Origin of the sequence: Xanthomonas sp. LMG 12462, assembly GCF_009192885.1 — a bacterium.
In the GTDB taxonomy this organism is placed as follows: domain Bacteria; phylum Pseudomonadota; class Gammaproteobacteria; order Xanthomonadales; family Xanthomonadaceae; genus Xanthomonas_A; species Xanthomonas_A sontii.
The window spans coordinates 56,149-113,819 of sequence record NZ_NMPP01000030.1; the positions used below are offsets into that span (position 1 = coordinate 56,149).

The following is a 57,671-nucleotide window of genomic DNA, read 5'->3' on the forward strand; positions in this document are numbered from 1 at the left end:
ACCATGGCGCTCCCTCTTCGCGACGGTGCGCACATGGCTTCCGCTTCCCCCGATTCCCAAGCGGCCGATATCGCCTTCATCGGCGGCGGCAACATGGCGCGCAGCCTGATCGCCGGGCTGGTCCGGCAAGGCGCCGATCCGCGCCGCATCCGTGTGGCCGAGCCGGTGGCGGCGCTGCGCGAGGCCCTGTTCGCCGAGTACGCCGTCCACGCCGTCGCCAGCGCGGCCGAGGCCGCCGACGGCGCGGCGCTGTGGATGTTCGCGGTCAAGCCGCAAGTGCTGCGTGGGGTCTGCACCGAACTGGCCACGCTGGCGCAGGCGCAGCGGCCGCTGCTGGTGTCCATCGCCGCCGGCATCACCACCGCGCAACTGGACCGCTGGCTAGGCGGCGGCCACGCCCTGGTCCGCGCGATGCCCAACACCCCGGCCCTGCTCGGCGCCGGCGTCACCGGCCTGTTCGCCAGCGCCGGCGTCGACGCCGGCCAGCGCGCTCACGCCGAGCGCGTGCTGGCCGCCGCCGGGGTCACCGTATGGGTCGAGGACGAAGCGCTGATCGATGCGGTCACCGCGGTCTCCGGCAGCGGACCCGCCTACGTGTTCCTGCTCGCCGAGGCGATGGAAGCGGCCGGCATCGCGCAGGGCCTGCCCGCCGACACCGCGCGCACCCTGACCCTGCAGACCGTGCTCGGCGCGGCGCGCATGCTCACCGAATCCGGCGAGGCGCCGAGCGAACTGCGCCGGCGGGTGACCTCGCCCAACGGCACCACCCAGGCGGCGATCGAGACCTTCCAGCGCGGCGGCTTCGAGGCGCTGACTGAAGCCGCGATCGCCGCGGCGGCGCAACGCGGCCGTGCCCTGTCCGCCGCCAACGACGACTGAGCGCGGCGGGCACCAGACGGGCGCGGACGCTACTCGGCATCGGCGTCGCCCCCCTCGTACACTGCGGTTCCTGCGCGCCGTCCGCATCCCCCCGGGCGACTGCGTAAGACCTGTTGTTCGCCACGCCAACCCGGAGAACGCCGATGCGTGTCCTGCCCGTTGCGCTGCTGTGCCTGGCCCTGGCCGCCTGCTCGGACCAGGACACCCCACGCCCGGCGACACTGCTCGCCGCCACCCCGGCGCAGGCCGACTTCGGCACGCTGCGCGTGCACTACAACGCCTTGCCCACCCTGGCGATGAGCGAAGACGTGGCGCGCCGCTACGGCATCGCCCGCGAGGCCGACACCGCGTTGGTGATGATCGCGCTGCGCACCCTGCATGGCGGCGAGGAAGCACCGGCGGTGGGCACGGTGGAGGCAGTGGCGACCGACCTCAGCGGCCAGCGCCAGCCGGTGGCGCTGCGCGCGGTCCGCACCGACGCCTACACCGACTACGTCGGCACGGTGCGCAGCAGCGCCCACGACCAGTTGCGCTTCGTGGTGCAGGTGCGCAGCGCCGACGGCAGCGGCACGGTGCGCTTCACCCGCAACTTCTAGCGCGTAGCGCGCGTCCGCGTTGCGCAGGCAACACAAACCGCCGTAGCAGCGGCTCTTGTCGCCTGTTTGGGAACAGCCGCGACCGGGAATCCCCGGTCGCGGCTGCAACCGCGCCTACGGAAAGATCGATAGACCGACCGGCGCAGAGCGAGCGCGGTCAATTGTGGGAGGGACTTCAGTCCCGACGCGGTAGCGGCGGACGGGGCGACATTACACGCGCGGCTGCGCGCGCACGCAGCGCTCACTCCTGCGCCCAGCGCTGCGGACCATCGCCGTGCGCGGCCAGGGTGTCGGCCGGGTTGCTGAGCCGGCAGCGGCGCAGCGACAGGCAGCCGCAGCCGATGCAGTCGGTGAGCTGGTGGCGCAGGCGGGTCAGCTGCAGGATGCGCGCGTCAAGTTCCTCGCGCCACACCGCCGACATCCGCGCCCACTCGGCGCGGGTCGGGGTGCGCGCGTCGGGCAACTGCGCGAAGGCGGCCTTGACGCTGTCCAGCGGCACGCCGACGCGTTGCGCCACGCGGATCACCGCCAGCCGGCGCAGCACGTCGCGCGTGTAGCGGCGCTGGTTGCCGGCGGTACGCATGCTGCGGATCAGGCCCTTGCTCTCGTAGAAATGCAGCGCCGACACCGCCACGCCGCTGCGCGCGGCGACCTGTCCGACGCTCAGTTCCTCCTGCATCGCTTGACCTCGAGTCCGGTTGAGGTTGCATGCTGCACGGGCTGCACACGCCCACGCAAGTCGCCGCCGGCAGACGTCCACCCTTTTTCCCAGGTTCGCCGATGCAAGACCACGCCACCACCGCCGCTGCTCCACCCGCCCCTGTCGCCGCCGGCTCCGTGCTGGGGCCGGCCTACCGCGCCACCACCATCGGCATGGTCGCGCTGGTCTCGCTGATCGCTTTCGAGGCGCTGGCGGTGGCCGCGGCGATGCCGACCGTGGCCCGCGAACTGGACGGCCTGCGGCTGTACGCGCTGGCCTTCGGCGGCACCCTGGCCACCAGCGTGATCGGCATGACCGTGGCCGGGCGCTGGAGCGACCTGCACGGGCCGGCGACGCCGCTATGGACCGGCCTGGCCTGCTTCGTCTGCGGCCTGTTGCTGGCCGGCTTCGCCCCGTCGATGGGATTCCTGCTGGCCGGCCGGCTGGTGCAGGGCCTGGGCGCCGGCGCGATCTCGGTGGTGCTGTACGTGCTGGTCGCGCGGCTGTATCCGCAGGCGATCCGCCCGCGCATGTTCGCCGCGTTCTCCGCCGGCTGGGTGGTGCCGTCGCTGATCGGGCCCAGCATCAGCGGGCTGATCGTCGAGCACGTCGGCTGGCGTTGGGTGTTCCTGGCGGTACCGCTGCTGGCGCTGCCGGCGGCGGCGCTGCTGTGGCCGGCGCTGCGGCGCCTGCCGCCCGCCGCGAGCGCGGACGGCGCCAGCGGCGCGGCGCGGCGGTGGTCGCTGGGCGCTGCGGCCGGCGTCTGCCTGCTGTACCTGGGCGGCCAGCAGCGCGGGCTGTGGGCGGCGCTGCTGCTGCCGTCGGCGCTGGCGCTGTTGGCGCTGTGCACCTGGCGGCTGCTGCCGGCCGGCACCCTGCGCGCCGCGCGCGGCCTGCCCAGCGTGATCGCGCTGCGCGGCATCGCCGGCTCGGCGTTCTTCGGCTGCGAGGCGTTCCTGCCGCTGCTGCTGTCGCGCGAGCGCGGGCTGTCGCCGGTGTGGGCCGGCGTGGCGCTGAGCGCCGGCGCGCTCGGCTGGTTCGCCGGTTCCTGGTACCAGGGCCACTACGGCCGCGACGCCACCCGTCTGCGGCGGCTGCGGCTGGGCTGCACGCTGATGGCGCTGGGCATCGCGGCCACGGCGCTGGCGCTGCTGCCGGCAGTGCCGGCAGCGCTGGCGATCGGCGGCTGGACCGCGACCGGCCTGGGCATGGGCCTGATCTACCCGACCCTGGCGGTGCTGACCCTGACCCTGTCGCCGCCGGCGCGGCAGGGCCGCAACAGTTCGGCGCTGCAGTTGAGCGAGGCGATTGCGGTGGCGACCACGCTGGCGGTCGGCGGCTCGCTGTTCGCCGCGCTGCTGGCGTACTCGGCCGCCGCTGCATACCTGTCGACCTTCGCCGTTGCCGCGCTGATGGCCTTGCTCGGCCTGGGCATCGCCGGCCGCACCCAGCCCATGCCTGGCTAACGGAATGGCCGCGTGCGGCGCCTGCCGCGGCGTGGCGGCGTGCGCGACAAGGAGGATCGCTGAAGCGGCGATCCGTCCATGGCCGCACGACGACGCGGCCATGCATGCGCGTTGCGCACGTTCGGATGGTGGCCTGGCAGCCCCGCCCTAGCGCGCGCCCACGCCCCTGGCCCAGGCCTGGATGATGTCGGCGATGGCGCGCACGCCGTCGGTGAGGGCCGCCGGCCCTGGTTGCAGGATCAGCGGCGACTTGATCTCGAACAGTTGCCCGTCGCGCACGGCCGGCATCGCCGACCAGCCAGGCCGCGCGGCGACGCGCTCGGGACGGAAGCGCTTGCCGCACCAGGAGCCGAGGATGATGTCCGGCGCACGCCGCACTACCTCGTCGCCGTTGGCCAGGATCCGCGCCTTGGCCAGCGGCTGCACCGACAGTTCCGGGAACACGTCGTCGCCGCCGGCGATGCCCACCAGTTCGGCCACCCAGCGGATCCCGGTGATGATCGGCTCGTCCCATTCCTCCAGGTACACCCGCGGCCGCCGCGGCAAGGTGGCGGCCTGCGCGGCGATGGCATCGAGGCCGCGCTGCAGTTCGTCGGCGTAGGCATTGGCGCGCGGCCCGGCGCCGACCAGCGCGCCGAGCCGGCGGATGTAGTCGAGGATGCCGTCGACACTGCGATGGTTGGCGATCCACACCTCCACGCCGTGCCGTACCAGTTCGGCGGCGATGTCGGCCTGGATGTCGGAGAAGCCGATGGCGAGGTCCGGCTGCAGCTTGAGGATCTCGCCGATCTTGGCGCTGGTGAAGGCGCTGACCTTGGGCTTGTCGCGGCGCGCCTGCGGCGGGCGCACGGTGAAGCCGCTGATGCCGACGATGCGCTGCTGTTCGCCGAGCGCGTACAGCGTCTCGGTCGGCTCCTCGGTCAGGCAGACGATGCGCTGCGGCCCCACGCTCAGTGCGCCCCGCCCGAGCACGCGCGCACCGCGGCGGCGGTGCCGCGGCAGGCGGGGCCGGCGCCGCTCACGGGAACAGCATCCGCTTGCTCCAGTGGCCGGCGGCGTCGGCCTCGTAGCGCCAGCGCTCGTGCAGGCGGTACTTGGCGCCGTACCAGAACTCGAAGCTGCGCGGCACCACGCGGAACCCGCCCCAGCCGTCCGGGCGCGGCACCTCGCGGCCCTCGAAGGTGGCCTCGGCCTTGGCCACGCGTTCCTCGAATTCCTCGCGCGATGCCAAGGTGCGCGACTGCGCCGAGGCCCAGGCGCCGATCTGGCTCATGCGCGGGCGCGAGGCGAAATAGGCATCGGCCTCGGCCGCGGCGACCAGTTGCACCTCGCCGTCGATGCGCACCTGCACCCCGTCCTCGCGCATGCGCCGCCACAGGAACAGCAGCGAGGCCTGCGGATTGGCCTGCAGCTCGCGGCCCTTCTGGCTGTCCAGGTGGGTGTAGAACACGAAACCGCGCGCGTCGTAGGCCTTCAGCAGCACCACCCGCGACGAAGGGCGCGCCTCCAGCGTGGCCGAGGACACGACCATGGCGTTGTATTCGGCCTCGTCGCTGGTGCGCGCCTCGGCGAACAGGTCGGCGAACGTGGACAGGGCTTCGGCGTAGAGATCGGGCATGGCGACAGGCACTCGGCGGACGATGCGCCATTGTCGCGCCATGCACCGCGCGACGCACGCTTCGCCGCGCGAGGCCCCGCGCACGCGCCCGCGCGGCGCGCGGGGCGGCGTCGGTCTCTGCTAGCATCGGCGGATGAATCCCGCCCCCAACCTGGTGCTGGTCGGCCCGATGGGCGCCGGCAAGAGCGTCATCGGTCGCCGCCTGGCCGAGCGCTTCGGCCTGGTCTTCGTCGACAGCGACCAGACCATCGTCGAGCGCACCGGCGCCAGCATCGCCTCGCTGTTCGAGCACGCCGGCGAAGCCGGTTTCCGCGAACACGAGCGCGCGGTGCTGGAAAGCATCCTGAGCACGCCCGGCCACCTGATCTCCACCGGCGGCGGCGCCGTGCTCAACGCCGACAGCCGCCGCGAGATGCGCGAGCACGGCTTCGTGGTGTACCTGCGGGTCGGCGTGGCCGCGCAACTGCAGCGCCTGCACCGCGACCGCAGCCGCCCGCTGCTGCAGCGCGGCGACCGCGAACAGGTGCTGCGCGATCTGCACGCGGTGCGCGAACCGCTGTACCGCGAGGTCGCCGACCTGATCCTGGACACCGACCACCTCACCCCGGCCGAGGCCACCGCGCAGCTGGTCGTGCGCCTGGCCGCGTCGTGGAAACTTCCGGAACCCACTGCATGACCGCAGCATCGCGCACGGTCCAGGTCGCTGGCGACCCGGCCTACACCATCCACATCGGCCCCGGCCTGCTCGACGACGGCGCCGCCCTAGCCGCGCACGTGCGCGGCCGCCATGTGCTGCTGCTCAGCGACAGCCAGGTGGCGCCGCTGTATGCCGCGCAGGTTCGCAGCGCGCTGCTGGCGGCACGCCCGGAGTTGCAGATCGGCGACTTCGTGATCCCCGCCGGCGAGGCCTCCAAGACCCTGGACCACTTCGCCGCGGCGATCGCCGCGCTGGCCGCCCTGGGCGCCACCCGCGACGCCTGCGTGCTGGCGCTGGGCGGCGGCGTGGTCGGCGACCTGGCCGGCTTCGCCGCCGCCTGCTGGATGCGCGGCGTGGACTGCGTGCAGCTGCCGACCACGCTGCTGGCGATGGTCGATTCGTCGGTCGGCGGCAAGACCGCGGTGGACATCCCGCAGGGCAAGAACCTGGTCGGCGCCTTCCATCCGCCGCGCGCGGTGCTGGCCGACACCGCCACCCTGCGAAGCCTGCCGCCGCGCGAACTGCGCGCTGGGCTGGCCGAGGTGATCAAGTACGGCGCCATCCGCGACCCGCTGTTCTTCGAATGGCTGCATGCCGAACGTCGCGCACTGCTGGCCGGCGAGCCTGCGGCGCTGGCGCAGGCGATCGCGCGCAGCTGCGAGCACAAGGCCGAGATCGTCGCCCGCGATCCGCTGGAAAAGGGCGAGCGCGCCCTGCTCAACCTCGGCCACACCTTCGGCCACGCCATCGAGACCGAACAGGGCTACGGCGCCCCGGACAACGCCAACCTCAACCACGGCGAAGCGGTGGCGGTGGGCATGGTGCTGGCCGCGGAACTGTCGGCGCGGCTGGGCATGGCCAGCGCGCAGGACACGGCGCAGCTGCGCGCGCTGCTGCACGACTTCGGCCTGCCGACCGCGCTGCCGGCCGGCCTGGCGCCCGAGGCGCTGCTGGCGCGCATGCGGCTGGACAAGAAGAACCTGGCCGGACGCCTGCGGCTGGTGCTGTGGCGCGGCATCGGCCACGCCGAGATCGTCCCCGACGTGGACGAGGCCGAGGTGCTGGCGGTGCTGGCCGCCGGCTGAAACACGGGCGCGCCAAGCGACCGGCCGCTGTTGTTCTCCGCAGCGGCACTCGCGCACCGGTCCATGCGGCTGCGCGGGCTCAGCGCGGCGCGGGCTCCAGCGACGCGTCCCCGCCCAGGGTGCGATACAGCGTCACCCGATTGGTGGCCGCGGTCAGCTCCACCGCGACCAGGCTGCGCTGCGCGGCGTAGTAGCTGCGCTGCGCATCCAGGTTGGACAGCGCGCTCTCCACGCCCTCGCGGTAGCGCTGCGCGCTGGCGTCGTAGGTGTTGGCGGCATCGGCGAGGAGCGCGCGCTGCGCCTGCACCTGCGCATCGATGGTGCCGCGCCGGGCCAGGGCATCGGCCACTTCGCCGAAGGCGGTCTGCACGGTCTTTTCGTAACCGGCCACCGCGGCATCGCGCTGCGCCTCGGTGTAGCGCACGTTGGCGCGCGCCGCGCCGCCATCGAACACGGTGTAGGCGACGCCGGCGCCCACCGACGCGGTGCGCGCGTCGTGGGTGAACAGCTGCGACAGCGCGGTGCTGGTCAGGCCCAGCAGGCCGCTCAGGCTGATGCTGGGAAACAACGCGGCACGCGCCGCACCGATCTGGGCGTTGACCGCACGCAGTTCGTATTCGGCCTGCACCACGTCGGGCCGACGCAGCAGCACGCTGGTGTCCAGGCCGGCCGGCGGATCGCCGATGCTGGCCGCGACCTCCTCGATCGAACCCGGCAACAGTGCCGGATCGACCGGAGCGCCCACCAGCAACTGCAGCGCATTGACGTCCTGCGCCAGCGCCGTGGTCTGCGCGGCCAGGTCGGCCTGCGCGGCATGCAGCACCTGGTTGGCCTGGTCCAGGTCCGAATGCGGCACGATGCCGCCATCCACCCGCTGTGCGGTCAGCGTCACGCTGGCGCCGGCGCTGCGTTCGGTGTCCTGCGCGAGCGTCAGCAGGCTGCGGTCGCTGGCATAGGTCAGCCAGGTCGTGGCGATGTCGCCGACCAGGGTCAGGCGCGTGGCCCGGGCCGCGGCCTCCTGTTCCAGATAGCGCTGCTGCGCGGCCGTGCTCAGCGCGTGCAGCCGGCCGAACAGGTCGAGTTCGAACGCGGTGACGCCCACGCCCAGGTCGTAGTTGCTGGCATAACCGGCAGCCGGTGCGGCCGCTGCGTTGCCGCCCTGGGTCGTATCGTTGCCCGGCGCCGCGCCCTTGCCGCGATAGGAGCGCGTATAGGTCGCGCTGGTCCCCACCTCCGGCAGCAGGGCCGCGCGCTGGATCCGGTACTGCGCTCGCGCCTGGGCGATATCGGCAAGCGCGATCCGCAGGTCGCGGTTGTTGTCCAGCGCCTGCGCGATCAGCGCCTGCAGCCGCGGGTCGGCGAACACTTGCCGGTAGCTCAGCGACGGCAGCGTGGCCTCGTGCTGCGCCAGGTAGGCGTCGCCCACCGGCCACGACGGCGGGATCGGTGCGGCGGGACGCACATAGGCCGGCGTCAGGCTGCACGCCGACAGCAGACACGCGGCGCCAATCGCGAGCGCGCGCATCAGGCCGGCTCCGGCAGCGTCGGCGCCGACGGCGGCGCGGCGCCGTTGCGACGTGCGCGGCGGCGCGCCAGCCACTCGGCCATCGCGATGTGGAAGGCCGGGGTCAGGTACAGGGTCAACGCCTGCGAGAACAGCAGGCCGCCGACCACGGCGATGCCGAGCGGGCGCCGCGCCTCGGCGCCGGCGCCGAAACCCAGCGCGATCGGCAACGAGCCCAGCACCGCCGCCAGGGTGGTCATCATGATCGGGCGGAAGCGCACCGTCGCCGCTTCCAGCATCGCCGCGCGCGGCTGCTGCCAGCGCGCATCGCCCGAGCGCTCAAGGTCCAGCGCGTAGTCCACCATCATGATGCCGTTCTTCTTGACCAGCCCGACCAGCAGGATCAGGCCGACGAAGCTGAAGAGATTGAGCTCCTGACGGAACAGCACCAGCATCAGGATGGCGCCGAACCCGGCCAGCGGCAGCGAGGTCAGGATGGTGATCGGGTGCAGCGCGTTCTCGTACAGGATCGCCAGCACGCCATAGATCAGCAGCACGGTGATCAGCAGCAGCATCGGCAGCGTCTTCATCGAATTCTCGAAAGCCTGCGCCGAGCCGGCGAACTGGCCGCTGATGGCGCGCGCGTCGTCCTTGCCCAGGGTCTGCGCCATCAGGTTGCCGATGCCGGCGGCGGCCTCGCCCAGCGACACGCCGGGTGCCAGGTTCATCGACAGCGTCACCGCCGGCAGGCCGGCGTAATGGTTGATCGCCACCGGCCCCACGCCCATGCGCACGTCGGCCACCGCGCGCAGCGGCACCATCGGGCCGCCGGCCGCGGTCAGCACCGCGCTGGTGCCGGAGCTGCTGTTGGAGGTCTGCGTGCCGATCGCGGTAATGCCGGGATTCTGGTTGCCGTTGAATGACAGCGCATCCAGGCCGTTGAGGTCGGCCTGCGCCGCCGGGTCCACCTGCAGCAGCACTTCGTACTGATCGGTGTCGCCGTAGATCGTGCTGATCTTGCGACCGCCGTAGGCGCTGGCCAGGGTGTCCTGCAGGCCGGCGGCGGTGACGCCCAGCGCGGCGGCCTGTTCGCGGTGCAGCACCACCTCGATCTCCGGATTCTTGAGCTGCAGGTCGCTCTGCGGATCCTGCACGTCACGCAGTTGCCGTAGGCGTTGCAGGATGCTGTCGGACTGGGCGTACAGCGCTTTCTGGTCGGTGGACTGCAGCACGTACTGCAGCGACCCGTTCGAGGCGGTCGGCCCCATGTCGATCGCCGGCGGATTGCGCATGTTGAGGGTGATGCCCTGGATCGCGGCGACCTGCTTGCGCACGTCCTGGATCACCTCCTCGGCGCTGCCGCTGCGCTCGGACAGCGGCTTGAGCCCGATCAGCAGGCGCCCGCTGTTGCTGAGCGAATTGTCCGAACCGATCACCGACTCCACGTTGGCCACGTTGGGATTGCGCTGGATGATCTTCACCACCGCCGCCTGCTTGGCCACGAAGTCGGCGAAGGCGGTGCCCTCGGGCACGCGGGTATCGCCGTCGATCTTTCCCGAATCCACCTGCGGGATGAAGCCCTTCTCGACCACGGCGTAGACGCCGGCGGTGCCGACCAGGGTGGCCAGGCCGATGACGCACATCAGGCCGATGCGCTCGGTCGCCCAGGCCAGCGAGCGCGCGTAGCCGCGTTCGCTGGCCTCGACCAGCCGGTCGAAGCGCTCGAACACCCAGCCCGCGCTCTTCTTCGGATCGAGCCAGCGGCTGGCGAGCATCGGCGTAAGGGTCAGCGAGACGATGCCGGACAGGATCACCGCGATCGCGATCACCATGCCGAACTCGGAGAACAACCGCCCGACCAGCCCGCCCATGAACACGATCGGCAGGAACACCGCCGACAGCGACACCGTCATCGACAGCACGGTGAAGCCGATCTCGCGCGAGGCGGCGATAGCCGCATCCATGCGACTGGCGCCCTGCTCGGCATGGCGGACGATGTTCTCGATGACCACGATGGCATCGTCGACGACGAAGCCGACCGACAGGGTCAGCGCCAGCATCGAGATGTTGTCCAGGCTGAAGTGCAGCAGGCGCATCACCGCGAAGGTGCCGATCAGCGAGGTCGGCAGCACCAGCGCCACGATCAGGGTCGCCATCCAGCTGCGCAGGAACAGCAGGATCACCACGATCACCAGCACCAGCGAGCCGACCAGGGTCCACTCCACGTCCTCCACCGACGCGCCGATATAGTCGCCTCGGTCGTAGAGCACGTCGAGCTGGGCGTCGCCGGGCAGCTGCGCGCGAATCCCCGGCAGCGCCGCCTGGATGCCCTGGGTCACCGACAGCGTGTTGGCGCCCGGCTGGCGGTGGATGTTGATCTCGATCGCGCGCTGGCCGTTGAGCGAGGCGGCGGTCTGCAGGTTCTCGACGCTGTCCTCGGCATGGCCGACGTCGCGCAGGCGCACCGGCGCACCGTCCGCGTAGCTCAGCACCATGGCGTCGAAATCGGCCGCGCGCTTGAGCTGCCCGTCGGCGCGCACGGTGTAGGACCGCGCGCGCCCCATCAGTGTGCCGGCCGGCGCGTTGCTGTTGCCCGCCTGCACCGCCGACACCACCTGGTCGAAGCCCAGGTGGCGGGCGGCGAGCAGGTGCGGATTGACGAACAGGCGTACCGCGTACTTCTGCGCGCCGTTGACATCGATCTGGCCGGCACCCGGCACCGAGGCCAGGCGCAGCGCCACGCGGTCCTTGGCGAACTGGTTGAGCAGCGGCAGCGCGATGGTCTTCGAGCGCAGGATCAGGTGCATGATCGGCGCGGCGCTGGGATCCTCCTTCTGGATCTGCGCCGGATTGATCTCGCGCGGCAGCAGGCCGGCCGCCTGCGAGACCGCGTTCTGCACGTCCTGCGCAGCGGCATCGACATTGCGGCTCAACGCGAACTGCAACACGATGCGGGTGCTGCCGACGCTGCTGGTCGAACTCATCGTGTCCAGTCCGGGCAGGCCGCTGAACTGGCGCTCCAGCGGCGTCGCCACCGCCGCGGCCATGGTCTCGGGATTGGCGCCGGGCAGCGACATGTTGACGGTGATGGTCGGGAAGCTGACGTCGGGCAGCTCGCTGACCGGCAGCGCGAAGTAGGCCATGCCGCCGGCCAGCACAAGCGCGATCATCAGCACCGAGGTCATCACCGCGCGGCGGATGAACAGCGCCGACAGATTCACGCATGCCGTCCGGTCGCCGCCGCGGTCGGCGTGGCGTGCGGGTTGCCGGATTGCACCGCGGTGCCGTCGCGCAGTTCGTTCGGCACGGTGAGGATGACGCGATCGCCCGCGTGCAGGCCCTTGGCGATCACCGCCTGCCCGTCGACCATCCGCGCCACGGTGAGCGGCCGCGCCGCGGCGTGACCATCGACCACGCAATACACGTACGGCCCCTGCTGTCCCTGCTGCAGGGCGCTCTCGGGCACCGACAGCGCCTGCGGGTCCTCTGTCAGGATCACCCGCACGGTGACGAACTGCCCCGGCCACAACGTGGCGCCGGCGTTGGCGAAGCGTGCGCGCAGCTCCAGCGTGCCGCTGCTGGTGTCGAAGGCGTTGTCGAGAAACGCCACCTCGCCGCGATCGAGCAGCGTGCCGCTCACCGCATCCAGCGCCAGCACCGGCAGCCCCAGGCCCTGCTGCCCCAGCGGCGCGGCGCGCACGGCATCGACCTGCACATGCGCCAGCGCGAAACGCACCTCGATCGGGGTGCTGACGTTGAGCGTGACCAGCGCGGTGCTGGAACCGCTGGACACCAGATTGCCCGGCTTGACCGCGATGGCGCCGGCGCGGCCGTCGATGGGCGCGCGAACCTGGGTGTAGGCCAGCGACAGCTGCGTCTGCTCGACCTGCGCCTGGTCGGCGGCGACGGTGCCGCGCAGCGAGCGCAGCGTGTCGGCCGCGGTGGTGTAGGCCTTGGGATCCACCGCGCCGGTCCTGGACAGCTTGGCGTAGCGCGCCTCGGTATCGGCCGCATCCGCCGCCAGCGCCTGGTCGCGGGCCAGGGTGGCGCGCGCCTGCGCCAACGCCGCCCGCAGCGGCCGCGGATCGATGGTAAACAGCAGTTGCCCGGCGTGGACCTGTTCGCCGTCGTGGATCAGCACCGACTGCAGCACCCCGTCGGCCTGCGCGCGCACCTCCACGGTCTGCGGCGACAGCAGGGTGCCGGAGGTTTCGATGATGTCCGGCACCCGGTGCGGCGCGACCGTCATGGTCTGCACGCGCAAGGGCTCGGGCGCCGGCGCGGGCTGCTGGCGGTGTGCGCGCCAAACCCAGCCGCCAAGGATGAGCAGGCACAGCACCGCCAATCCGGCGAAGACAACGACCCGACCAAGACCGCGCGCCCTGCGTGGCGTTTGATAAGCGCTCGCGCGACGGCGTGGCGCGCGCAACGACATGACATCGTCGGAAATGGCAGCAGGCCGCGCGGGATCCCGTCCCGCGCCGACGTTTGGGTGCTGCCCAGGGAACCGCCCATCGCTCTGGCTTCGCATGCCGGCCGCGTCCGCACTCGTGGTGATTGGCGATGCCGTGACACCAGGATCTCTGTGCGCACGCAGCGGCATAGCCTGCTCCAATGACGCCAGATCGCCAGTGATGGCTCCGTGATAGAACGCACATCAGAACGCGCAGTGTGCGTCGCCCTGTACACGCGTCATCGACGGCGGCACGTCCCGGGCGCTATCGAAGCCCCCGCCGGTCAGGAGCGGATCCCGAACGCTCACGGACTGCCGTCGCGCTCCACCACCAGCACCCGCGCCGGACCCTGCGGGTGCGCCACATGCTCGGTGCCTTCCGGCGCATGGAACACGTCGCCGGCTTGCAGCAGCACCGCCTGCTCGGTGCCGTGCGCGCGCCAGCGCATCTGCACCTGCCCATCCAGCACCACGAATACTTCCGCCCCGTCGTTGACGTGCCAAACGTACGATTGGTCGGTCCAATGGATGCGCACGCCGATCCCGTCCAGCCGCGCCACCGGCAGCGCCTCCCAGGCGCGGCGGCCGGTGAACTCGCGCGCACGCAGCACCCGCGGCATGCCGCTCATGCCAGGTCCCGCGCGCGGCGGTTGGACTGCAGCACGTTGTCGCGCGGCAGCGGCTGCCCTGCCTGCACCGCCGCGATCCACTGCGCGGTGTCGGCGACCGCGGCGAAGTTGCTGTGGAACACCACCCCGAACACCCGGTGGATCTCCTCGGCACTGGCCTGGCCGGCGGCATTGGCGTACGCCAACGCGCCGCTGGCGTCGCCCAGCACTTCCACCGCCAACCCGCGGTGGAAGGCCTCATACACGGTGGAAGCGTTGCAGTTGTGGGTCATGTAGCCGGCCACGGTCAGGGTGTCGATCGCCTGCGCCTGCAGCCAGGCGGCCAGGTCGGTATCGGCGAACACGCTGGGCCGGGTCTTGCGCAGCAGACGCGCATGCGGCCGCGCGGCGACCTGGGGGTGCAACGCCCAACCGGCGCTGCCGTCGGCGAACACCGGCGCCTGCGCCGGCGCGGTGTGCTGCACCACCAGCACCGGCACGCCGTGCGCCTGCGCCGCGTCCATGGCCTGCAGGATGTGGGGCAACGACTGCGCCACCGGCGGATGCGCGATGGGCAGCGCGCCGTCGAAGTACTCGTTCTGGACGTCGATGACCAGCAGGGCGCGGCGGGGAGAGGACATGCGGTGGCTCCGGGGCGAAGGAGCGGCCAGTGTCCGGCGGCCGCACCTGCGCCGACGAGTGGCCCGAAACACCGTTTCCGCTAAAATCGGGCCATGTCGCCGCATCGCCTCGCCGTGGTCGCCTTCGACCGCATCAGCCCCTTCCACCTGGCGGTGCCCTGCCAGGTGTTCGAGGCGCGGCCGGACACCGACCTGCCGGCCTTCGACCTGCGCGTGTGTGCCGCCGAGCCGGGACTGCTGCGCACCGACGCCGGCTTCGCCATCCAGGTGCAGCACGGCCTGGAGGCGCTGGACGGCGCCGACACGGTGATCGTGCCGTCCTGGCGCGACGCCGCCGAGCCGGCGCCGGCGGCGCTGTGCCAGGCGCTGCGCCGCGCCCACGCCGCCGGCGCGCAGGTGGTCGGGCTGTGCCTGGGCACCTTCGTGCTGGCCGACGCCGGCCTGCTCGACGGCCGCCCCGCCACCACCCACTGGGCGGCGCTGGAACGCTTCGCGCTGCGTCACCCGCAGGTGCGGCTGCAGCCGGACGTGCTGTACGTGGACGACGGCGACGTGCTGACCTCGGCCGGCACCGTGGCCGGCATCGACTGCTGCCTGCACCTGGTGCGGCGCCGCCACGGCGCCGAGGTCGCCAACCGCATCGCCCGGCGCCTGGTGGTGGCGCCGCACCGCCAGGGCGGGCAGGCGCAGTACGTCGAACAGCCGCTGCCGGCCAGCCGCCGCGACGCCCAGTTGGGCCCGACCCTGGACTGGATGCTGCAGCGCCTGGACCAGCCGCTGCGCCTGGACGCGCTGGCCGCGCACGCGCGGATGAGCCGGCGCAGCTTCACCCGGCAGTTCCGCCAGGTGACCGGGACCACCGTGGTGCAGTGGCTGGCGCACCAGCGGCTGGTGCGCGCCCAGCAGTTGCTGGAGCGCACCGACCTGCCGCTGGAGCGCATCGCCGCCGACTGCGGCTTCGGCAGCGCCGGCGCGCTGCGCCTGCAGTTCACGCGCGACCTGGGGTTGCCGCCGTCGGCGTATCGCCGCGGCTTCCGTGCCGGCTGAGCGGCCGCTGCGTTCCGCCGATCGGGCCACGTCGCCTGCGCCGGCACCCGCTACAATCGGCGCATGCGCGTCTTCCTCCAGCAACGCCCCGACGGCAACGAGCCGCCACGCTACCTGCAGCTGACCCTGCAGCCGGACCTGCTCGGCGGCTGGGAACTGTTGCGCGAGAGCGGCCAGATCGGCGGCCGCGCGCAGCTGCGGCGCGAGCTCTACCTGCAGCAGGAAGACGCCAACGCCGCCTTCGAGAAAGCCCGCGACGCCCAGCTCAAGCGCGGCTTCCAGGTCATGTTCACCCGTGGCGCCGACGCGCCGCGCTAAGGAATCCCCCATGCTCAAGAACGACCGCCTGCTGCGCGCGCTGCGCCGCGAGCCCGTGGACCAGACCCCCGTGTGGCTGATGCGCCAGGCCGGGCGCTACCTGCCCGAGTACCGGGCCACCCGCGCCCGCGCCGGCAGCTTCCTGGCCATGGCCAAGACCCCGGAACTGGCCTGCGAAGTGACCCTGCAGCCGCTGGCGCGGTTCCCGCTGGACGCGGCGATCCTGTTCTCGGACATCCTCACCATCCCCGATGCGATGGGCCTGGAGCTGTACTTCGTCGAAGGCGAAGGCCCCAAGTTTCGCCACCCCGTGCGCGATGCCGCGGCGATCGCCCGGCTCGGCGTGCCGGACATGGAGACCGAGCTGCGCTACGTGATGGACGCGGTGCGGGTGATCCGCCGCGAACTGGACGGCAGCGTCCCGCTGATCGGCTTCTCCGGCAGCCCCTGGACCCTGGCCTGCTACATGGTCGAGGGCGGCGGCAGCGACAACTACGCGCGGATCAAGGCGCTGGCGCTGAACGATCCGGCGGCGCTGCACGCGCTGCTGTCGGTCAACACCGACGCGGTGATCGCCTACTTGGCGGCGCAGCGCGCGGCCGGTGCGCAGGCGTTGCAGGTGTTCGACACCTGGGGCGGTGTGCTGAGCCCGGCGATGTACCGCGAGTTCTCACTGCCCTACCTGCAGCGCATCGCCCGCGAACTGGCGCGCGGCGACGGCGCCGAGCGCACCCCGCTGATCCTGTTCGGCAAGGGCAATGCGCCCTATCTGGAAGAGCTCGCGGCCTCCGGTGCGGAAGGCGTGGGCGTGGACTGGACCATCGACCTGGCCGACGCCGCGCGCCGTACCGGCGGCCGCGTCGCCCTGCAGGGCAACCTCGACCCGGCGATGCTGTACGGCGCGCCGGAGGCGATCGACCGCGAGGTGCAACGCGTGCTGCGCAGCTATGCCGACGGCAACGGCGGCTCGCTGGACGGCCATGTGTTCAATCTCGGTCACGGCCTGTCGCCGGACATGCAGCCCGAGCATGTTGGCGCGCTGGTGGAGGCGGTGCAGCGGCATAGTCGGCGTGGTTGAACGCCGGGATTCGGGATTCGGGATTCCAGTCTCGCGCACGGTCGGCGATCTGACCGTGCGCTCGATCTCTTGCGCTTTCGCGTAGGAGCGGCTGCCTGCTAGGCGCAATCCACCGAGGCGTCCGCAGTATGGATCGCTGAGCGCGCGCTGCATCGCAAGCGCGCAACTGCACGACACGGCGACGCGATCTGCGCGATCCTAGTGCTCCCCCCGCGTCACCCTGCGTGCCGATGTCCGCGCCCTCCTCCGATCCGATCGCCGTTCCCAACGCGCGCAGTTTCCGTCCGCTGCTGTGGCTGGTGTCGCTGGCCATCTTCATGCAGATGCTCGATGCCACCATCGTCAACACCGCGTTGCCGGCGATGGCGCGCAGCCTGGGCGAGAGCCCGCTGCAGATGCAGTCGGTGGTCTTCAGCTACGCGCTGGCGGTGGCGATGTTCATTCCCGCCTCGGGCTGGATCGCCGACCGCTACGGCACGCGCCGCACCTTCCTGACCGCGATCGTGCTGTTCACCCTCGGCTCGCTGCTGTGCGCGGCAGCGCCGCGGCTGCCGTATCTGGTGGCCGCACGGGTGCTGCAGGGCATCGGCGGCGCGATGCTGCTGCCGGTCGGCCGGCTGGCGGTGATGCGCTCGGTGTCGCGCGCGCAGTTCCTCAGCGCGATGAGCTTCATCGCCATTCCCGCGCTGATCGGGCCGCTGGTCGGGCCGACCCTGGGCGGCTGGCTGGTGCAGGTGGCGTCCTGGCACTGGGTGTTCCTGATCAACCTGCCGATCGGCGCGATCGGCTTCGCCGCGGCGCTGAAGATCATGCCGGACTTCTACGGCGAGCAGCGCACCCGCTTCGACCTGGTCGGCTACGCGATGCTGGCCTTCGGCATGGTCGCGCTGTCGCTGGCGCTGGACGGCATCTCCGAGCTGGGCCTGCGCCACGCCTTCGTGATGCTGCTGGCGATCGCCGGGCTGGCGGCGCTGATCGGCTACTGGCTGCACGCGGCCAACGCGGCGGCGCCGCTGTTCCCGCTGCACCTGTTCAAGGTCGCCAGCTTCCGCATCGGCATCCTCGGCAACCTGTTCTCGCGCGTGGGCAGCGGCAGCATGCCGTTCCTGATCCCGCTGCTGTTGCAGGTGGGCCTGGGCATGAGCCCGATGAACGCCGGGCTGATGATGATCCCGGTGGCGCTGGCCGGGATGGCCTCCAAGCGCGCGGCGGTGAAGCTGGTGGAGCGCTTCGGCTACCGGCGCGTGCTGATGACCAACACCGTGCTGGTCGGCACCGCGATGGCCAGCTTCCTGCTGTTCGACGCCGGCCAGCCGCTGGGCTGGCGGCTGCTGCAGCTGGCGCTGTTCGGTGCGGTCAACTCGCTGCAGTTCACCGTCATGAACACCGTGACGCTGCGCGACCTGGACCGCGACCAGGCCAGCGCCGGCAACAGCCTGCTGTCGATGGTGATGATGCTCGCCACCGGCTTCGGCGCCGCGGCCGCCGGCAGCCTGTTGGCCGCGTTCAACACCCATCTCGGCGACACCCACGGCGCCACCGCGGCGCTGCATGCGACCTTCGTCTGCGTCGGCGCGATCACCCTGACCTCGACCCTGATCTTCTGGCAGCTGCCGGATACGCGGCCGTTGCCGAAGCAGGTGGAGGAAGTGGCGGAGTAGCCGAAAAGCGGGGATTGGGGAGTCGGGATTGGGGAGTCGCAGGAGCGGGATGCGCGACCTGCTCCATGTGGGAGGGACTTCAGTCCCGACTGCATGCAGCCTGGAAGGCACCTGCCCTCTGCTGGTCACACCTGCTGCGGATACCGGACGGGTGTGACTTACCTGCCCTCCTCGCTCCTGCTGCCTTCTCCATCTTCTGGCGCCTCCACCGCCTTCGCCAGCATCTCGCCCGTCACCGGCTTGCGCAGGAACCCGCTGAAACCGGCGGCATGCGCCTGCGGCTCGGCGTCGGCGTCGGCACGGGCGGTGACCGCGATCAGCGGCATGCCGTAGCCGAAGGCGCGCAACTGCCGCGCCAGCGCCAGGCCGTCCAGGCCGGGCAGGTCCAGATCGAGCAGGGCGATGTCGAACGTGCTGGCCGCCGCTTCGGTCAGCGCGGCCAGCGCGTGCGCGGCGTGGGTGACGTGGTGGCCGCGTGCGCGCAGCAGGCCGCCGACCACTTCGGCCACGGTCGGATCGTCTTCGACCAGCAGGATCCGCCGCGGCGCCGCGGCACTGGCGGACGCGCGGGCGTCGCGTGGCGCCTGCGGCAGCGGCTCGGGCACCCACGGCAACGGCAGGTCGACCACGAAGCGGGTGCCGGCGCCGAGGCGGCTGCGCAATTCGATGCGCCCGCCCATCGCCACCGCCAGTTCCTGGCTGATCGCCAGGCCCAGGCCGCTGCCGCCGTAGCGTGCGGCGGTGCGCGGCCCGTCGGCCTGCTCGAAGCGCTGGAACAATCGCGCCTGCTGTTCGGCGTTGATGCCCGGCCCGGTGTCGGCGACTTCGAAGCGCACGCCCTGCTGCGGCTGTAGCGGCGCCACCCGCAACTGCACGCTGCCGTGCTCGGTGAACTTGATGGCGTTGTTGAGCAGGTTCAGCAGGATCTGCCGCACCCGCGTGGCGTCGCCGCGCGCGGTGACCTGCGGCGGCATGGCGTTGTCCAGGGCGAAGGCGAGGTCGCGGCTGCGCGCCATCGGCCCCATCATGGCCTCCAGTTCGGCGATCAGCCGGCCCAGGTCGAACGGCTGCTGTTCCAGTTCCAGGCGCCCGGCCTCGATCCGCGCCAGGTCCAGCGCATCGTTGACCAGACGCAGCAGGTGCGAGCCCGCGTCGCGGATCGATTCGGTGTAGCGGCGCTGCCTGGTGTCCAGCGGCGTGGACAGCAGCAGTTCGCTCATGCCCAGCACCCCGGTCATCGGCGTGCGCACCTCGTGGCCGAGCGTGGCCAGGAAGCGGGTCTTGGCCAGCGAGGCCTGCTCGGCCACCTCCTGCTTATGCACCGCCAGCTGCCAGGCGGCGCGCCGGCGCAGCCGCCGCCGGTACAGGTACGCGAGCAACCACAGCGCCAGCACCGCCAGCACCGCCAGCCCGGCGATGCCCCAGGGGCTGCGCCACCACGGCGGCAGCACGCGGAAGTGCAGGCTGACCACGTTCGACCAGACCTTGTCGGCCGTACGCGCCTGCATCTCCAGGGTGTAGTGGCCCGACGGCAGCCGCGAGAACAGACGCTCGCCGCTGGCGCCCACATCGACCCAATCCGGGTCGTAGCCGCTGAGGCGGAAGCGGTAGGTGTTGGCGTCGGTGTCGGAGAACGACAGCAGGCGCGCGACCACGTGCAGATCGCGGTCGCCTTCCTGCAGCACGATGCGGTCGGCGTGCAGCAGGTCCAGCCCGCGCTCGCCGCGGCGCACGCCGATGCGCTCGATCACCAGCGGCGGCTGCCGCCGCGACGGCACCACCTGCGACGGCTCGAACAGCACCACGCCGTCCGGGGTGCCGCCGAGGATCTGCCCGCTGCGCGCCTGCACCAGGGTGCGGATCTGGAACTCCTGGTTGGGCAGGCCATCGTGGACGCCGTAGGAGCGGATCGCCTTGCTCGCCGGATCGACCCGGATCAGCCCGCGCACGCTGCTCAGCCAGGCCACGCCGCTGGCATCAACCACCAGGCCGTTCGGCGCCAGCGCCGGGAACTCCTGTTCGGCATCGATGCGGTCGAGCAGGCTCAGCCGGCTGCCGTCCCACAGATAACGCTCCAGGCAGCCGACGCTGGCCAGCCAGACCACGTTGCCGTCGCTGATCGCCAGGGCGCTCAGCGGGCGCTGCGGTGCACCGGGCACCGCTTCGAACCGCGCGCGCTCCGGACTCCAGGCGAGCAGGCCGTGCTGCCCCAGCAACCAGGGCTGGCCCTGCGGCCCGAGGCTGGCCTCCTGCACGGTCAGATCCGCAGGCAGGCCGGCGCTTCCCGGCGCCATGGTGCGCAGCACGTGGCCATCGAGGTCGCGCACCTGCACGCCGGTGATGTCGCTGAAGATCCAGACGTGGCGGTCGCTGCTGAAGACGATCCGATCCACCTGGTCCATCATCGGCGCATCGGCCCCGGCATCCTTGCCCCAGCGCCGGACCTCGCCGCTGGCCGGGTCGTAGCGCAGCACCGCCCCCGCGGCCGCCGCCCACAGCCGGCCCTGCGGGTCTTCGGCGATCGCCCGCGCCCAGTCCAGACCGAACATCGCGCGCATGTGCCGATGCACGGCGCCGGTGGCCGGATCGAGCTTGTCCAGCACGCCACGCGTGCCGGCCAGCCACACGCCGCCGTCGCGGGAAGCGGCGGTGGCCAGCACGTAGGGGTTGCCCATCGACTCCGGGTCGTCCACCCGATAGGACAGCACCGAGAACTGCTGCCAGTTGGCCGGCAGGTGCCACAGCCCGGCATTGCCGCTGGCGAACCACAGGCCGCCCTCGCGATCCTCGAAGGCCAGCGACCAGTTCGGCTTGACCAGTCCGTGCGCGGAATTGCTGTACAGCGGCACGTTGCGGATCACCCCGGACTCGCTCTCGCGGCCCAGCCCGTCCATGGTGTCGAACCAGCGCGTGCCGTGGCGGTCGTGGACCAGCATGCCCAGCACGCTGTCGCCGGGCATGTTGCGCCAGTACGGCTCCACCACGCTGGCGTCGGCGCGCAGCAGGCGCACCCCGCCCAGGGTGGAGACCCACAGCGTATCGTCGCGCTCGGGCGTCAGCCCCTGCACTTCCGGCCGCGGCAGCGCGTCGGCGGCGACGCGCTGGAAATCGTGGCCGGTCCAACGCGCCAGGCCGCCGCGGGTGCCCACCCACAGGGTGCCGTCCGGCGTGGTCGCCAGATGGGTGACGCTGGCCGAAGGCAGGCTGCGCGCGTCGCCGGGGATCGGCATGAAGCGGCGCAGGCGGCCGTCCGGCTGCAACTGGTGCAGGCCGCCGGCGGAGGTCCCGAACCAGACGCTGCCGTCCGGCGTGGACGCGATGGACCACACGGTGGTGGAGCCGATCTGCGGATAGGTGCTGCGATCGTAGTAGCGGAACTGCCGGCGATCGGCCGAGAGCATGCCCAGGCCGGCGCCGTCGGTCCCGAACCAGACCCGGTTCTGCGCATCGACGTGCACCGACCAGATCTTGTTGTGGTGCAGGCCGTCCTCGATCCGCCAGATGCGGTAGCCGCGTCCGTCGAAGCGCGCCAGGCCATCGCTGCTGGCCAGCCACAGGTAGCCGAGCTTGTCCTCGGCGAAGCCATTGATGCTGTTGGACGGCAAGCCGTCGGCCACGGTCAGTTGGCGCGGCTGCGGCGTCGGCGGCACTGCCGCGCCGGCGACCGCGGACCACGCCAGCAGCAGCCATCCCAAGATCCGTCTCGACCGCATCGCCTCTGTCTCCCCGACGGGCATCCGTCCCGCGCCACCGACGCCATCGTCGGCGATAAGCGCCGGCGCTGGCAACCGCGTCCCGCATCGACTCAGAGCGGCGGCGGCGCCCCGTCCAGCACCGCGTCGATGGCCCCTTCCAGCATCTGCCCGGTGACCGGCTTGCGCACGAACCCGGCGAATCCGGCGGCGCGTGCGGCGGCCTCGGCCTCGCCGTCGGAGCGCGCGGTCACCGCCAGCAGCGGGAAGCCATGGCCCAGCGCACGCAACTGCCGCGCCAGCGCCAGGCCGTCGAGCGCCGGCAGGTCCAGGTCGAGCAGGCCGATGTCGAAGCTGCCCTGGCTGGCTTCGGTCAGCGCCTCCAGGCCGTGCGCGGCCCAGGTCACCTGATGGCCGCGGCCGCGCAGCAGTTCGACCATCACCTGGGCCACGGTCGGTTCGTCCTCGACCAGCAGGATGCGCAGCGCGGTGCGCGCGCGCGGTGCCGGCACCGGGACCGCCGCCGGTTCCTGCGCCGGACGCCAGCGCAGCGGCAGGCCCACGCGGAAACGCGCGCCGTGCCCCAGCCGGCTCTCGACCTGGATGCGCCCGCCCATCGCCATCGCCAGTTCCTGGCTGATCGCCAGGCCCAGGCCGCTGCCGCCCTGGCGCACCGCGGTGCGCGGGCCATCGCCCTGTTCGAAGCGCTGGAACAGCCGCGCCTGCTGCTCGCTGCCGATGCCCGGGCCGGTATCGGCCACCTCGATGCACAACCCCTGGCCGTCCTGCCCCGGCGCCACCTTCAGCGCCACCGAGCCGCTGCTGGTGAACTTGATCGCGTTGCCGAGCAGGTTCAGCAGGATCTGCCGCACCCGCAGCGCATCGCCTTCCACCGTGGTCGCGCCGGGCATGCCGTCGTGCAGATCGAAGCGCAGCCCGCGCGCCTGCGCCAGCGGCGCCATCAGGTTGACCACTTCGGCGATCAGCGCCTGCAGCGCGAACGGCTGCGACTCCAGGCGCAGGCGCCCGGCCTCGATCCGCGCCAGGTCCAGCGCATCGTTGACCAGGTGCAGCAGGTGGGTGCCGGCGCGGCGGATCGACTCGGTATACCCGCGCTGCTTCGGATCCAGCGGCGTGGCCAGCAGCAGTTCGCTCATGCCCAGCACCCCGGTCAGCGGCGTGCGCACCTCGTGGCCGAGCGTGGCCAGGAAGCGGGTCTTGGCCAGCGAGGCCTGCTCGGCCAGTTCCTGCTTGTGCAGGGCCAGTTCCCAGGCGTGCTGGCGGCCCAGGCGGCGCCGGTAGGCGCGCAGCGACATCAGCAGCAGCAGGCCGGCCGCAGCGAGCAGCCCGACGATGCCCCAGACGCTGCGCCACCACGGCGGCTGCACCCGGAACGGCAGGCGCAGCGTCGGCGACCAGGCGCCGTTGCGGGTGCGCGCCTGGATCTCCAGCACCTGCGCGCCATCGGGCAGCTGCGGCAGGGTGCGTTCGCCGCTGGCGCCGGTGCTGACCCAATCGCGGTCGTAACCCGGCAGGCGGAACCGGTAGACGATGTGTTCCGGATCGATGTAGGACAGCAGCCGCACCGCCACGCGCAGGTCGCGGTCGTCCGAGCGCAGGGTGAAGTCGCCGCGCGTCGGCAGCGTCAGCAGTTGTGGGCCGCGCCGCACCTGCACGCTCTCCATGCTCAGCGCCAGCGGCACCGGCACCGGATCCGGCTGCTGCGTGTCCAGCAGCGCCACGCTGCCGTCCGCGGCGGCCGCCACCAGCACGCCGTCGGCGGTCATCAGCAGGCCGCGCCGCACCAGTTCCTGACTGCCGAGCCCGTCGCGGGTGCCGAACGCGCGCACCGCCGGCGTGCGCCGCGGATCGACCCGGAACAGGCCACGGCGCATGCCCAGCCAGGCGCGCCCCTGCGAATCGGCGACCAGCGCGCTGGACTCGGTGGCCGGCAGCCCGTCGGCCACCGCGTAGCGCTGGCTGCGCTGCCAGTGCGCGCCGGTGCGCCGCCACAGTTCCAGCCCGGACAGCCGATGCACCCACAGCGTGCGCGCGTCGGCGAAGGCGAACGACTGCACCTTCTCGCCGGCCAGCTCCGGCGGCGTGCGGAACTGCCCGGCCGCGCCGTCCCAGTGCTGGAACTGTTCGGCGGCCACCCACGGCGTGCCGTCCGGCGCCATCGCGAACGCCGCGATGTCGGTGCCGGCCAGGCCGTGCTGGCCGCCGGGGAGGTTCTGCAGCACGTGGCCGTCGCCATCGCGCACCTGCACGCCGTAGCCCGGCGCGGCGATCCACAGCCGCTGGCGTGCGTCCAGTTGCAGCCAGGCGAGCGTGCCGTCCGGGATCGGATCGGCCTCGCCGGCGGCGCGGGTCCAGCGCTGCAGGGTGCCCCCGTCCAGCGGGCCGCGCAGCAGCGTGCTGCTGCCCCCCATCCACAATGCCCCGCGCGGGTCGTCCAGCACCGACAGCAAGCGCCCGCTGGGCGCACCGTTGGCCCAATGCGGCGCGCTCAGCGCACCGCTGGTGGTGTCGAGGCGGAACACGCTGGCGCCGGAGCCGAGCAGCCACACGCCGCCGGCGCGGGCCGGCGCCAGGCCGACATACTGATCGGCGGGCAGGCCCTGCGCGGTGCCCAGCACTGCCAGGCGGCGCCAGTCCGGACGCAGGTAGCCCAGGCCGCGCGTCGGCAGCGGCACCCACAGGCCGCCCTCGCGGTCGCGCAGCACGGTCTCCACCACGCTGGCGCCGGACACCGCCGCGCCGCCGGTATCCACCCGCCGCGCCGGCCCGTCGGCCGGCTTGTGCCACAGGCCTTCGCCGTTGCCGAGCCAGTAGCCGCCGGCGCCGTCCTCGGCGATCGCGTTGGCCGCGCGATGCAGTGCGCCGATCCAGTCCGCACGCAACCAGCGCCCGGCACGGTCGCGCCGGAACAGGCCGGTGTTGCCGCTGAACCAGAGGCCATCGCTGAGCCGGGTGATCGACATGATCACCTGCTCCTCCTGCGGCATGCCGTCGTCGATGCGGTAGGCGCTGGCGTGGCGGCCGTCGTAGCGCACCAGGCCCTTGAAGGTACCCACCCACAGCACCCCGGCATCGTCGAAGGCCAGGGTCAGCACGGCGCTGTCGAGCAGCGCGTCCACCGCCGGATCGCCGGCGCGGATGCGCTGCACGCGGCCGTCGCCGCCCAGCCGGTACAGGCCGCCGCGGTAGGTGCCGAAGTACACCGCGTCGCCGCGGCTGGCGATGGCGAACACGTCGTCGCTGCGCATCGCCGGCTGCGTGGCCATGTTGAAGTGGCGGAAGCCGCGCCGGTCCGCGCCGAGCATGCTCAGGCCGCCGCCCTCGCAGGCCACCCAGATGCGGTCGCGCGCGTCGATGTGCAGGTCCTGCACGTAGTTGCAGCGCAACGAGGCGGGATCGGCCGGATCGTGGCGCCAGACCCGGAACTCGCGCCCATCGTAGCGGGCCAGGCCGTCGCCGCTGGCGATCCACAGATAGCCGTCGCGGTCCAGCTGCAACCCGGAGATATCGCTGGACGGCAGCCCCTGCTCGCCGGAGAACACCCGGAAGCGCGGCAGTTCCGGCACCGCGGCATTGGCATCGGCGCACACGGCGGCCAGCGCCAACAGGCAGGCCAGCCCCCAGCAGCGCCACCGGCGTGGGGGATGCGGGATGGGCATGGACATCGGCTCCGGCAAAGGACGTCGGCGGATGAACACCGGCGCACTGCCGGGGCCGGACGCGCGGCGCGCCCGCTCCGTATGCCGCTCGCCGCGGCAGCGTTCTTATACCCCGCGGCCGCGGAAAAATCACACCTGCCACCGCGCGCAACGAACCGTTACGCGCCGCAGGTACGCAGCCGGCCCGGACTGTGACTAGAATCCGGCGACCTCCCAGCGCGGCCCCGCTCCATGTTCAGACCCTCTCTCGTGGCCCTCCTGCTGGCCTTGCCGGGCGCCGCCCTGGCCGCGCCGGCGCAGTACGCGCTGGACCCGGTGCACACCCGGGTGCTGTTCGCGATCGAGCACGCCGGATTCTCCAAGGCGCTGGGCACCGTGTCCGGCAGCACCGGCACCCTGGTGTTCGACCCGGACGACTGGCGCAGCGCACGGCTGCAGGCGCGGGTGCCGTTGCAGCGGCTGGACCTGGGCGACGAGAAGTGGAACCGCGCCGCGCTGGCGCACAACCTGCTCGACGGCGAGCACTACCCGGAAGCGCAGTTCGTCTCCACCCGCGTCGAGCCGATCGACGCGCAGCACGCCAAGGTGATCGGGCAGCTGACGCTGCACGGCGTCACCCGCGAGGTGACCCTGGACGTGACCCTGAACGCAGTGAAGCGTCATCCGCTGCCGCCGTTCCGTCGCACCGCCGGCTTCTCCGCCACCACCACGCTGCAGCGCGCCGACTTCGGCATCAGTTCCTGGCCATCGGTGATCGGCGGCACGGTGGAACTGCGCATCGAGGCCGAGGCCACCCGCGAGGGCGGCGCCAAGGCCGAACCGGATCCGGCGCCGGGCACTCCGCCTGCCGCTCCCACCGACACCCCCACCGCGCCGGCGGCGCAGGACGGCACGCCATGAGCGCCCGCAATACCCCCGACCGCTGGGGCAGCGTCAGCCAGACCCTGCACTGGCTGATCGCCGCCCTGATCCTGCTGCTCGGCGTGGTCGGCCTGACCATGGGCGAACTGCCGAAGACGCCCAAGTATTTCTGGGTCTACACCGCGCACAAGTCGCTGGGCCTGACCGTGCTGGCGCTGGTGATCGTGCGGCTCGGCTGGCGCCTGTACGCCGGCGCGCCCAAGCCGGTGCCGGGCACCCCCGGCTGGCAGGAGCGCATCGCCGACGCCACCCACGCCTTGCTGTACGTGATGATCTTCGCCATCCCGCTGTCCGGCTGGCTGTACGACTCCGCCAGCGGCCTGCGCCCGTTCCGCTGGTTCGGCCTGGTCGCGGTGCCCAAGCTCAGCGCCCCGAACGGGCACCTGCGCGACCTGTCGCACACGGTGCACGAATGGGGCTTCTGGCTGCTGATCGCGGTGGTCCTGGCGCATGCCGGCGCCGCCTTCTACCACCACCTGTTCCAACGCGATGCCACCCTGGCGCGGATGTTGCCGCGCGGCTGGCTCACCCCCAAGTCCTGAGGAGCTGTTTCGATGTCCACCCGTTTCGCGTCCCCCGCCGCCGTCGCCGCCAGTCTGGTGGCCCTGCTCGCCGCTGCCCCCGCGGTGCAGGCCGCCGACTATGTGCAGGCCCCCGGCTCCACCCTGGTGTTCGCCAGCAAGTACGACGGCGAAGTGTTCACCGGCCAGTTCCCCGGCTTCGACACCAAGCTCAGCTTCGACCCGGCCAACCTGGCCGGCGCCAAGCTCGACGTGACCATCCCGCTGGCCGGCGCCAAGAGCGGCAACACCGACCGCGACTCCACCCTGCAGGGCGCGGACTTCTTCGACGTGGCCAAGTTCGCCACCGCGCACTACCGCGCCGACAAGTTCCGCGCGCTGGGCAACAACCAGTTCGCCGCCGACGGCACCCTGGAACTGCGCGGCGTGTCCAAGCCGGTGACCCTGACCTTCACCTGGACCCCGGGCGCGCAGCCGGTGCTGGCCGGCAAGGCCACGGTCAAGCGTCTGGACTTCGGCGTGGGCGGCGGCGACTGGGCCGACACCAAGACCATTCCCAACGAAACCGCGATCAGCACCAAGGTGGTGTTCAAGGCGAAGTGATTCGCCACAGGCCGCGGGCGCGCGGCCGCTAAGCGGCGGATTTCCTCGTCGGGTCCGCCGCTTTTTTTATGCGCGGCTCACGCGCATTCGGGCGACGCCGCCAGCCAGGCGCGCACGCCGGCAACATCGAACGGCCAGTCCAGCTCGCGCCCGTCGGCGGCGCGCAGCACCGGCACGCGCACCCCGTAGCGCGCCTCCAGCGTCGCGTCGTCGTCGATGAACACGCTGTCCGGCTCGGCCACGCGCGCCTGCGCCAGCACCTGCAGAGCCTGGTCGCACAGATGGCAGTCGTCGCGCTGGTACAGGGTCAGGGACATGCTCGCGTCCTATGCTGCGCTGCGGACCTGGGCCGCGCGCCGGAAGCATAGAATAGACGGTCTTTCGCCCACCCCCTCGGCACGCGCATGGCTGTCAGCACCTTCGACCTGTTCAAGATCGGCATCGGGCCGAGTTCCTCGCACACGGTGGGGCCGATGCGCGCCGCCGAGCGCTTCGTGCACCGCTGGCTGTTCGACCAGGGCCGCCTGCAGGACGTGGTGCGCCTGCGTGCCGAAGTGTTCGGCTCGCTGGCCCTGACCGGGCGCGGCCATGGCACCGACAAGGCGGTGCTGCTGGGCCTGGAAGGCCAGCGCCCGAACCTGATCGATCCGGACATCATCCCCGGTGCGCTGGAGCGCATCCGCAGCAGCAAACGCATCAACCTGCTCGGCCGGCACGAGATCGCCTTCGACGAGAAGCGCGACCTGGCGATGAACAAGCGACAGAAGCTGCCGTACCACACCAACGGCATGCGCTTCACCGCCTACGCCGCCAACGACGAAGTCGTCGCCACGCGCGACTACTACTCGGTCGGCGGCGGGTTCGTGGTCAACCAGGACGACGCCGCCGACGACCGCATCGTCGCCGACGAGACGCCGCTGCCCTACCCGTTCAAGAGCGGCGACGAGCTGCTGGCGCAGGCCGCGCGCAGCGGCCTGAGCATCGCCGCGCTGATGTTCGAGAACGAGAAGTGCTGGCGCAGCGAGGACGAGATCCGCGCCGGCCTGCGCGAGATCTGGGGCGCGATGCAGGCCTGCGTGACCCGCGGCATCCGCGAAGAAGGCACCCTGCCCGGCGGCCTGCACGTGTCGCGGCGCGCGCCGGCGCTGTACCGCGAGCTGTCGTCCAAGCCGGAAGCGGCGATGCGCGATCCGCTGACCACGCTGGACTGGGTCAACCTGTACGCGCTGGCGGTCAACGAAGAGAACGCCGCCGGCGGTCGCGTGGTCACCGCACCCACCAACGGCGCGGCCGGGATCATCCCGGCGGTGCTGCACTACTTCGACCGCTTCTGCCCCGGCGCCGACGAACAGCGCGTGTTCGACTTCCTGCTCACCGCCGCGGCGATCGGCATCCTGTACAAGGAAAACGCCTCCATCTCCGGCGCCGAGGTCGGCTGCCAGGGCGAGGTCGGCGTGGCCTGCTCGATGGCCGCCGGCGGCCTGGTCGCCGCGCTCGGCGGCAAGCCGGGACAGATCGAGAACGCCGCCGAGATCGGCATGGAGCACAACCTCGGCCTGACCTGCGACCCGATCGGCGGCCTGGTGCAGATCCCGTGCATCGAGCGCAACGCGATGGGCGCGGTCAAGGCGATCAACGCCAGCCGCATGGCGATGCGCGGCGACGGCAAGCACAAGGTGTCGCTGGACAAGGTGATCCGCACCATGCGCGACACCGGCCGCGACATGCAGGACAAGTACAAGGAAACCAGCCGCGGCGGGCTGGCGGTGAACGTCATCGAGTGCTGAGCCAGCCCGATGGACGCTGGCCCGGGTGATCACCAGCGTCCTCGCTGCCGCGCGCATCAAGATCCGCGTGGCGTTGCCGCTAACGACAGAGACGTCGGCCGATCCGGCATGGGCATGCGCTTGCGGTTTCCACACGCCTCCTGGCGCCTGCTGGCGCTACAGCTGGCCATGCTCTCGACAGCGTGGAGCGCATGTGTGCCGCAGGCGCGAGCACTGCAGCCGGACAAGCAGTTCCATCACTACGAGCGCGAAGGCTGGGGGCTGGACCAGGGCCTGCCGCAGCTGAGCGTGCAGGCGTTCGCCCAGGACCGTCAGGGCTATCTGTGGATCGGCACGATGGGCGGGCTGACCCGCTTCGACGGCGTGCGCATGACCTCGTTCAACGAGGGAGCGCCGGCGCACCTGCCCGGCAACCTGATCAAGGCGCTGCACGCGGACGCCGCCGGCACGCTGTGGATCGGCACCTACCGCGGCCTGTCGCGCTACCGCGACGGACGCTTCACCACGCTGCTGCCGCAGGACCCGCAGGCGCCGTTGCTCAATATCGAGGCGATCGCGACCGACGCGCACGGCAGCGTGCTGGTCGCGGCGCAGGATGGCGTCTACGCGGTGCAAGGCGATCGCCTGCAACTGCGTCACCGCATCGCCGGCGGCGCCTACACGCTGCTGCCGCGCGCCGACGCGCTGTGGGTGGGCACGCGTGGCGCGGTGCTGCGCTTCGTCGCCGGCCAGGACGCGCCGGAGTCGCTGGCACTGCCGCAGGAGGCCGGCACGACGCCGGTGCAGCACCTGCTGGAGGCGCAAGGCAGGCTCTGGGCCGGCACCCGCGACGGCCTGCTGTTGCGCCGCGACGGGCGCTGGCAATGGCTGCCCGATACCGCCGCGACGAGCCGGCGCGCGGTGCAGGCCCTGTTCGAGGACAGCGACCGCAACCTGTGGGTGGGACAGCCCGGCGCGCTGCTGCGCGTGCGCGATGGCGCCATCGTCGAACGCAACCCGGAAAACAAGCCGAACGTCGGCGTCAACGCCATCTTCGAGGACCGCGAGCGCAACCTGTGGCTGGGCAGCAGCTGGAACGGCGCCACCCGGCTGTGGAACGGCTGGACCCGGCGCTACAGCACGCACGAAGGGCTGGACGACGCGCTGGTGTGGACCCTGGCGCGCGATCCGGACGGATCGCTGTGGGTCGGCACCGACAGCGGCCTGTCGCAGCTGCGCGATGGCCGCTACCAACCGCGCCTGAGCCTGGCGCAGTTGCACAACGAGGCGCCCTATACCTTACTGGCCGAACCCGGCCAGCTGTGGATCGGCACCCGCCATGGCGCCGCCCTGTACCGCGACGGCCGGCTCAGCCAGCCGGACTGGCTGACGCCGCTGCGCGACCTGCAGATCAGCGGGATCGTCCGCGATCGCGCGCAGCGGCTGTGGTTCGCCAGCACCGACGGCCTGTTCCGCGCCGACGGCACGCGGCTGCGCCACTACGGCACGGCCGAGGGCCTGCGCGATCCGCGCATCCGCCTGATCCACGAGACCCGCGACGGGCGTTTGCTGGTCGGCGCGCAGTCGGGCCTGTACGAACTGCGCGGCGAGCGCCTGGTCGCGCTGGCGCCGCCGGGCTCGGCGCTGGCCAGCGCCGACGTCACCGCGATCCACGAGCTGCCCGGCGGGCAATGGCTGGTCGGCACCCTCAACGAGCAGTTGTGGCTGTTCGACGGCGCGCACTGGTACGCGTTCGGGGAACAGGACGGGCTGCCGGTGAACGCCGCGTTCTTCATCGCCGACGACGGCCGCGGCGCGATCTGGGTGGCCGGCCTGCGCGGGGTCTACCGCGTGCGCCTGGCCGACCTGCTGCGCCATGCGGCGTCGCCACAGGCGCCGCTGAACGCCGAACTGATGCTCACCGAGCGCGCGCAGCGCCATGGCGGCGTGCAGGGCATGTGCTGCAACGGCGCCGGCAACGGCAAGGGCTTCATCGAGCACGGCGCGCTGTGGCTGCCCAGCCGCGACGGCGTGGTCGCGCTCGACACCGCCGGCATCGTCAAGAATCCGGTGGCGCCGCAGCCGGTTGTGGAGCGGGTGCGTGCGCTGGGCCAGTGGCTGACGCCGCAGGCGCTGCCCGCACCGCTGCCGGAAGGCGCGCGCGACCTCGACTTCGAGTTCACCGCAGCCTCGTTCCAGGCGCCGCAGAACGTCGAGCTGCGCTACCGCCTGCTCGGCTACGACCGCGGCTGGCGCACCCTCGACGACATCCGCCAGCGCGCGGTCAGCTACACCAACCTGCCCGGCGGCGACTACGTCTTCGAAGTCACCGGCAGCAACAACGCCGGCGTGTGGGCGGCCGCGCCGGCGCGGCTGCCGCTGCGGATCGCGCTGCGCTTTCAGGAGACGCCGTTCTACAGGCTGCTGCTGACGCTGGGCGCGTTCGCCCTGCTGCTGTGCGCGGTGGCCCTGGCGCGGCTGCACAACCGGCGCCAGCGCGACATCCTCGAACGCCAGGTGCGCGAGCGCACCCAGGCGCTGCAGGCGGCCAACCAGCGCCTGCAGGAGGCCAGCTTCACCGACGAGCTGACCCAGTTGCGCAACCGCCGCTACCTGTCGCTGCACATCCCCAGCGACATCGCGCTGTACCGGCGCATGGCCGCCAACGACGAGGACATGCTGTCCTCAGGCATGCTGTTCGCGCTGATCGACATCGACCACTTCAAGTCGATCAACGACAGCGGCGGCCACCACACCGGCGACGCGGTGCTGCAGCAGATGGCGCAGTTGCTGGTGCGGCTGACCCGCGAAAGCGACTACGTGGTGCGCTGGGGCGGCGAGGAGTTCCTGCTGGTGCTGCGTTCGGCGCCGCGCGAGAACCTCACCATGGCCGCCGAACGGCTGTGCCGCTCGGTCGCCGCGCACCCCTTCGTGCTCGACCACGGCCGCCAGGGCCGGGTCACCTGCTCGATCGGGCTGGCGGAATTCCCGTTCGTGCACGACCCCGACAACCTGCTCGGCTGGGAACAACTGCTGGTACTGGCGGACCGTGCGCTGTACCAGGCCAAGGCCAAGGGCCGCAACGGCTGGGCGGCGTACCGGCCGGTGCTCGGTGCGCAGGCCGAGCAGGTGCTGGCCGCGCTGCAGGAACCGCTCGCGCGGATGCAGCACCACGCCTGCCTGACCCTGGTGCACAACGGCGGCAGCCTGCCGCCGCCCGCGTGACGCGTTGACGCCTGGCAAGCGCGCGCCGGGCTAAGGTCGTGGCCCATCACGTCTGCCGTCCCGCTCCCATGCGCCTCTGCCTGCTGCTCGCCGCCCTCGCCCTGTCGCCGCCCGCCTCCGCCGCGGCCACCGACGCACCGCCGCGCCACGGCGCGCAACTGGAAGGCTTCGCCTATCCCTATCCGGTGCACTGGTACCGCTTCGACTCGCAGCGCCAGCCGCTGCAGATGGCGTACATGGATGTGGCCCCGACCGGCACGCCGAACGGCCGCACCGTGGTGCTGCTGCACGGCAAGAACTTCTGCGCGGCGACCTGGGAATCGACCATCGCCGCGCTGGTGGCACAGGGCTACCGGGTGCTGGCGCCGGACCAGATCGGCTTCTGCAAGTCGAGCAAGCCGCAGGCCTATCAGTTCAGCTTCGCGCAACTGGCGGCCAATACCCATGCGTTGCTGCAACAGGCCGGCGTGACCCGCGCCGCGATCGTCGGCCATTCGATGGGCGGCATGCTCGCCGCGCACTACGCACTGCAGTACCCGCAGGACGTGAGCCAGCTGCTGCTGGTGAACCCGATCGGGCTGGAGGACTGGAAGGCCGCCGGCGTGCCGTGGCGTAGCGTCGACGACTGGTACGCCAAGGAGCGCAAGACCGACGCGGCTTCGATCAAGCAATACCAGCAGACCGTCTACTACGGCGGACAGTGGAAGCCCGAGTACGACCGCTGGGTGAGCATGCAGGCCGGCCTCTACGCCGGTCCCGGCGGCGACCGCGTGGCCTGGAACCAGGCGCTGACCTCGGACATGGTGTTCAACCAGCCGGTGGTGCAGCGCTTCCCGCAACTGCGCGTGCCGACCACCCTGTTCATCGGCCAGCGCGACCGGACCGCGATCGGCAAGGACCTGGCGCCACCGGCGCTGGCGGCCACCCTGGGCGACTACCCGGTCTTGGGCAAGCGCGCGGCTGCGGCGATTCCCGGCGCGCGCCTGGTCGCCTTCGACGACCTCGGCCATTCGCCGCAAGTGGAAGCGCCACAACGCTTCAATGCGGCCTTGCTCGAGGCGCTGGACACGGCGCCCTGAGCGCGCGCACCCGCGACAGGTCCGGTCACTGACCTTGCACGGCGGCGCGAACGCGTCTTGCCGCGGAATCTCTCGGGTCGTCGCGGCGCCACCGCCGCACCATCGACAAGCAGCGCGCGCTGCACGCATCCGCTCGGCGGTGTGCCTCACGCCCTGCACCACTCACGCTTCGGTGCACTCGACACACCCGCACTGCACCGCAGCATCGAACAATCATGAAAACGTTGTCATCGCAGCAATCCTGGATCTGTCTCGCATTCGTTAGATTTGTCGGTTGACAACGTTGTCTTCTCATTCGGACCCTGCGCGTGCCCGGTCCGCGTGCGAGTCAAACGACGTCGGCGCCACGCGTCTCCAAGCCCCCGGGTGATCGGACTCAAGGAACCAGATGGCGGCTCACCGCCGCTCCTCAGTCGCGCTACCTACCGCATCGGAGGCGTCACCATGAACACGAAATCCGCTGGATCGTGGTTGCTGTTCTGTTGTCTCGTCCTGGCCGGCCTCGCGCCCGGCCAGACCTGGGCCGCCGCGTGCACCGGCGTCGCCGCCTGGAACCCGGCCACCATCTACGCCGCCGGCGACACCCTGACCTACGCCGGCCACCTGTACCGCGCCAACGGTCCGATCTGGAACACCGCGCCGACGTACTGCACCAGTTGCGGCTGGTACCAGGACCTGGGCACCTGCGATGGCAGTTCGAGCAACCAGCCACCGAGCGTGACCATGACCGCGCCCACGACCGGCACCCGCTTCGTGGTCGGCACCACCATCGCCTTGCAGGCGTCGGCCAGCGATCCGGACGGCAGCGTGGCGCGGGTCGAATTCTTCCGCGGCAGCACCTCGCTGGGCAGCGTCAGCGGCGCGCCGTACACGCTGTCCTGGAGCGGCGCGGCGGCCGGCGACTACAGCCTGACCGCGGTGGCCACCGACAACGCCGGCGCCCGCACCACCTCGGCCGCGGTCGCGATCAGCATCGCGGCACCGTCGACCGACACGACCGCCCCAAGCGTGCCGACCGGCCTGGCCGCCACCACGCGCGCCAGCAACGCCATCACCCTGACCTGGAATGCCGCCTCCGACAACGCCGGCGGCAGCGGCCTGGCCGGCTACGACATCCTCCGCGACGGCAATCGCGTGGGCACCTCCAGCACCACCGGCTACACCGACTCGGCGCTGATCGCCGACACTGCGTACGCCTACGCGGTCCGTGCCCGCGACAACGCCGGCAACGTCTCGGCCAGCAGCGCCACGCTGAGCGTGCGCACCCTGCCCGCCAGCGCCGGCGGCAGCAAGCGCGTGATCGGCTACTTCACCCAGTGGGGCATCTACGGCCGCAACTACCAGGTGCGCGACATCCAGACAAGCGGCGCCGCCGGCTACCTGACCCACATCAACTACGCCTTCGGCAACGTCCGCAACAACCGCTGCGAAGTCGGCGTGACCCAGCCGTCGGACAGCAGCACCGGCGCCGGCGGCGATGCATTCGCCGACTACACCAAGGCGTTCTCCGCCGCGCAAAGCGTGGACGGCGTGGGCGATACCTGGGACCAACCGCTGCGCGGCAACTGGAACCAGCTGAAGAAGCTCAAGGCCGCGCATCCGGGGCTGAAGGTGCTGATCTCGCTGGGCGGCTGGACCTGGTCGCGCGGCTTCTCCAGCGCCGCGCGCGCCGAGAATCGCCAGGCGTTTGTCGCCTCGTGCATCGATGCCTACATCCGCGGCAACCTGCCGGTCACCGACGGCGCCGGTGGCGCAACGGCCGCGGCCGGCGTGTTCGACGGAATCGACATCGACTGGGAATACCCGGTGGCCTGCGGCATCGCTTGCGGCAGTGCGGAAGACCGGCAGAACTTCACCGCGCTGCTGGCCGAGTTCCGCCGTCAGCTCGACCAGGTGCGGCCTGGGCTGCTGCTGACTGTGGCGGTCGGCGCCGGCATCGACAAGATCCGCGTCACCGACCCGAACCTGTACGCGCAATACCTGGACTACCTCAACGTGATGACCTACGACTTCCACGGCGCCTGGGATCCGCAGACCAACCACCACTCCGCGCTGTTCGAGTCGTCGGCCGATCCGTCCAGCGGCGACCAGCGCTACTACAACAGCAACGACGCCATCCAGGCCTTCCTCGACCGTGGCGTGCCGGCCGCCAAGCTCAACCTCGGCATCGGCTTCTACGGGCGCGGCTGGACCAACGTGCCCAACGTCAACCACGGCCTGTACCAGAGCGGCAGCGCCGCACCGGGTACCTACGAGGCGGGCATCGAGGACTACAAGGTGCTGCGCGGCCGCGCCGGCACCAGCTATGTCGACGCGCAGGCGCATGCGCACTGGAAGTACGACGGCAGCACCTTCTGGAGCTACGACAACCCGGCGCTGGTCACCGAGAAGATGAACTACGTCAAGACCCAGGGCCTGGGCGGCGCGTTCTTCTGGGAATTCAGCGGCGACTACCAGGGCGAGTTGCTGAAGACCATGGGCCAGGGCCTGCAATGAGCTGCGGCGCCGGCCGTCGTGCAACGCGCGACGGCCGCACCGCGTGACCCGCAGGCATCGGCGTGCAGGCAGCGTTGCCCACACGCCGACTGCCGTCGGGATCGACCCAGTCCGAACCGCGATGCCCGCACATGATGGCGGGCGTCGTTCGCTTCGCTCAGCGCACCGCGATCCGCAGCACGTCGTCGAGCAAGGCCGCCGCTGTGACATCGGCGCCCGCGCCCGGCCCCTGGATCAGCAGCGGCTGCTGCAGATAGCGGTCGCTGTGGATGGCGACGCGGTTGTCGGTGCCGGCACCGCTGGCCAATGGATGCGTCAGCGGCAGCACGCGCAGGCCCACCGAGGCGCCGTGCGCATCGAAGCGACCGACGAAGCGCAGGCAGGCGCCGGCGGCCTGTGCCTGCGCCAGGCGCGCCGCCAGCGGCGCGTCCAATTGTTCGAGTGCGGCATCCAGTTGCGCCAGCGGCACCGTGGCCAGCGCGGCCGGCACCAGCGACTCCACCTGCACCTGCTCGGCGCGCAACGGCAGGCCGGCGGCGCGGGCCAGGATCAGCAGCTTGCGCCGCACGTCCTCGCCGGACAGGTCCTCGCGCGGATCGGGTTCGGTGTAGCCGGCGGCCGCGGCCTCGCGTACGCACACGGAGAAGGCACGGCGGCCGTCGTAGCGATGCAGCAGCCAGGCCAAAGAGCCGGACAGCACGCCTTCCACCGCGTGGATATGGTCGCCACCGGCAACCAGCGCGCGCAGGCTGCTCAGCAACGGCAGCCCGGCGCCGACCGTGGCGCTGTCGCCGTAGTGGGTGCTGGCGGCATGGCGGGCGGCCTGGATCTGTTCGGCCCGCGCCAGCGCGGCGCCCTGGCCGAGCTTGTTGGCGGTGACCACGTGCACGCCGCGCCGCAGCCACTCGGCATGGCGCTGCGCCACCGCCTCGCTGGCGGTGGCGTCGACCACGATGTCGCCACGGCCCAGATCCTCCGGCAACGTCACCGCCTGCGCCGTGCGCGCGGCGGCATTGGCCGCGGCCAGCGCCTGCGCCGGCGTCACCGCGCAATCGGCAACGGTGCGCGAATTGGCCAACCAGGCGAAAGTCGGCAGGCCGGGCCGGCGCTGCTGCAGCGTCTGGTAGCGCGCGACGAAGGCGCGGCCGACGGTGCCGGTGCCGAGCAGGCCCAGCCGCGCGGTGGCCACGTCGGGCACCGTGCGCAGCGGCGCCAGCGGCGCATCGGCCAACCCGCTGCTCACGCGTCCACCCGTTTGCGGGCCAGTGCCTCGCCGGCGCGCTGCGCGCGCTGCAGGCCGGCCTGCAGGTCGGCGACCAGGTCCGCACTGGATTCGATGCCCACCGACAGGCGCAACAGGCCGTCGGAAATCCCGGCCTTGGCGCGCGCCTCGGCGGTCATCGCCGCATGGGTCATGGTCGCCGGATGCGCGATCAGGCTCTCCACGCCGCCCAGCGATTCGGCCAGGGTGAAGTAGCGCAGGCCATCGACGAAGGCGCGCACCTCGGCCTCGCCGCCGGCCAGTTCGAAACTGATCATCGCGCCGAAGCCGCGCTGCTGCCGCGCCGCCACCGTGTGGCCCGGATGCGAGGCCAGGCCCGGGTAATACACCTGGCGCACCGCGGCGTGCGTGGTCAGCAATTCCACCACCGCCTGCGCGTTCTCCTGGTGCGCGCGCAGGCGCGCGTCCAGCGTGCGCAGGCCGCGCAGGGTCAGGAACGCATCGAACGGCGAGCCGGTCAGGCCCAGCGCATTGGCCCACCACACCAGTTGCTGGTGCAGTTCGGCATCGGCCGCGATCACCGCGCCACCGACCACGTCGCTATGGCCGTTGACGTACTTGGTGGTGGAGTGGATCACCAGGTCGGCACCGAAGGCGATCGGGGTCTGCAGCGCCGGCGACAGGAAGGTGTTGTCGACCACCGCCAGCGCGCCGGCCTTGTGCGTGGCGTCGATGACGAAACGCAGGTCGGTGATGCGCAGCAGCGGGTTGGACGGGGTCTCGATCAGCACCAGTTTCGGCGCCTGCGCCAGCGCATCGGCCAGCGAGCGCGGATCGGTCAGGTCGGCGGTGATCAGCGCGAAGTGGCCCTTCTTGGCCAGCGCATTGAACAGGCGCCAGCTGCCGCCGTACGCGTCGTGCGGCACCACCAGCTTGTCGCCGGGCTGCAGCAGCGCGTTGAGCACCAGGTTGATCGCGCCCATGCCGGTCGCGGTGATCACCCCGCCGGCGCCGCCTTCCAGTTCCGCCAGCGCTTCGCCGAGCAGATCGCGAGTAGGGTTGCCGCTGCGGGTGTAGTCGTACTGGCGCTTGTTGCCGAAGCCGTCGAAGCTGAAGTTCGACGACAGCACGATCGGCGGAGTCACCGCGCCGTAGGCGGTATCGCGGTCGATGCCGGCGCGGACCGCGGCGGTGGCGGCACTACAGGGCAGATCGGTGTCGTGGGCAGTGCTCATGCGGCAACTCCGGTGGGGCGAAGGGCGGTGGCGAGAATCGCGTCGATGCGATCGGTTTCTTTCAGGAAGGCGTCGTGGCCGTAGGGCGAACGCAGCACGCGCAGACTGCCGCGCGGGCCCAGGCCTTCGACCAGGGTGACCAGGTCCGACAGCGGCACCAGGCGGTCGCCTTCGACCGCCACCACCACCGTGGGCACGGCGACGGCGGCCGGATCGATGCGGTGCAGGTCGATGGATTCGGACAGGCGCAGGTAGGCGTTGACCTGGGTGCGCGCGACGTACTGCGCGCCAGCGGCGTCCAGGTAGTCTTCGGCGGCGACGCGGACGCGGCCGTTGATCACTTCCGGCGCCGCGTCGAAGCGTTCGCCGAACTCCTCCGGAGTGCGGTAGCTGAGCATCGCGAACTGCCGCGCCAGCGACAGCCCGTGGCTCTCGGCGCATTGCAGCTGGCCCAGTGCCACGGCGCGGCGCTGCAGCGCGCGCCAGGCGGCGGCATACGGATGCGCGCGGTGCGCGCCGCTGACCGCGATCAGCTTCTGCAGGCGCTGCGGATGCCGCACCGCCAGTTGCAGGCCGACCAGCGCGCCGTAGGAGTAGCCGACGAACCCCTGCAGTTGCGCGATGTCCAGCGCGTCCAGCAGCGCGGCGATGGCATCGGCCTGGTCGGCGCTATCGATCGGCGCGTCCAGGCTGCCGTCGGCGCCGACGAAATCGAACGCCAGCAGCCGCCGCTGGGTGGGATCCAGCGCCCGCCCCGGCCCGACCAGGCCTTCCGCCCAGCCCTTCTCGGGAAAGCTGGCGTTGGCGGCGAGATGGCGGTGCGCGGAGATGCCGCCGGCGACGAACACCACCGGCGCGGCAGCCGGGCCGCTCAGTTCGTAGCGCAGGCGCAGCAGTTGCACACCGGCGTGGCGCAGCGGCAACGCGACGGCGATCTCGCCACGCATCGCGTGCACGCCGTCGGCCGGCGCGGCAACGCGGTCGTGGGACGGAGTGGCGGAGGTGGGGCGATCAGGCGAGTTCACGAGGCGCATGGCGGTATCCGGAGAGGAACGGCCATCGAGCTTCGCGGAGCTCGCGTTCGCCATGCAGAAGGCATGGATCGAACCATCTTTCGGCGGACGCGTGGGTCCCCGCAGGATTTGGCACCTACACGGGCGCTTGCGCGTCCGCTGGCTGCCCCGGCATCAAAGGGCCTGTCCCTCCGCCGGTCTCGATGGTGGAGCCACGATGCCAGCGATTTTCGGCCATGTCAATCTCTTTATTCGGATGAAGCGATATGATTTTTCGATCCCTGGCCTCGGCCATACTCCGCTTCCCCCATCGATCCCCCAGTCCGTGCGCCGACGCCGTCCCCGCCGCTGGCTTGCCGTGGTCCTGTCGCTGGCACTGGCGACCGGCACGCCTGCGCAACCGCTGCTACGCTGGAATGCCCCGCGACCCGAACCACAACCATCGCCGGCGTGGCTGCAGGTGACCGCACGCGACAGCGGCCTGCGCGAGGTCGCACTGGGCAATCCGCTCGGCGGCCCGGTGCAGATCCGCCTGCTCGGCGACAGCGCCGGCTTCACCGCCGTCCCCGCGCTGCCGCTGACGGTAGAGCTGGCCGCCGGCGAGCGCCGCGTGGTCGCGCGCCTGTATCCCCCCGGCGACCTCGCCGAGGCCGGCGGCGACGGCGCCCGACTGCGCATCGAGGCCGTCCCCGGTTCGCCGCGCGCCCATGCCGACGCGGTGCTGTATGCCCTGCCCTTCGCCGATCGCCCGGTGCGCATCGACCAGGGCTTCGGCGGCGCCTTCAGCCATCGCGACCCGGCCAACGCCTATGCCCTGGATTTCGCCCTGCCCGAAGGCACGCCGGTGCTGGCCGCGCGCGCGGGCGTGGTGATGGAGGTGCGCGACGACTTCCGCGAATCCGGCACCGACCCGCGCCTGGGCCAGGCCGCCAACCTGGTGCGGGTAGTGCACGCCGACGGCAGCATGGCGATCTACGCACACCTGGCCCCAGGCGGCGTGCAGGTGCGGGCGGGCCAGGCGGTGCAGCGTGGCGACCGCCTCGGCCTGTCCGGCAACACCGGCCTGAGCAGTGGCCCGCACCTGCATTTCGCCGTCCAGCTCAACCGCGGCCTGCGCCTGGAATCGGTGCCGTTCCGGATGGCCGGCCCGCTGGGCGAATTGCGCTTCGCCCATCCCACTCCACCCTGAGCGCGCCGCCTACCGTTCGTCGGCAAACGCATTGACATTCGCCAAGTGTATTGATGTATTAATACACATGGATGCAACCCATCTCCACGTCCAACCCAGCGCCCCCGAGCCGATCTACCGGCAGATCGCCGAACAGATCCGCCGCCTGGTCGCCGCCGGGCAATTGCGCCCAGGCGACGGTCTGCCTTCGGTACGCGAGGTCGCCGCGGTCCACGCGGTGAACCCGATGACGGTCTCGCGCGCCTATAGCCAGCTCGAAGCCGAGGGCGTGCTGGAACGCCTGCGCGGTCGCGGCATGGCGGTGGCCGCGACCGCCGCCGCACCGCAACGGCAGCGCCTGGAGTTGATCGAACCCCGGCTACAGGAACTGGTCCGGCATTGCCGCGAACTGGGCCTGCCGGCGCCTCCCGTGATCGAACGTCTTGAACAGTTGTTTGGAGAACCTGGCGATGAGTAGCGTGGCGATGCAGAGCGCAATCCAGACCGATCTGGACATGGACCTGCCGCTGGCGGCGCACGACCTGCACCTGGCGTTCGGTGCCAGCGACGTGCTGCGAGGCGTGGGCCTGCAGATCGGGCGCGGCGAGGTGGTCGGACTGATCGGCCGCAACGGCGCCGGCAAGAGCACCCTGTTGGCCTGCCTGCTCGGCCTGCTGCAGCCGCAGCGCGGCCAGGCGCGGGTATTCGGCGGTCCGGCGCTGCGCCTGGACGACGCGCGCAAGGCGCGCATCGGCTTCGTGCCCCAGCAGCCCCAGGCCTTCGGCTGGATGCGCGTGGCGGAACTGCTCGCCTTCGCCGCGCAGCTCTATCCGCACTGGGACCCGCAGCGCGCCGACACGCTGCTGCAGCGCTGGGAACTGGACCGCCGCCAGCGCATCGACACGCTTTCGCCCGGCCAGGCCCAGCGCCTGGCCCTGGTGCGGGCGCTGGCGGCGCGGCCGGCGCTACTGGTGCTGGACGAACCGGCCTCGGCGCTGGATCCGGTGGCGCGCCGCGACCTGATGCGCAAGATCGTCACCGAAACCTGCGATGCCGGCACCACCGTGCTGTTCTCCAGCCACATCGTCAGCGACCTGGAACGGGTGGCATCGCGCGTGGCTTTCCTGCACCAGGGCCGGCTGCTGCTCGACCAGCCGCTGGACGAACTCAAGGACAGCGTGTTGCGACTCACGCTGCCGCCGGCCGCCGCCGCGCTGCTCGGCGACGCCGTGCTGCGCGGCGAACTCGCACGGCGCCGCAGCGCCGACGGCGGCACCGCCGTACTGCTGCACGCCAGCGAACCGCCTTCCGCCCTGCTCGGCGTGCCCGGTCTGCGCATCGACCGGCTCGGCCTGGAGGACCTGTTCATCGAGGTGGCGGGATGAAGCGCCTGCTCGCCGATCTGCGCCTGCTGTACGCGGCATCGGGCAGGACCCGATGGGTCTACCCCTGGGTGATCGCCGCGGCATTGGCCCTGACGTGGGTCGACAATCCGCCATCGCCGCTGGTGCTGACCTGCCCCATCGTGCTGCTGCTCTGGGCACGACTCGGCGCACGCTTGCTGAGCCTGCTCGAGCAGGCGCATCGCCTGCGCCTTCCGGGGCTACGCAGTCGCTTCGCGCGCCTGTTCGCATTGGCGGTGACCGGCACCGTGCTGGTGCCGGTCCTGCTGTACGTGCCCCGCGGCAGCGATCCCAGCCTGACGGCACCGACGCTGCTGCTGTGCGCGTCCGGCGGGCTGCTGCTGGCGACAGCGCCGGCGTGGTCCAGTACCGCACTGCTGTGTCTGCCGCCCCTCGGCTTCATGCTGCACTACTGGGTCGGCGTGCCATTGGACGCGTACCCGCGCAGCACCATGCTGGCCATCGCTGCAGCGTGCGTCGCGGGCGCGACGTGGGCGTACCGCCGCGCCAGCACGCCTCGGCCCGTCGCGCTCGCGCCCTGGCTGCGTCCGCTGTGGATGAACCTGCAGCCGCGCCTGCCCGGCGATGGCGCGATCAGGCAGGTGGTCGCATCGCAAACCGGGCGCCGTGGGTGGATGCAGGGCATCGCGCGCCCCAGCGTTCCCTCGGACCTGCACGGCGCACCGGAACGCGCCATGCGCTTCGCACTCGGTCCAGGTTTCGCTCCCGGCAGCGCGGCCGGCACCGCGCTGGCCGTCCTCGTCATGCCGTCGCTGGTGTTGCTGTGGACGCTGCTGCTGGTGGGCACGCAATCGCCGACGCTGCCGCTGATCCTGGCCAACGTCATGGCCAACCTGTCCAGCGCGAAGTTTCTGCAACGACTGTGGCTCTGGCGCAAGCACGGCAACCTCGGCCTGATGGAAAGCGCCCTGCTGCCCGGCCTGGGCGCACCCGGGCAGATCGGCACGCTGTTCAACCAGGTGGTGCTGAAATGCGCGATCGCGGCGATGCTTCCGTGGCTGTGCCTGTCCTGGCTGCTCGGGCTGCTCAGACACGCCCCGACCGCCTACTACCCACTGACGGTGTCGATCACCCTGACCGGGACCCTGCTTGCCAGCACCGTCCTGCTGGCCTGCCTGCGCTGGCCGCGCAGCGTGTCGGCGCTGGTCGCGGCGCACTGCGCACTGACGCTGCTGGGCGCCATCAGCATCGGCCAGGTCGGCCTGCCCCGCGCGGTGGCACCGCACTGGCTGGCACCAGCCTGGAGCCTGCTGCTGCTTGGCATGGTCATCGTCTACAACCTGATGGCACGCCAATCCAGCAAGCGCCCGCACCCCTGGCTGCTCAACTGAACGGCCGTAGCGGGAAGCCCGCTATAATCGCGGGCTTCCTCCGTTGCCGATGACGCCCCATGCGGGCGTGCCGCCCATGTCCGAAGTCGCCACCGAAGCTGCGCGCCGCCGCACCTTCGCCATCATTTCCCATCCCGACGCCGGCAAGACCACGCTGACCGAGAAGCTGCTGCTGTTCGGCGGGGCGATCCAGATGGCCGGCTCGGTGAAGGGCCGCAAGGCCGCGCGCCATGCCACCTCGGACTGGATGGCGCTGGAAAAGGAGCGCGGCATCTCGGTGACCTCGTCGGTGATGCAGTTCCCGTACGAAGGCAAGATCATCAACCTGCTCGACACCCCCGGCCACGCCGACTTCGGCGAGGACACCTACCGCGTGCTCACCGCGGTGGACTCGGCGCTGATGGTGATCGACGTGGCCAAGGGCGTGGAAGAGCGCACCATCAAGCTGATGGAGGTGTGCCGGCTGCGCGACACGCCGATCATGACCTTCATCAACAAGCTCGACCGCGAGGGCAAGGATCCGATCGACCTGCTCGACGAGGTCGAGACCGTGCTCGGCATCGAATGCGCGCCGGTGACCTGGCCGATCGGCATGGGCCAGCGCCTGAAGGGCGTGGTGCACCTGGTGACCGGCGAAGTGCACCTGTACGAACCCGGCCGCAACTTCACCCGCCAGGATTCGACCATCTTCCCGTCGCTGGACGCGCCCGGCCTGGCCGAGAAGATCGGCGAACAGATGCTGGCCGAACTGCGCGAGGAACTGGAACTGGTGCAGGGCGCCAGCCACGCCTTCGACCTGGACGCCTACCGCGCCGGCAAGCAGACCCCGGTGTTCTTCGGTTCGGGCGTCAACAACTTCGGCGTGCAGCCGCTGCTGGACTTCTTCGCCGAGCACGCGCCGCCGCCGCAGCCGCGCGCCACCACCGGCCGCCAGGTGCAGGCCGGCGAGGACAAGCTCACCGGCTTCGTGTTCAAGATCCAGGCCAACATGGATCCGCAGCATCGCGACCGCGTCGCCTTCATGCGCATCTGTTCGGGCCGCTTCGCCGCCGGCATGAAGACCCTGCACGTGCGCACCGGCAAGGAGGTCAAGCTGGCCAACGCGCTGACCTTCATGGCCAGCGACCGCGAGATCGCCGCCGAGGCCTATCCCGGCGACGTCATCGGCATCCACAACCACGGCACCATCTCCATCGGCGACACCTTCACCGAAGGCGAGTCGCTGTCGTTCACCGGCATTCCCAACTTCGCCCCGGAACTGTTCCGCCGCGCGCGCCTGCGCGACCCGCTCAAGCTCAAGCAATTGCAGAAGGGCCTGGCGCAGCTGTCCGAGGAAGGCGCCACCCAGTTCTTCCGCCCATTGATGAGCAACGACCTGATCCTCGGTGCGGTCGGCACGCTGCAGTTCGACGTGGTCGCCTACCGGCTCAAGGACGAGTACGGGGTGGACGCCAGCTTCGAACCGGTGGGCGTGGTCACCGCGCGCTGGGTGCACTGCGACAACCCCAAGAAGCTGGAAGAGTTCCGCGAGAAGAACGCGATGAACCTCGGCATCGACGCCGCCGGCGAACTGGTCTACCTGGCGCCGACCCGGGTCAACCTGCAACTGGCGCAGGAACGCGCGCCGGATGTGCGCTTCGCCGCCACGCGCGAACATGCGCACAGCGTGGCGGTGGAATGACCGCCATGTGACCGCGGGCGTGCGCCGGCTGAGCGCACGCCCAACCGGCGGCGCCGTGTTGCGCCGCAGCGGATGCGAACCGCTCGCAATTGCGCTACCGTGCGGGCCCATGGATGCAGACCGGTCGCCCGCCTACTCGAACGCCGACGCGCAGCCTTCCACGGACTGGCGCGACGAACTGGCCAGCGCCCTGACCCACGGCCTCGGCGCCATCGCCGCGCTGGCCGGCGGCTCGGTGCTGATCACCCTGGCCGCCATCTACGGCGACGGCTGGCAGCTCGCCACCGCGATCGTGTTCAGCGTCACCTTGCTGCTGCTGTACGTGGCCTCGACGCTGTACCACGCCATCCCGCATCCCGGCGCCAAGGCGCGCCTGCAGATCTTCGACCACTGCGCGATCTACCTGCTGATCGCCGGCACCTACACCCCGTTCACCTTGATCGGCCTGCGCGGCCCGTGGGGCTGGGGCCTGTTCGCAGCGATCTGGACCATCGCCGTGGCCGGGGTGATCTTCAAGCTGTTCTTCACTGGTCGCTTCCGCCTGCTGTCGACCATCCTGTACATCGCGATGGGCTGGCTGATCGTGGTGGCGATCGAACCGCTGCTGCGCTCCGTCGACGCCTGGACCCTGGGCTGGCTGCTGGCCGGCGGTCTGTTCTACACCCTCGGCACGTATTTCTACCAGCGCGACACCGTGCGCTACTTCCACGCCATCTGGCATCTGTTCGTCCTCGCCGGCAGCGTCTGCCACTTCGTGGCGGTGACCGGCCAGGTGCTGTAGGCAGACCATCGGCCGTTCGCCGGCGTCCCGAACACCCGCCCTCCCAGGGCGGCATGACGGACCGCTCTGCGATCGCAACGCCTACCCAGGCATTCGCTTGGAATGTCGAGCGCATGGCGTGCGCTCTGCAGCAACGCCGATCAGCTCTTGCGCTTCTGACACGCTCCAGCAGAGACGACCATGTGCGATGGATGCTGGTTGACATAGCGCTGCTTCGTCGCGAACGCCCCATCCGGTTCCGTTTCGAGGTTGTCGGAGACATGGATCGTGAAGGTTCCAACTTCCGAGAATGCGGCGACCACGTGCTCCTTGCCTTCCGCATCCCAATACATCCCGGCCGCGATGGCAGGCGTAATAACCACGCGCCCACCGGTTGCCGAAACGCCCTCGCACTGGGTCTCGCTGTCCATCAAAACAAGGAATCTTCCGCTCGGCGCCAGAATGCCCACTTCAATCGGATCGATGTTCCCGACGTCGATGCGCACAAGCTGCGCCGGATCCACATCCGCCTGAGACGCGCCACCCAACGGCGACACTAGACAAAAGGCAGCGACGGCGAGTGGAAACCTGCCGAAGCGCTTGGCTGACTCTCTCACACGCATCCCCTGTCAGATACACCGACGACCGCTGATTGACCGGGACCAAGGGTGATGCACTGCGATGCTGTAGGCGGCCAGAAAGCCACCTTCACCATCGAGTACCTTGGAATCGCCGTCAGCGATCTCCGGCCCTTCCCGTGAGCGGCAGCGTCTGATCCCGCAGGCAACCCACATGCATCATGCATCCCCGGTGTGGACGCGGACAACGCCCATCGGACCCGCCATCCCTTCCGCTTTCGCACCCCGTGCACGGCGGCTGCCTAGGATGGCCGCATGGCTCGCGACCCCGCTTCCGCATCCCGCTCCTGGCCCTGGCGGCGCAACGACGGCCGCCTGCGGCGCTGGCCGTTCGTGCTCGGCGCGCTGGTGCTGCTCCTGCTCGTCATCATCCTGATCTTCGACTGGAACTGGTTCAAGGCGCCAGTGGAACGCGCGGTGCAGGCGCGCACCGGCCGCGCCTTCCATATCGACGGCAACCTGGACGTGGACCTGGGCCGCATCGTCACCGTGCGTGGCGATCGCCTGCGCTTCGCCAACGCCGACTGGTCGAAGCAGGCGCAGATGGCCAGCGCCGACCGCGCCGAACTGGACATCGCGCTGTGGCCGCTGCTGCGCGGACGCGTGCGCATCCCCGAGATCCGCCTGACCAAGCCCGATCTGCTGCTGGAAACCGGACCGAACGGACAGCCCGGCAACTGGGTGTTCGGCCAGTCCGACGGCGGCCGTCCGGTCGTGCTCGGCGCCCTGCTGGTACAGCAGGGACACCTGCGCTTCCAGGACCCGGCCGGGCGCACCGAGATCGACATCGCCGTCGACAGCCAGGTCGGGCAGCGCCGCCGTGGCGATGCCGCCCCGCCGATCGCAGTCAGCGGCGACGGCCGCTGGCGCGGCAATCCCTTCACCCTGAAAGGCAGTACCGCCTCGCCGCTGGAACTGAGCGAGAGCGACCATCCGTTCCGCGTCGACCTGCGTGGCAGCGCCGGCAGCACCCGCGCGCACATGCGCGGCACCCTGACCAATCCGTTCCAGTTGCGCGTGTTCGACCTGCAACTGCAACTGGCCGGCACCGACATGGCCCACCTGTATCCGCTGCTGGGCATCGCCATTCCCTCCACCCCGCCCTACCAGTTGGACGGACGCCTGCAGCGCGACGGCGATCGCTGGCGCTACCAGGACTTCCGCGGCCGCGCCGGCGACAGCGACCTGGCCGGCACGGTGCAGATCGACACTGCGGGCCAGCGCCCGTTCCTGCGCGCCGACCTGCGTTCGCAGCGGCTGGATTTCGACGACCTGGCCGGCTTCGTCGGCGCGCCGCCGCGCACCGGCGCCGGCGAGACAGCCAATGCCGAGCAGAAGGCGCAGGCGGCCAAGCTCGCCGCCACCGACAAGGTGCTGCCGTCCACCCCATACGACCTCGGCAAGCTGCGCGCGATGGACGCCGACGTGCGCTGGAAGGCGCAGCGCATCAATGCGCCGTCGCTGCCGCTGGACGACATGGACGCGCACCTGAAGCTCGATGACGGCGTCCTGCTGCTGCAACCGCTGAACTTCGGCGTGGCTGGCGGCGACCTGCGCTCGGACATCCGCATGGATGCGCGCAAGCCCACCCTGTTCACCCGCGCGCAGGTGTCGATCCGCGGCGTGCAACTGGGCAAGCTGTTCCCCGACGGCAAGCTGGCCAAGGAAGCCGCCGGCGCGATCGGCGGCGAGATCGCGCTGGCCGGCAGCGGCAACTCGATCGCGCAGATGCTCGGCAGCGCCGACGGCAACGTCGCGGTCGGCATGGGCAAGGGCCGGATCAGCAACCTGGTGATGGAGCTGGCCGGGCTGGATATCGCCGAATCGCTGAAGTACCTGGTGACCAAGGACCGCGAGATCCCGGTGCGCTGTGCGTTCGGCGACTTCGGCGTGCAGCACGGAGTGATGACCTCGCGCGGCCTGGCCTTCGACAGCACCGACACCCTGCTGGTCGGCAGCGGCACCATCGACCTGCGCCAGGAACGCCTGGACCTGCTGCTGAAGGCGCAACCCAAGGACCACAGCATCCTCGCCCTGCGCTCGCCGCTGCGCGTCGGCGGCACCTTCAAGGACCCGAGCTTCCGCCCCGATTTCAAGGCCCTGGGCCTGCGCGGCGCGATCGCCGTCGCCCTGGGCAGCATCGCCCCGCCGGCCGCCCTGCTGGCGACCATCGAGACCGGGCCGGGGAAGGATATTCAGTGCGGGCGGTGAAGCCGGGAGTGGGGAATCGGGAATGGGGAATCGTCAGATCAAGAGCGCATTGCGTGGTCTGACATCGCCAGGCGAATCACGCCCAAACGCATAACGCGGGATCCGCGCTCCTGCCTTTCCCATTCCCCATTCTCTTTTCCCGACTCCCAGCCCCTCAGCTCCTGATGTACTCCTGCAACTGATCCAGCTCCTCGCGCTGCTCTTCGATCACCGCCTTGACCAGGTCGCCGATCGAGATCACGCCGATCACGGTGCCGGCGTCCACCACCGGCAGGTGGCGGATGCGTTGCCCGGTCATCAGTTCCATGCACTGCTGCACGCTCTGCGACGGGTCCACGGTGTGCACCCTGCTGCTCATGATGTCGCGCACCGGCGTGGTCGCCGAGGAGCGGTCCTGAAGGACCACCTTGCGTGCGTAGTCGCGCTCGGACAGGATCCCGGACAGCTGTCCGTCCTGCAGCACCAGCACCGCGCCGATGCCCTTGGCGGCCATCAGCCGCAGCGCCTCGATCACCGCCGTGTCCGGCGCGACCGCGTGGATCTCATTGCCCTTTTCGCTCAAGACCTGCCGTACCGTCCGCATCGCTGCCTCCCGGTTCGCTGGATCGCACGGCCGAGCATACTCCTTCGCCCGGTGCACGCCAGGTCTCCACCAGGTACAGCGGACGTTGCTTGGATTCCTCGTACAGCCGGCCCAGGTATTCGCCGATCAGGCCCAGCGCGATCAGTTGCACGCCCCCCAGGAACAGGATGACCGCCATCATCGTCGGCCAGCCGGCCACCGGGTCGCCCCACAGCGCCGCCTTGACCACCACCCAGATCGCGAACAGGAAGGCGCCCACCGCTGTCGCCAGGCCCAGGTAGGTGGCCACCCGCAATGGCGCGGTGGAGAAGCCGGTGATGCCGTCCAGGGCGAAGTTCCACAACCGCCACAGACTGAACTTGCTGCGCCCGGCCAGCCGCGGCGCACGCCGGTACGGCACCGCCAGGCGGCGGAAACCGATCCAGCCGAACAGTCCCTTCATGAAGCGGTGGCGCTCGCGCAACTGCCGCAGCGCGGCCAGCGCGCGCGGCGACAGCAGGCGGAAATCGCCGGTATCGGCGGGGATCGGCGTCTTCGACAGGCGCCCGATCACCCGGTAGAACAGCGCCGCGGTGCCGCGCTTGAGCCAGCCCTCGCCTTCGCGCACCAGGCGCGTACCGTAGATATCGTCGTAGCCGGCGCGCCAATGCGCGACGAACTGTCCGATCAGTTCCGGCGGATCCTGCCCATCGGCGTCCAGCAGCATCGCCGCGCCGCGATCGACGCAGTCCAGACCGGCGGTCAGCGCCAGTTCCTTGCCAAAATTGCGCGACAGGCGCAGCGCGCCGACCCGCGGATCGGACGCGGCCAGCGCCTGGATCGTCTCCCAGGTGGCATCGCGGCTGCCGTCGTCCACGTACAGCACCCGCCCCTCCAGTCCCGGCACGGCGTCGAGCGCGGCGAGGATGCGCGGGTGCAGCAGCGGCAGGGTCTGCGCCTCGTTGAACGCAGTGACGACGACGGTGAGACGTTCGGATTCCATCGGCGGATGGTACGGAGCCGCCTGCGGGTTCACCAGCAGTGGGCATCACCTGACGAGCCACTCCCTTCTCCCATTGGGAGAAGGTGCCCCGAAGGGGCGGATGAGGGTACGTCTGCTGCCGAACCCCACCACGCTCACGTGCCGGCCGTACCCTCACCCCAACCCCTCTCCCGAAGGGAGAGGGGCTTTGAATCCCTTCTCCCATCGGGACCATGGCCCCTTCTTGGGGGAAGGTGCCCCGAAGGGGCGGATGAGGGTGCGCCTGCCGCCGAACCCCACCACGCTCACCTGCCGCCGTACCCTCACCCCAACCCCTCTCCCGGGGGGAGAGGGGCTCAAGCTACGGCGCCTGCAGATAAGCCGGGCCGCCCAGTTGCCGGGTCTGGCGCTGGATCCAGTTGGCGCGGCCCTGCACGTACGGGCCTGGACGCGCGGCGTTGTAGCGCTGCGGCGCCGGCAGCACCGCCGCCAGCAGCGCGCTCTGCGCCGGCGTCAGCTGCGCCGCGTCCTTGTTCCAGAAGCTGCGCGCCGCCGCCTGTGCGCCATACACGCCGTCACCGAACTCGGCAACGTTGGCGTACACCTCCAGAATGCGCTGCTTCGACCACAGCGCCTCGATCAGCACCGTGTACCAGGCCTCCAGGCCCTTGCGCAGCCAACTGCGGCCTTGCCACAGGAACAGGTTCTTGGCGACCTGCTGGCTGATGGTGCTGGCGCCGCGCAGACGGCCGCCGCGCGAGTTGTGGTCGCGCGCCTTCTCGATCGCATCCAGATCGAAGCCGTGATGGCTTGGGAAGCGCTGGTCTTCCGCGGCGACCAGGGAGATCGGCAGGCTCGGCGCGATCTGCGCGGTGTCGCGCCAGTCGTACGCGATGCGGTACGACCAGTCGCCACTGGCCCAGGCACCAAGCTGGCGCTCCAGCATCATCGCCGAGAACGGCGGGTCGACGAAGCGCAGCAGCAACACCTGCGACACGCTCGCCAGCACGAACAGCAACGGCGCCAGCAGCAGCCAGCGCCGCCAGCGCCTGGCCCGTGGACGCGCCGGCAGAGCGCCACTTGCATCGCGGCGCCCCGCCCCCATTCCTATGCTTTCTTCGATCTGGTCCACCGTGACGATCCACTCTCGTGCGGTCGCCATCTTCCCATGCGCAGCGAGGCCGCAATGCATTCTTCCGACGATCGTCTGACCCGCTTCCTGCTCCCCGGCGCCGGCGTGCGCGGCGTGCACGTACGCCTGCACGACACCTGGCGCGAGATCCTGGCGCCGGCCAGCTATCCTGCCGCGGCCACCGAACTGCTGGGCGAGGCCTGCGTCGCCGCGGCCCTGTTCACCGGCCATACCAAGGTCGACGGGCGCCTGTCGGTGCAGTTGCGCAGCCAGGGCGCGCTGCGCACCCTGTTCGCCGAGTGCACCGCCGCCGGCACGCTGCGCGGCATCGTCCAGTTGGGCGAGGGCCAGGACGCGCCGCGCGACCTGCGCGTGCTCGGCGACGATGCCCTGCTGGCGATCACCATCGAGAACCCCGGCCTGGACCCGCGCGAACCGCAGCGCTACCAGAGTCTGGTGGCGATGTCCTCGGCCGAGCTGGACGAAGCCTTCGAGGACTACTTCCGCCAGTCAGAGCAGTTGCCGACGCGGCTGATCCTGGCCGCCGACGGTACGCACGCCGCCGGCCTGCTGCTGCAGAAGCTGCCGGGCGACGCCGGCGACGAGGACGGCTGGAACCGCGCCGGCGCGCTGTTCGAGACCGTCGGCGAGGCCGAACTGCTGGCCACGCCGGCCGAAACCCTGCTGCACCGGCTGTTCCACGAGGAGACCCCGGAACTGCTCGGCGACCGCCCGCTGCGCTTCGGCTGCTCGTGCTCGCGCGAGCGGGTCGCGGCGATGCTGCGCTCGCTCGGCGAGGAAGAAGCGCGGGCGGCGGCCGAGGCGACCGGCCAAGTTGAGATCCGCTGCGAGTTCTGCGGCCGCCACTATGACTTCCCCTTGACGGAATTCGGAGTATTGTTTGCCGTAACGCAGGCTGAACCGACGTCCTCGGAGCGCTTGCACTAGCTGAAACGCGCGTCGCGACCGGGGAGTCCGACTTGTTAAAGAAACATAAACCCTCTAGCATCGACCACCCTGTCCGGCGGGAACTTTCGTGCCCGCCCCAAGTCTCAGATTGCTGATGCGACCCTTCCTGCGCCTACCGCTCGCCCTGCTGATCGCCCTTGCGGCGAGCACGGGCGCGCACGCGCAGAGCAAGCCCGCCACTGGTCACGACCGCACCGTGTTGCCGGTCTGGAACAAGGGCAGCGGCAAGGTCGAGGCGCTGCTGTACCTGGAGCCCACCGGCGAACAGGCGGTCGGCGCGCGCTGGCATTTCGGCCGCAACTCCCTGGATGCAGCGTTCGGCCTGTCCTCCGGCGACTCGCTGGGCCTGCTGTGCAACAGCGCCAGCGGCGGCAGCATCAGCGGCTTGGCCAGCCACTGCATGCTGGCCAGCCTGGGCGACGACGACGGCACCACCGGCCACCATGTCGCCGCCACCACCACCTTCAACCGCCCCGGCGGGCGCCTGTCGCTGTCGGCGGGCACCGGCCGCGAGAACCTCCCCGCCTGGCTGGCCGGCGCCAACAAGACGCCGTCGATGCGGATGGAGCAGAACGACCTGACCGTCTTCGCGCAGCAGAACATCGGCCGCGAGGGCTTTGTCTCGATCGGCGGCACTTACGCCAAGGCCCGCCTGGTGCCGATCGCCGACGCCACCCCGGCCATGCTCGACCGCTGGGACAGCAAGAGCCTGAGCATCGGCGGCGGCTACGGCTCGTTCAGCGCCAACGTGATCGGCCGTGTCGTCGACGCCCCGGGCCAACCCGGCAAGTGGACCGGCCTGGGCGTAGGCCTGACCTGGCGCACCCCGTGGAGCGGCCAGCTGACCGTGGGCGCCGAGAACGTCATCACCCGCGGCAAGAACCCGTTCTCGCCGAACAACATCAGCACCGAAGAGGGGACCATCCCCTACGTGCGCTACGAGCAGGATCTGTAGGCCTCGCCAACTCGGTCTCACCACGAGACACACGCCGCCTGCCCAACAGCTCCTCACGGGGCTTTTTTCATTTCTGAAACACCACAAGACGGGGCGTCCAACGTCTTTCAACTCCCCGCTCTTAACGACTCTTTAATTTCAGCGGGAACGCAGTTACTATCGGTTCACCCTACGGTTTTGGCTCCGCATTTCGGCGCCCCGTCGGCCAGTTCGCAACCATATCGCATTCGGAGAGAGAGCCAATGATCTGCAAGACCACCAAACTGCGCGACGCAGTTTTGATCGCCCTTGCCGCGAGTACGGGCGGTGCCGCCAGCGCCGCGTTCGCACAGGACGCCAACAGCGGTACTACCACGCTCGACCGCATCGAAATCACCGGCTCGCGCATCAAGCGCGCCGACGTGGAGACGTCGCAGCCGGTCTTCAGCATGTCGCGCGAAGACATCCAGGCGCAGGGCCTGACCTCGATCGGCGACGTGCTGCAGAATCTGTCTGCCAACGGCTCCACGCTTAACTCCACCTATAACAACGGTGGTAACGGCGAAACCCGCGTCAGCCTGCGCAACCTCGGCTCCAATCGCACCCTGGTACTAGTCAACGGCCGCCGCTGGGTCGCTGGCACCGGTCTGGGCGGCGCCACCGATCTGAACACCATCCCGACCGCCGCCATCGAGCGCGTGGAAGTCCTGAAGGACGGCGCCTCGGCGATCTATGGCTCCGACGCGATCGCCGGCGTGGTCAACATCATCCTGCGCAAGGATTTCGACGGCGCCGAAGCAAACGCCTATTACGGCCAGTTCAGCAAGGGCGATGGCGCGCGCCAGAGCTTCGACGTGACCATCGGCAGCACCGGCGAACGCTTCAGCGCGCTGTTCGGCGCCGGCTACGTCAAGGAAGATCCGGTGATGGCCGGCGACCGCGCGATTTCCGCCGTGCCGATCTACAAGACGGGCACCGCCTTCGGCAGCACCACCAGCCCGAACGGTCGCTTCGCGGTGTGCAACGGCACCTTCGCCAATGGCGTGTGCAGCGGTACCCAGACCCGTCCGAACGGCACGACCGGCCAATTCGGCTACGACGCCGGCTCGACACCCGCCAACTGGCGCAACTGGGGCGCGGGCGTCAACGATCTCTACAACTTCGCCCCGGACAACTACCTGCTGACTCCGCAGGAGCGCAAGTCGATCTTCGGCCAGGCGATGTTCAAGATCACCGACAACGTCAGCTTCTCCGCACAGGCGACCTACAACAATCGCCAGTCCGAGCAGTTGCTCGCCTCGATGCCGATCGTGCTCGGCACAGGCCCCGGCGCCGGCGTCCAGGCCCGCACCATCGCGATCTCGCCGAATAGCATCTACAACCCGTTCGGCCGCACCGTCTCGCGCGTGCAGCGTCGCGCCACCGAAACCGGCGGCCGCAGCTTCAAGCAGAACGTCGATACTTTCGGCTTCGTCGGCGCCCTTGAGGGCAGCTTCGAGCTGGGCGATCGCTACTTCTCCTGGGATGCGGGCATGAGCTATGGCCGCAACGACCAGAACGACACCACCACCGGCCTGTTCAATCTGCTGTCGCTGCGCAACGCGGTGGGTCCGTCCTTCATCGACGCCACCGGCACCGCGCGTTGCGGCACCCCGGGTGCGATCGTCAACGGCTGCGTGCCGGCGAACCTGCTGGGCGGCGTCGGCGGCCTGACCCCGGAGATGCTGAACTACATCACCTTCGTCGCGCACGACGAATACCAGTACAAGATGAAGCAATACTTCGCCAACCTCACCGGCGAAGTCGCCGACCTGCCCGGCGGCACCCTGGCCTTCGCCGCCGGCGTGGAGCACCGTGCCGAAAGCGGCTACGACTCGCCGGACGCGCTGATCGCCTCGGGCAACACCACCGGCAACGTGCGTACCCCGACCTCGGGCGGCTATTCGCTGGACGAAGCCTACCTGGAAATCTCCATCCCGCTGCTCAAGGACGTGACCCTGTTCAAGGAGCTGGAATTCGACGTCGCAACGCGCTATTCGAAGTACGACACCTTCGGCAACACGGTCAACAGCAAGTTCGGTTTCAAGTGGAAGCCGATCGACGACCTGCTGATCCGCGGCAACTGGGCGCAGGGCTTCCGCGCGCCGTCGGTGTCCGAGCTGTTCCAGGGCGTCGCCGACAGCTTCGAGCAGATCGCCGACCCCTGCTCGACGACCTTCGGCGGCGGCTATGCGGGCCTGACCGCCGAACAGCGCGCGCGCTGCTCCGCGCAGGGCGTACCGGCGGGCGGCTACGACCAGGGCAACGCGCAGATCCGCATCAGCACAGGCGGCAACGTCAACCTGAAGCCGGAAACCTCCACCACCAAGACCCTCGGCTTCGTCTGGAGCCCGAGCTTCGTCAGCGGCTTCGACGTGTCGCTGGACTGGTGGCAGATCAAGCTGGAAAACACCATCACCAGCTTCAGCGGCCAGCGCATTCTGGACGATTGCGTGAAGGATGGGGTCGCTCAGGCCTGCTCGCTGTTCTCGCGTAACGCCGACGGTTCCATCAACGAACTGCTGTCCGCTGGCCTGAACATCGGCTCAACGCTGGTGGAAGGTTATGACATGACCGTCAACTACCGCCTGCCCGAGCAGTCGTGGGGCACGCTGTCCTTCAACTGGGATACCACCTACTACGCCCGGAACGAGGACAACAACGACGGCAACAACAAGGTCGGCGAGTACTCGGATCGCAACAATAACTGGCGCATCCGCTCCAACCTGTTGGCGCGCTGGGAGTTGGGCGATGTCGGCGCCACCTGGTCGATGCGCTACTACTCCAAGCAGGACGAACCCTGCCCGTTCAGCACCAACGACTATGGCTTCGGCCAACTCTGCAGCAACTTCAACACCAACCCGGACCTGTCCTACAACAAGCTGGGCGCCACCGTGTACAACGATGCGTCCTTCTATTGGAAGGCGCCCTGGAACGCGAAGATCACCCTGGGCGTGAACAACATCTTCGCCCGCAACCCACCGGTCTCGTACACGACCTTCGCCAACAGCTTCGATCCGCAGTACGAAGTGCCGGGCCGTTTCCTGTACATGCAGTACAACCAGAAGTTCTGATCCACTCGTCGTCGCGTCACCCGATGCAGCCCCGCAAGGGGCTGCATCTTTTTTTGGGCGACGGAACCGGTCGATTGCGACGGCAGTTCGATCCGGGGCTCCGGCGGGCGTCGGCTACGCCAGTCCCAGAGCGGAGCGTAACGGCTGCAGTTGCGCCGCATACGGCGCCCACACCCGCGCGCGATCCGCGCGCAGACCACCCTGCATCAGTCCGACGCTCGCCGTCGCGACCGCGCCATGAGCCCGCTCCAGATCCAGCATCTGCGGCTGGTACGGCAATCCGCAGAAGGCCGCGACCTGGCGCAACGTCGCCTCCGGCTGCGCGACCAGCGCTGCGTAATCGACCCGCAACAGTGCGTCGGGCAGGCTGCGCTCCCAATGCTGCATCAGCCGCTGGTGTGCAACGAAGTAGCCGGCCATTTCATGCTGCGTGTAGGAATAGCCGGCCACGCCCGAATACAGCACGCGCAGATTGGAGAAGCAGGTATCCATCGGATCGCGCGCCATCCACACGATCCTGGCTTGCGGCAACGCCTTGCGGATGAAGCCGACATTCAACGCATTGGCCGGCAGTTTCTCCACGAGGACATCCCGGCCCTGGACTGCCCACGCGGCCGCGTGCAGATAGTCGGCGCCTGCGCGGCGCAGCGCGTCCGAATCCAGGCGCGCGAGCATATCCAGCGAGAGCGCATCCCGCGCCGCGGTATTGGTGACGCCGCGCAGTTGCTCGGGAAACAGATAGGACTCGCCCACCGAGCGGACCTGGGAATGGCGCACGAGCATCTGTTCGAGCAGCGTGGTGCCGCTGCGGTGCATTCCCACGATGAAGATCGGACGCGGACCACCTTCCGTTATCGGCATCGGCTCGGCCAGATACGCCGGCGAACACCGCCGCTCGATGCCATCCAGCAAGGCCAGCGAATCGGACAGGCGGTAATCGATGCGCCGGCGCGCGCTGCCGC

At 70.6% G+C, this 57,671-nt stretch carries 45 protein-coding genes, 1 pseudogene and 1 riboswitch (1 of these 47 running past the window's edge); of the genes and pseudogenes, 27 read left to right on the forward strand and 19 right to left on the reverse strand.

Annotation, left to right across the window (positions count from 1 at the left end):
• The first annotated feature begins 33 nt into the window (after positions 1 to 33).
• Positions 34 to 879: a pyrroline-5-carboxylate reductase gene (gene proC / locus CEK69_RS08495; protein WP_152245020.1), complete on the forward strand. Its 846-nt coding sequence runs from the start codon at positions 34 to 36 to the stop codon at positions 877 to 879.
• Positions 880 to 1,022: 143 nt separating this feature from the next.
• Positions 1,023 to 1,475 (forward strand): DUF4426 domain-containing protein, encoded by a 453-nt coding sequence (locus tag CEK69_RS08500; RefSeq protein WP_017909920.1) that lies wholly within the window; start codon positions 1,023 to 1,025, stop codon positions 1,473 to 1,475.
• Positions 1,476 to 1,716: 241 nt separating this feature from the next.
• On the opposite strand, the gene soxR is transcribed toward CEK69_RS08500, so the two are convergent.
• Entirely contained in the window at positions 1,717 to 2,154 is a 438-nt protein-coding gene (soxR, locus tag CEK69_RS08505; RefSeq protein WP_152245022.1) for a redox-sensitive transcriptional activator SoxR, read from the reverse strand.
• A gap of 101 nt (positions 2,155 to 2,255) precedes the next feature.
• Here soxR and CEK69_RS08510 point away from each other — a divergent pair, with 101 nt between their 5' ends.
• Positions 2,256 to 3,641, forward strand: a complete 1,386-nt coding sequence (locus CEK69_RS08510; protein WP_152245024.1) for an MFS transporter — start codon at positions 2,256 to 2,258, stop codon at positions 3,639 to 3,641.
• A 147-nt stretch (positions 3,642 to 3,788) separates the two neighbouring features.
• On the opposite strand, the gene CEK69_RS08515 is transcribed toward CEK69_RS08510, so the two are convergent.
• Both CEK69_RS08515 and pdxH read right to left on the reverse strand, forming a co-directional pair.
• Entirely contained in the window at positions 3,789 to 4,589 is an 801-nt protein-coding gene (locus tag CEK69_RS08515) for a cobalamin-binding protein (RefSeq protein ID WP_017910875.1), read from the reverse strand.
• Between the two features lie 70 nt (positions 4,590 to 4,659).
• Positions 4,660 to 5,259 (reverse strand): pyridoxamine 5'-phosphate oxidase, encoded by a 600-nt coding sequence (gene pdxH, locus CEK69_RS08520; protein WP_017910874.1) that lies wholly within the window; start codon positions 5,257 to 5,259, stop codon positions 4,660 to 4,662.
• Positions 5,260 to 5,392: 133 nt separating this feature from the next.
• Here pdxH and CEK69_RS08525 point away from each other — a divergent pair, with 133 nt between their 5' ends.
• Together CEK69_RS08525 and aroB are read left to right on the forward strand one after the other, a co-directional pair.
• Complete coding sequence (locus CEK69_RS08525; RefSeq protein ID WP_010344147.1) at positions 5,393 to 5,935, forward strand: shikimate kinase; 543 nt, start codon at positions 5,393 to 5,395, stop codon at positions 5,933 to 5,935.
• Positions 5,932 to 7,041 carry a 3-dehydroquinate synthase gene (gene aroB / locus CEK69_RS08530; protein WP_043095755.1) on the forward strand — a complete coding sequence of 370 codons (1,110 nt, stop codon included), beginning with the start codon at positions 5,932 to 5,934 and terminating at the stop codon, positions 7,039 to 7,041. The genes CEK69_RS08525 and aroB overlap by 4 nt, the downstream gene beginning before the upstream one ends.
• Positions 7,042 to 7,120: 79 nt before the next feature.
• Here the strand turns inward: aroB and CEK69_RS08535 are convergent, their stop codons facing one another.
• From CEK69_RS08535 to CEK69_RS08555, 5 genes are all read right to left on the reverse strand, one after another.
• Positions 7,121 to 8,566, reverse strand: a complete 1,446-nt coding sequence (locus tag CEK69_RS08535; RefSeq protein WP_152245026.1) for an efflux transporter outer membrane subunit — start codon at positions 8,564 to 8,566, stop codon at positions 7,121 to 7,123.
• Entirely contained in the window at positions 8,566 to 11,766 is a 3,201-nt protein-coding gene (locus tag CEK69_RS08540; protein WP_152245028.1) for an efflux RND transporter permease subunit, read from the reverse strand. The genes CEK69_RS08535 and CEK69_RS08540 overlap by 1 nt, the downstream gene beginning before the upstream one ends.
• Positions 11,763 to 12,794: an efflux RND transporter periplasmic adaptor subunit gene (locus CEK69_RS08545; protein ID WP_226975101.1), complete on the reverse strand. Its 1,032-nt coding sequence runs from the start codon at positions 12,792 to 12,794 to the stop codon at positions 11,763 to 11,765. The genes CEK69_RS08540 and CEK69_RS08545 overlap by 4 nt, the downstream gene beginning before the upstream one ends.
• Positions 12,795 to 13,303: 509 nt before the next feature.
• A complete protein-coding gene (locus CEK69_RS08550) occupies positions 13,304 to 13,627 on the reverse strand; it encodes a cupin domain-containing protein (protein WP_152245030.1) in 324 nt (107 codons plus the stop codon).
• Positions 13,624 to 14,247: a cysteine hydrolase family protein gene (locus tag CEK69_RS08555; protein WP_152245032.1), complete on the reverse strand. Its 624-nt coding sequence runs from the start codon at positions 14,245 to 14,247 to the stop codon at positions 13,624 to 13,626. Before CEK69_RS08555 ends, CEK69_RS08550 begins: the two co-directional genes overlap by 4 nt.
• A gap of 93 nt (positions 14,248 to 14,340) precedes the next feature.
• On the opposite strand from CEK69_RS08555, the gene CEK69_RS08560 reads away from it, so the two are divergent.
• The 4 genes from CEK69_RS08560 to mdtD all read left to right on the forward strand — a co-directional run bounded on the left by CEK69_RS08560 (position 14,341) and on the right by mdtD (position 18,351).
• Entirely contained in the window at positions 14,341 to 15,294 is a 954-nt protein-coding gene (locus CEK69_RS08560; protein WP_152245034.1) for a helix-turn-helix domain-containing protein, read from the forward strand.
• Between the two features lie 63 nt (positions 15,295 to 15,357).
• Positions 15,358 to 15,612, forward strand: a complete 255-nt coding sequence (locus tag CEK69_RS08565) for a WGR domain-containing protein (protein ID WP_010344159.1) — start codon at positions 15,358 to 15,360, stop codon at positions 15,610 to 15,612.
• 10 nt (positions 15,613 to 15,622) lie between these two features.
• On the forward strand, positions 15,623 to 16,690 hold the full coding sequence (gene hemE, locus CEK69_RS08570) for a uroporphyrinogen decarboxylase (protein WP_017913987.1): 1,068 nt from the start codon (positions 15,623 to 15,625) through the stop codon (positions 16,688 to 16,690).
• 230 nt (positions 16,691 to 16,920) lie between these two features.
• Positions 16,921 to 18,351 carry a multidrug transporter subunit MdtD gene (mdtD, locus tag CEK69_RS08575; RefSeq protein ID WP_017913986.1) on the forward strand — a complete coding sequence of 477 codons (1,431 nt, stop codon included), beginning with the start codon at positions 16,921 to 16,923 and terminating at the stop codon, positions 18,349 to 18,351.
• A gap of 158 nt (positions 18,352 to 18,509) precedes the next feature.
• Here the strand turns inward: mdtD and CEK69_RS08580 are convergent, their stop codons facing one another.
• Positions 18,510 to 22,088 (reverse strand): ATP-binding protein, encoded by a 3,579-nt coding sequence (locus CEK69_RS08580; protein WP_152245036.1) that lies wholly within the window; start codon positions 22,086 to 22,088, stop codon positions 18,510 to 18,512.
• Positions 22,089 to 22,156: 68 nt separating this feature from the next.
• The gene (locus CEK69_RS08585; RefSeq protein WP_152245038.1) at positions 22,157 to 25,723 is read right to left on the reverse strand and encodes an ATP-binding protein; all 3,567 of its coding nucleotides are present in this window, start codon (positions 25,721 to 25,723) and stop codon (positions 22,157 to 22,159) included.
• Between the two features lie 231 nt (positions 25,724 to 25,954).
• Here CEK69_RS08585 and CEK69_RS08590 point away from each other — a divergent pair, with 231 nt between their 5' ends.
• The 3 genes from CEK69_RS08590 to CEK69_RS08600 are packed head-to-tail and all read left to right on the forward strand — an operon-like array spanning position 25,955 to position 27,768.
• Entirely contained in the window at positions 25,955 to 26,623 is a 669-nt protein-coding gene (locus CEK69_RS08590) for a YceI family protein (protein ID WP_150409433.1), read from the forward strand.
• Positions 26,620 to 27,186, forward strand: coding sequence for a cytochrome b (locus CEK69_RS08595; protein ID WP_017913645.1), 567 nt, complete (start codon positions 26,620 to 26,622; stop codon positions 27,184 to 27,186). Before CEK69_RS08590 ends, CEK69_RS08595 begins: the two co-directional genes overlap by 4 nt.
• A 12-nt stretch (positions 27,187 to 27,198) precedes the next feature.
• Positions 27,199 to 27,768 (forward strand): YceI family protein, encoded by a 570-nt coding sequence (locus tag CEK69_RS08600; protein WP_017907781.1) that lies wholly within the window; start codon positions 27,199 to 27,201, stop codon positions 27,766 to 27,768.
• A 77-nt stretch (positions 27,769 to 27,845) separates the two neighbouring features.
• Here CEK69_RS08600 and CEK69_RS08605 read toward each other — a convergent pair whose 3' ends face one another.
• Entirely contained in the window at positions 27,846 to 28,085 is a 240-nt protein-coding gene (locus CEK69_RS08605) for a glutaredoxin family protein (protein ID WP_152245040.1), read from the reverse strand.
• A gap of 87 nt (positions 28,086 to 28,172) precedes the next feature.
• Here CEK69_RS08605 and CEK69_RS08610 point away from each other — a divergent pair, with 87 nt between their 5' ends.
• The 5 genes and pseudogenes from CEK69_RS08610 (at position 28,173) to CEK69_RS08625 (ending at position 36,334) form a co-directional block, all read left to right on the forward strand.
• On the forward strand, positions 28,173 to 29,555 hold the full coding sequence (locus CEK69_RS08610; RefSeq protein WP_152245042.1) for an L-serine ammonia-lyase: 1,383 nt from the start codon (positions 28,173 to 28,175) through the stop codon (positions 29,553 to 29,555).
• Between the two features lie 195 nt (positions 29,556 to 29,750).
• The gene (locus tag CEK69_RS08615; protein WP_226975097.1) at positions 29,751 to 32,759 is read left to right on the forward strand and encodes a ligand-binding sensor domain-containing diguanylate cyclase; all 3,009 of its coding nucleotides are present in this window, start codon (positions 29,751 to 29,753) and stop codon (positions 32,757 to 32,759) included.
• Positions 32,760 to 32,827: 68 nt separating this feature from the next.
• Entirely contained in the window at positions 32,828 to 33,838 is a 1,011-nt protein-coding gene (locus CEK69_RS08620; RefSeq protein WP_152245046.1) for an alpha/beta hydrolase, read from the forward strand.
• A 723-nt stretch (positions 33,839 to 34,561) separates the two neighbouring features.
• Positions 34,562 to 34,744: pseudogene (locus tag CEK69_RS21250) on the forward strand (Ig-like domain-containing protein); the annotation flags it as partial.
• A 270-nt stretch (positions 34,745 to 35,014) separates the two neighbouring features.
• Positions 35,015 to 36,334, forward strand: coding sequence for a glycoside hydrolase family 18 protein (locus CEK69_RS08625; RefSeq protein WP_226975102.1), 1,320 nt, complete (start codon positions 35,015 to 35,017; stop codon positions 36,332 to 36,334).
• Positions 36,335 to 36,491: 157 nt separating this feature from the next.
• On the opposite strand, the gene CEK69_RS08630 is transcribed toward CEK69_RS08625, so the two are convergent.
• From CEK69_RS08630 to CEK69_RS08640, 3 genes are read right to left on the reverse strand one after another with little or no spacing between them, the layout of a single operon-like run.
• Complete coding sequence (locus tag CEK69_RS08630) at positions 36,492 to 37,565, reverse strand: homoserine dehydrogenase (protein ID WP_343195289.1); 1,074 nt, start codon at positions 37,563 to 37,565, stop codon at positions 36,492 to 36,494.
• A gap of 8 nt (positions 37,566 to 37,573) precedes the next feature.
• Positions 37,574 to 38,791: an O-succinylhomoserine (thiol)-lyase gene (locus tag CEK69_RS08635; protein WP_152245048.1), complete on the reverse strand. Its 1,218-nt coding sequence runs from the start codon at positions 38,789 to 38,791 to the stop codon at positions 37,574 to 37,576.
• Positions 38,788 to 39,825 (reverse strand): homoserine O-succinyltransferase, encoded by a 1,038-nt coding sequence (locus CEK69_RS08640; protein WP_150409327.1) that lies wholly within the window; start codon positions 39,823 to 39,825, stop codon positions 38,788 to 38,790. Before CEK69_RS08640 ends, CEK69_RS08635 begins: the two co-directional genes overlap by 4 nt.
• 70 nt (positions 39,826 to 39,895) lie before the next feature.
• A riboswitch (SAM riboswitch) is annotated at positions 39,896 to 40,014 on the reverse strand.
• A 244-nt stretch (positions 40,015 to 40,258) separates the two neighbouring features.
• Here CEK69_RS08640 and CEK69_RS08645 point away from each other — a divergent pair.
• From CEK69_RS08645 to CEK69_RS08670, 6 genes are all read left to right on the forward strand, one after another.
• Positions 40,259 to 40,993 (forward strand): M23 family metallopeptidase, encoded by a 735-nt coding sequence (locus tag CEK69_RS08645; protein WP_343195290.1) that lies wholly within the window; start codon positions 40,259 to 40,261, stop codon positions 40,991 to 40,993.
• 67 nt (positions 40,994 to 41,060) lie between these two features.
• Entirely contained in the window at positions 41,061 to 41,450 is a 390-nt protein-coding gene (locus CEK69_RS08650; protein ID WP_017910488.1) for a GntR family transcriptional regulator, read from the forward strand.
• A complete protein-coding gene (locus CEK69_RS08655; RefSeq protein WP_193313942.1) occupies positions 41,443 to 42,357 on the forward strand; it encodes an ABC transporter ATP-binding protein in 915 nt (304 codons plus the stop codon). The genes CEK69_RS08650 and CEK69_RS08655 overlap by 8 nt, the downstream gene beginning before the upstream one ends.
• Positions 42,354 to 43,727: a hypothetical protein gene (locus CEK69_RS08660; protein ID WP_152245050.1), complete on the forward strand. Its 1,374-nt coding sequence runs from the start codon at positions 42,354 to 42,356 to the stop codon at positions 43,725 to 43,727. Before CEK69_RS08655 ends, CEK69_RS08660 begins: the two co-directional genes overlap by 4 nt.
• Positions 43,728 to 43,803: 76 nt before the next feature.
• Complete coding sequence (locus CEK69_RS08665; RefSeq protein WP_017910485.1) at positions 43,804 to 45,408, forward strand: peptide chain release factor 3; 1,605 nt, start codon at positions 43,804 to 43,806, stop codon at positions 45,406 to 45,408.
• A gap of 109 nt (positions 45,409 to 45,517) precedes the next feature.
• Positions 45,518 to 46,189 (forward strand): hemolysin III family protein, encoded by a 672-nt coding sequence (locus CEK69_RS08670; RefSeq protein ID WP_017912941.1) that lies wholly within the window; start codon positions 45,518 to 45,520, stop codon positions 46,187 to 46,189.
• 140 nt (positions 46,190 to 46,329) lie between these two features.
• Here CEK69_RS08670 and CEK69_RS08675 read toward each other — a convergent pair whose 3' ends face one another.
• Positions 46,330 to 46,674 (reverse strand): hypothetical protein, encoded by a 345-nt coding sequence (locus tag CEK69_RS08675; protein ID WP_152245052.1) that lies wholly within the window; start codon positions 46,672 to 46,674, stop codon positions 46,330 to 46,332.
• A 387-nt stretch (positions 46,675 to 47,061) separates the two neighbouring features.
• Here CEK69_RS08675 and CEK69_RS08680 point away from each other — a divergent pair, with 387 nt between their 5' ends.
• Positions 47,062 to 49,017, forward strand: a complete 1,956-nt coding sequence (locus CEK69_RS08680; protein ID WP_152245054.1) for an AsmA family protein — start codon at positions 47,062 to 47,064, stop codon at positions 49,015 to 49,017.
• A 154-nt stretch (positions 49,018 to 49,171) separates the two neighbouring features.
• Here CEK69_RS08680 and CEK69_RS08685 read toward each other — a convergent pair whose 3' ends face one another.
• From CEK69_RS08685 to mtgA, 3 genes are all read right to left on the reverse strand, one after another.
• Positions 49,172 to 49,600, reverse strand: coding sequence for a CBS domain-containing protein (locus CEK69_RS08685; RefSeq protein WP_043090869.1), 429 nt, complete (start codon positions 49,598 to 49,600; stop codon positions 49,172 to 49,174).
• Positions 49,560 to 50,582, reverse strand: a complete 1,023-nt coding sequence (locus tag CEK69_RS08690; protein WP_152245056.1) for a glycosyltransferase family 2 protein — start codon at positions 50,580 to 50,582, stop codon at positions 49,560 to 49,562. Before CEK69_RS08690 ends, CEK69_RS08685 begins: the two co-directional genes overlap by 41 nt.
• A gap of 340 nt (positions 50,583 to 50,922) precedes the next feature.
• Entirely contained in the window at positions 50,923 to 51,666 is a 744-nt protein-coding gene (gene mtgA / locus CEK69_RS08695) for a monofunctional biosynthetic peptidoglycan transglycosylase (RefSeq protein WP_152245134.1), read from the reverse strand.
• A gap of 81 nt (positions 51,667 to 51,747) precedes the next feature.
• Here mtgA and CEK69_RS08700 point away from each other — a divergent pair, with 81 nt between their 5' ends.
• From CEK69_RS08700 to CEK69_RS08710, 3 genes are all read left to right on the forward strand, one after another.
• Positions 51,748 to 52,641: an Hsp33 family molecular chaperone HslO gene (locus CEK69_RS08700; protein ID WP_026143742.1), complete on the forward strand. Its 894-nt coding sequence runs from the start codon at positions 51,748 to 51,750 to the stop codon at positions 52,639 to 52,641.
• Positions 52,642 to 52,756: 115 nt separating this feature from the next.
• Positions 52,757 to 53,617: a hypothetical protein gene (locus tag CEK69_RS08705; protein ID WP_148827644.1), complete on the forward strand. Its 861-nt coding sequence runs from the start codon at positions 52,757 to 52,759 to the stop codon at positions 53,615 to 53,617.
• 242 nt (positions 53,618 to 53,859) lie between these two features.
• Positions 53,860 to 56,709 carry a TonB-dependent receptor gene (locus tag CEK69_RS08710; protein ID WP_152181735.1) on the forward strand — a complete coding sequence of 950 codons (2,850 nt, stop codon included), beginning with the start codon at positions 53,860 to 53,862 and terminating at the stop codon, positions 56,707 to 56,709.
• Between the two features lie 114 nt (positions 56,710 to 56,823).
• Here the strand turns inward: CEK69_RS08710 and CEK69_RS08715 are convergent, their stop codons facing one another.
• On the reverse strand, positions 56,824 to 57,671 hold the 3' portion of the coding sequence (locus CEK69_RS08715) for a sulfotransferase (protein ID WP_017912932.1). It continues 724 nt past the right edge of the window; the window shows 848 of its 1,572 coding nt (coding positions 725–1,572); the start codon falls outside the window, past its right edge; it ends in the stop codon at positions 56,824 to 56,826.

Bases quoted from the DNA above. Each gene is read 5' to 3' on its own strand.
- CEK69_RS08665 (WP_017910485.1), top strand. From the start codon at position 43,804: ATGTCCGAAGTCGCCACCGAAGCTGCGCGCCGCCGCACCTTCGCCATC.
- CEK69_RS08710 (WP_152181735.1), top strand. From the start codon at position 53,860: ATGATCTGCAAGACCACCAAACTGCGCGACGCAGTTTTGATCGCCCTT.
- CEK69_RS08660 (WP_152245050.1), top strand. From the start codon at position 42,354: ATGAAGCGCCTGCTCGCCGATCTGCGCCTGCTGTACGCGGCATCGGGC.
- CEK69_RS08635 (WP_152245048.1), bottom strand. From the start codon at position 38,791: ATGAGCACTGCCCACGACACCGATCTGCCCTGTAGTGCCGCCACCGCC.
- CEK69_RS08605 (WP_152245040.1), bottom strand. From the start codon at position 28,085: ATGTCCCTGACCCTGTACCAGCGCGACGACTGCCATCTGTGCGACCAG.
- hemE (WP_017913987.1), top strand. From the start codon at position 15,623: ATGCTCAAGAACGACCGCCTGCTGCGCGCGCTGCGCCGCGAGCCCGTG.
- CEK69_RS08655 (WP_193313942.1), top strand. From the start codon at position 41,443: ATGAGTAGCGTGGCGATGCAGAGCGCAATCCAGACCGATCTGGACATG.
- proC (WP_152245020.1), top strand. From the start codon at position 34: ATGGCTTCCGCTTCCCCCGATTCCCAAGCGGCCGATATCGCCTTCATC.
- mdtD (WP_017913986.1), top strand. From the start codon at position 16,921: ATGTCCGCGCCCTCCTCCGATCCGATCGCCGTTCCCAACGCGCGCAGT.
- CEK69_RS08705 (WP_148827644.1), top strand. From the start codon at position 52,757: ATGCGACCCTTCCTGCGCCTACCGCTCGCCCTGCTGATCGCCCTTGCG.
- CEK69_RS08500 (WP_017909920.1), top strand. From the start codon at position 1,023: ATGCGTGTCCTGCCCGTTGCGCTGCTGTGCCTGGCCCTGGCCGCCTGC.
- CEK69_RS08525 (WP_010344147.1), top strand. From the start codon at position 5,393: ATGAATCCCGCCCCCAACCTGGTGCTGGTCGGCCCGATGGGCGCCGGC.
- CEK69_RS08555 (WP_152245032.1), bottom strand. From the start codon at position 14,247: ATGTCCTCTCCCCGCCGCGCCCTGCTGGTCATCGACGTCCAGAACGAG.
- CEK69_RS08680 (WP_152245054.1), top strand. From the start codon at position 47,062: ATGGCTCGCGACCCCGCTTCCGCATCCCGCTCCTGGCCCTGGCGGCGC.
- CEK69_RS08545 (WP_226975101.1), bottom strand. From the start codon at position 12,794: ATGACGGTCGCGCCGCACCGGGTGCCGGACATCATCGAAACCTCCGGC.
- CEK69_RS08550 (WP_152245030.1), bottom strand. From the start codon at position 13,627: ATGAGCGGCATGCCGCGGGTGCTGCGTGCGCGCGAGTTCACCGGCCGC.
- CEK69_RS08600 (WP_017907781.1), top strand. From the start codon at position 27,199: ATGTCCACCCGTTTCGCGTCCCCCGCCGCCGTCGCCGCCAGTCTGGTG.
- CEK69_RS08620 (WP_152245046.1), top strand. From the start codon at position 32,828: ATGCGCCTCTGCCTGCTGCTCGCCGCCCTCGCCCTGTCGCCGCCCGCC.
- CEK69_RS08700 (WP_026143742.1), top strand. From the start codon at position 51,748: ATGCATTCTTCCGACGATCGTCTGACCCGCTTCCTGCTCCCCGGCGCC.
- CEK69_RS08580 (WP_152245036.1), bottom strand. From the start codon at position 22,088: ATGCCCGTCGGGGAGACAGAGGCGATGCGGTCGAGACGGATCTTGGGA.
- CEK69_RS08510 (WP_152245024.1), top strand. From the start codon at position 2,256: ATGCAAGACCACGCCACCACCGCCGCTGCTCCACCCGCCCCTGTCGCC.
- aroB (WP_043095755.1), top strand. From the start codon at position 5,932: ATGACCGCAGCATCGCGCACGGTCCAGGTCGCTGGCGACCCGGCCTAC.
- soxR (WP_152245022.1), bottom strand. From the start codon at position 2,154: ATGCAGGAGGAACTGAGCGTCGGACAGGTCGCCGCGCGCAGCGGCGTG.
- CEK69_RS08650 (WP_017910488.1), top strand. From the start codon at position 41,061: ATGGATGCAACCCATCTCCACGTCCAACCCAGCGCCCCCGAGCCGATC.
- CEK69_RS08610 (WP_152245042.1), top strand. From the start codon at position 28,173: ATGGCTGTCAGCACCTTCGACCTGTTCAAGATCGGCATCGGGCCGAGT.
- CEK69_RS08565 (WP_010344159.1), top strand. From the start codon at position 15,358: ATGCGCGTCTTCCTCCAGCAACGCCCCGACGGCAACGAGCCGCCACGC.
- CEK69_RS08690 (WP_152245056.1), bottom strand. From the start codon at position 50,582: ATGGAATCCGAACGTCTCACCGTCGTCGTCACTGCGTTCAACGAGGCG.
- mtgA (WP_152245134.1), bottom strand. From the start codon at position 51,666: ATGGGGGCGGGGCGCCGCGATGCAAGTGGCGCTCTGCCGGCGCGTCCA.
- CEK69_RS08685 (WP_043090869.1), bottom strand. From the start codon at position 49,600: ATGCGGACGGTACGGCAGGTCTTGAGCGAAAAGGGCAATGAGATCCAC.
- CEK69_RS08560 (WP_152245034.1), top strand. From the start codon at position 14,341: ATGTCGCCGCATCGCCTCGCCGTGGTCGCCTTCGACCGCATCAGCCCC.
- CEK69_RS08670 (WP_017912941.1), top strand. From the start codon at position 45,518: ATGGATGCAGACCGGTCGCCCGCCTACTCGAACGCCGACGCGCAGCCT.
- CEK69_RS08535 (WP_152245026.1), bottom strand. From the start codon at position 8,566: ATGCGCGCGCTCGCGATTGGCGCCGCGTGTCTGCTGTCGGCGTGCAGC.
- CEK69_RS08585 (WP_152245038.1), bottom strand. From the start codon at position 25,723: ATGCCCATCCCGCATCCCCCACGCCGGTGGCGCTGCTGGGGGCTGGCC.
- CEK69_RS08640 (WP_150409327.1), bottom strand. From the start codon at position 39,825: ATGCGCCTCGTGAACTCGCCTGATCGCCCCACCTCCGCCACTCCGTCC.
- CEK69_RS08595 (WP_017913645.1), top strand. From the start codon at position 26,620: ATGAGCGCCCGCAATACCCCCGACCGCTGGGGCAGCGTCAGCCAGACC.
- CEK69_RS08590 (WP_150409433.1), top strand. From the start codon at position 25,955: ATGTTCAGACCCTCTCTCGTGGCCCTCCTGCTGGCCTTGCCGGGCGCC.
- pdxH (WP_017910874.1), bottom strand. From the start codon at position 5,259: ATGCCCGATCTCTACGCCGAAGCCCTGTCCACGTTCGCCGACCTGTTC.